53 protein-coding genes and 1 pseudogene (2 of these 54 only partly in view) are annotated in these 57,671 nt (G+C 60.4%); 24 read left to right on the plus strand and 30 right to left on the minus strand.

Going from position 1 to position 57,671, the window contains the following annotated elements:
• The 3 genes in view from E2484_RS14480 to E2484_RS14490 are tightly spaced (at most 33 nt apart) and all read right to left on the minus strand, a layout consistent with a single transcriptional unit that may run on beyond the window.
• Positions 1-114, minus strand: the start of a protein-coding gene (locus E2484_RS14480; RefSeq protein WP_170977365.1) for an ABC transporter permease. 777 nt of this gene lie to the left of the window's left edge; the window shows 114 of its 891 coding nt (coding positions 1-114); the start codon lies at positions 112-114; the stop codon falls past the left edge of the window.
• Between the two features lie 18 nt (positions 115-132).
• A complete protein-coding gene (locus E2484_RS14485; RefSeq protein WP_137285899.1) occupies positions 133-1,080 on the minus strand; it encodes an ABC transporter permease in 948 nt (315 codons plus the stop codon).
• 33 nt (positions 1,081-1,113) lie between these two features.
• The gene (locus tag E2484_RS14490; protein ID WP_137285900.1) at positions 1,114-2,772 is read right to left on the minus strand and encodes an ABC transporter substrate-binding protein; all 1,659 of its coding nucleotides are present in this window, start codon (positions 2,770-2,772) and stop codon (positions 1,114-1,116) included.
• A gap of 270 nt (positions 2,773-3,042) precedes the next feature.
• Here E2484_RS14490 and E2484_RS14495 point away from each other — a divergent pair, with 270 nt between their 5' ends.
• The gene (locus tag E2484_RS14495) at positions 3,043-5,181 is read left to right on the plus strand and encodes a dipeptide ABC transporter ATP-binding protein (RefSeq protein ID WP_137285901.1); all 2,139 of its coding nucleotides are present in this window, start codon (positions 3,043-3,045) and stop codon (positions 5,179-5,181) included.
• Positions 5,182-5,335: 154 nt separating this feature from the next.
• Here the strand turns inward: E2484_RS14495 and E2484_RS14500 are convergent, their stop codons facing one another.
• On the minus strand, positions 5,336-6,817 hold the full coding sequence (locus E2484_RS14500) for an amidase (protein WP_137285902.1): 1,482 nt from the start codon (positions 6,815-6,817) through the stop codon (positions 5,336-5,338).
• Positions 6,818-7,012: 195 nt separating this feature from the next.
• On the opposite strand from E2484_RS14500, the gene E2484_RS14505 reads away from it, so the two are divergent.
• Positions 7,013-8,305, plus strand: coding sequence for an amidase (locus tag E2484_RS14505; RefSeq protein ID WP_137285903.1), 1,293 nt, complete (start codon positions 7,013-7,015; stop codon positions 8,303-8,305).
• A 148-nt stretch (positions 8,306-8,453) separates the two neighbouring features.
• On the opposite strand, the gene E2484_RS14510 is transcribed toward E2484_RS14505, so the two are convergent.
• Both E2484_RS14510 and E2484_RS14515 read right to left on the minus strand, forming a co-directional pair.
• On the minus strand, positions 8,454-9,707 hold the full coding sequence (locus E2484_RS14510; RefSeq protein WP_137285904.1) for an MFS transporter: 1,254 nt from the start codon (positions 9,705-9,707) through the stop codon (positions 8,454-8,456).
• A gap of 182 nt (positions 9,708-9,889) precedes the next feature.
• Positions 9,890-10,834, minus strand: coding sequence for an asparaginase (locus E2484_RS14515; protein WP_137285905.1), 945 nt, complete (start codon positions 10,832-10,834; stop codon positions 9,890-9,892).
• 646 nt (positions 10,835-11,480) lie between these two features.
• Between E2484_RS14515 and E2484_RS14520 the strand changes: the two genes are divergently transcribed.
• Positions 11,481-12,719, plus strand: coding sequence for an NAD(P)/FAD-dependent oxidoreductase (locus E2484_RS14520; RefSeq protein WP_137285906.1), 1,239 nt, complete (start codon positions 11,481-11,483; stop codon positions 12,717-12,719).
• A gap of 288 nt (positions 12,720-13,007) precedes the next feature.
• Here the strand turns inward: E2484_RS14520 and E2484_RS14525 are convergent, their stop codons facing one another.
• Positions 13,008-14,678 (minus strand): thiamine pyrophosphate-binding protein, encoded by a 1,671-nt coding sequence (locus tag E2484_RS14525; protein WP_137285907.1) that lies wholly within the window; start codon positions 14,676-14,678, stop codon positions 13,008-13,010.
• 326 nt (positions 14,679-15,004) lie between these two features.
• Positions 15,005-16,153, minus strand: a complete 1,149-nt coding sequence (locus E2484_RS14530) for a mandelate racemase/muconate lactonizing enzyme family protein (protein ID WP_137285908.1) — start codon at positions 16,151-16,153, stop codon at positions 15,005-15,007.
• A gap of 307 nt (positions 16,154-16,460) precedes the next feature.
• Between E2484_RS14530 and E2484_RS14535 the strand changes: the two genes are divergently transcribed.
• The 3 genes from E2484_RS14535 (at position 16,461) to E2484_RS14545 (ending at position 19,854) form a co-directional block, all read left to right on the plus strand.
• Entirely contained in the window at positions 16,461-17,882 is a 1,422-nt protein-coding gene (locus E2484_RS14535) for an acyclic terpene utilization AtuA family protein (RefSeq protein ID WP_137285909.1), read from the plus strand.
• A gap of 3 nt (positions 17,883-17,885) precedes the next feature.
• A complete protein-coding gene (locus E2484_RS14540) occupies positions 17,886-18,215 on the plus strand; it encodes a DUF4387 domain-containing protein (RefSeq protein WP_137285910.1) in 330 nt (109 codons plus the stop codon).
• 268 nt (positions 18,216-18,483) lie between these two features.
• Positions 18,484-19,854 (plus strand): MmgE/PrpD family protein, encoded by a 1,371-nt coding sequence (locus tag E2484_RS14545; protein ID WP_170977366.1) that lies wholly within the window; start codon positions 18,484-18,486, stop codon positions 19,852-19,854.
• Between the two features lie 24 nt (positions 19,855-19,878).
• On the opposite strand, the gene E2484_RS25680 is transcribed toward E2484_RS14545, so the two are convergent.
• Positions 19,879-20,001 carry a hypothetical protein gene (locus E2484_RS25680; protein ID WP_321112640.1) on the minus strand — a complete coding sequence of 41 codons (123 nt, stop codon included), beginning with the start codon at positions 19,999-20,001 and terminating at the stop codon, positions 19,879-19,881.
• A gap of 211 nt (positions 20,002-20,212) precedes the next feature.
• Here E2484_RS25680 and E2484_RS14550 point away from each other — a divergent pair, with 211 nt between their 5' ends.
• On the plus strand, positions 20,213-21,031 hold the full coding sequence (locus tag E2484_RS14550; RefSeq protein WP_137285912.1) for an aspartate dehydrogenase domain-containing protein: 819 nt from the start codon (positions 20,213-20,215) through the stop codon (positions 21,029-21,031).
• Positions 21,032-21,084: 53 nt separating this feature from the next.
• On the opposite strand, the gene E2484_RS14555 is transcribed toward E2484_RS14550, so the two are convergent.
• Positions 21,085-22,410 (minus strand): MFS transporter, encoded by a 1,326-nt coding sequence (locus tag E2484_RS14555; protein WP_137285913.1) that lies wholly within the window; start codon positions 22,408-22,410, stop codon positions 21,085-21,087.
• 87 nt (positions 22,411-22,497) lie between these two features.
• Positions 22,498-22,923, minus strand: a complete 426-nt coding sequence (locus E2484_RS14560) for a DUF6917 domain-containing protein (protein WP_137285914.1) — start codon at positions 22,921-22,923, stop codon at positions 22,498-22,500.
• 144 nt (positions 22,924-23,067) lie between these two features.
• On the opposite strand from E2484_RS14560, the gene E2484_RS14565 reads away from it, so the two are divergent.
• Both E2484_RS14565 and E2484_RS14570 read left to right on the plus strand, forming a co-directional pair.
• Positions 23,068-24,009: an NAD(P)-dependent oxidoreductase gene (locus E2484_RS14565; RefSeq protein WP_321112641.1), complete on the plus strand. Its 942-nt coding sequence runs from the start codon at positions 23,068-23,070 to the stop codon at positions 24,007-24,009.
• Positions 24,010-24,124: 115 nt separating this feature from the next.
• A complete protein-coding gene (locus tag E2484_RS14570; RefSeq protein WP_137285916.1) occupies positions 24,125-25,144 on the plus strand; it encodes a threonine ammonia-lyase in 1,020 nt (339 codons plus the stop codon).
• Between the two features lie 59 nt (positions 25,145-25,203).
• On the opposite strand, the gene E2484_RS14575 is transcribed toward E2484_RS14570, so the two are convergent.
• Positions 25,204-26,037 (minus strand): aspartate dehydrogenase domain-containing protein, encoded by an 834-nt coding sequence (locus tag E2484_RS14575; protein ID WP_321112642.1) that lies wholly within the window; start codon positions 26,035-26,037, stop codon positions 25,204-25,206.
• 260 nt (positions 26,038-26,297) lie between these two features.
• On the opposite strand from E2484_RS14575, the gene E2484_RS14580 reads away from it, so the two are divergent.
• The 7 genes from E2484_RS14580 (at position 26,298) to E2484_RS14610 (ending at position 34,502) form a co-directional block, all read left to right on the plus strand.
• Positions 26,298-27,689 carry an ABC transporter substrate-binding protein gene (locus tag E2484_RS14580; protein WP_137285366.1) on the plus strand — a complete coding sequence of 464 codons (1,392 nt, stop codon included), beginning with the start codon at positions 26,298-26,300 and terminating at the stop codon, positions 27,687-27,689.
• A gap of 2 nt (positions 27,690-27,691) precedes the next feature.
• Positions 27,692-28,654, plus strand: a complete 963-nt coding sequence (locus E2484_RS14585; protein ID WP_137285367.1) for a carbohydrate ABC transporter permease — start codon at positions 27,692-27,694, stop codon at positions 28,652-28,654.
• Positions 28,651-29,556 (plus strand): carbohydrate ABC transporter permease, encoded by a 906-nt coding sequence (locus tag E2484_RS14590; RefSeq protein WP_137285368.1) that lies wholly within the window; start codon positions 28,651-28,653, stop codon positions 29,554-29,556. The genes E2484_RS14585 and E2484_RS14590 overlap by 4 nt, the downstream gene beginning before the upstream one ends.
• Positions 29,557-29,669: 113 nt before the next feature.
• On the plus strand, positions 29,670-30,797 hold the full coding sequence (locus E2484_RS14595) for an ABC transporter ATP-binding protein (protein ID WP_137285369.1): 1,128 nt from the start codon (positions 29,670-29,672) through the stop codon (positions 30,795-30,797).
• 430 nt (positions 30,798-31,227) lie between these two features.
• On the plus strand, positions 31,228-32,649 hold the full coding sequence (locus E2484_RS14600) for an ABC transporter substrate-binding protein (RefSeq protein WP_170977313.1): 1,422 nt from the start codon (positions 31,228-31,230) through the stop codon (positions 32,647-32,649).
• A gap of 3 nt (positions 32,650-32,652) precedes the next feature.
• Positions 32,653-33,612 carry an ABC transporter permease gene (locus E2484_RS14605; RefSeq protein ID WP_137285371.1) on the plus strand — a complete coding sequence of 320 codons (960 nt, stop codon included), beginning with the start codon at positions 32,653-32,655 and terminating at the stop codon, positions 33,610-33,612.
• On the plus strand, positions 33,609-34,502 hold the full coding sequence (locus E2484_RS14610) for an ABC transporter permease (protein ID WP_137285372.1): 894 nt from the start codon (positions 33,609-33,611) through the stop codon (positions 34,500-34,502). The genes E2484_RS14605 and E2484_RS14610 overlap by 4 nt, the downstream gene beginning before the upstream one ends.
• Before the next feature lie 30 nt (positions 34,503-34,532).
• On the opposite strand, the gene E2484_RS14615 is transcribed toward E2484_RS14610, so the two are convergent.
• Positions 34,533-35,777, minus strand: a complete 1,245-nt coding sequence (locus E2484_RS14615; RefSeq protein ID WP_137285373.1) for a M20 family metallopeptidase — start codon at positions 35,775-35,777, stop codon at positions 34,533-34,535.
• Positions 35,778-35,872: 95 nt separating this feature from the next.
• Between E2484_RS14615 and E2484_RS14620 the strand changes: the two genes are divergently transcribed.
• Complete coding sequence (locus E2484_RS14620; RefSeq protein WP_137285374.1) at positions 35,873-36,568, plus strand: DUF1028 domain-containing protein; 696 nt, start codon at positions 35,873-35,875, stop codon at positions 36,566-36,568.
• Between the two features lie 19 nt (positions 36,569-36,587).
• On the opposite strand, the gene E2484_RS14625 is transcribed toward E2484_RS14620, so the two are convergent.
• The gene (locus E2484_RS14625; RefSeq protein WP_137285375.1) at positions 36,588-37,826 is read right to left on the minus strand and encodes a metal-dependent hydrolase family protein; all 1,239 of its coding nucleotides are present in this window, start codon (positions 37,824-37,826) and stop codon (positions 36,588-36,590) included.
• A gap of 351 nt (positions 37,827-38,177) precedes the next feature.
• On the opposite strand from E2484_RS14625, the gene E2484_RS14630 reads away from it, so the two are divergent.
• From E2484_RS14630 to E2484_RS14645, 3 genes are all read left to right on the plus strand, one after another.
• Entirely contained in the window at positions 38,178-40,280 is a 2,103-nt protein-coding gene (locus E2484_RS14630; protein WP_137285376.1) for an ABC transporter ATP-binding protein, read from the plus strand.
• Between the two features lie 923 nt (positions 40,281-41,203).
• The gene (locus E2484_RS26130) at positions 41,204-41,440 is read left to right on the plus strand and encodes a DUF7386 family protein (RefSeq protein WP_394347913.1); all 237 of its coding nucleotides are present in this window, start codon (positions 41,204-41,206) and stop codon (positions 41,438-41,440) included.
• Positions 41,441-41,642: 202 nt separating this feature from the next.
• Positions 41,643-41,879: a VOC family protein gene (locus tag E2484_RS14645; RefSeq protein ID WP_137285377.1), complete on the plus strand. Its 237-nt coding sequence runs from the start codon at positions 41,643-41,645 to the stop codon at positions 41,877-41,879.
• A 29-nt stretch (positions 41,880-41,908) separates the two neighbouring features.
• Here the strand turns inward: E2484_RS14645 and E2484_RS14650 are convergent, their stop codons facing one another.
• The 4 genes from E2484_RS14650 to E2484_RS14665 all read right to left on the minus strand — a co-directional run bounded on the left by E2484_RS14650 (position 41,909) and on the right by E2484_RS14665 (position 45,080).
• A complete protein-coding gene (locus E2484_RS14650; RefSeq protein ID WP_137285378.1) occupies positions 41,909-43,129 on the minus strand; it encodes an NAD(P)/FAD-dependent oxidoreductase in 1,221 nt (406 codons plus the stop codon).
• 144 nt (positions 43,130-43,273) lie between these two features.
• On the minus strand, positions 43,274-43,756 hold the full coding sequence (locus E2484_RS14655; protein WP_321112476.1) for a hypothetical protein: 483 nt from the start codon (positions 43,754-43,756) through the stop codon (positions 43,274-43,276).
• An 80-nt stretch (positions 43,757-43,836) separates the two neighbouring features.
• Positions 43,837-44,265, minus strand: coding sequence for a helix-turn-helix domain-containing protein (locus tag E2484_RS14660; RefSeq protein WP_137285379.1), 429 nt, complete (start codon positions 44,263-44,265; stop codon positions 43,837-43,839).
• Between the two features lie 374 nt (positions 44,266-44,639).
• On the minus strand, positions 44,640-45,080 hold the full coding sequence (locus tag E2484_RS14665) for a TRAM domain-containing protein (RefSeq protein ID WP_137285380.1): 441 nt from the start codon (positions 45,078-45,080) through the stop codon (positions 44,640-44,642).
• 352 nt (positions 45,081-45,432) lie between these two features.
• Between E2484_RS14665 and E2484_RS14670 the strand changes: the two genes are divergently transcribed.
• From E2484_RS14670 to E2484_RS14680, 3 genes are all read left to right on the plus strand, one after another.
• Positions 45,433-46,290, plus strand: a complete 858-nt coding sequence (locus E2484_RS14670) for a universal stress protein (protein ID WP_137285381.1) — start codon at positions 45,433-45,435, stop codon at positions 46,288-46,290.
• 254 nt (positions 46,291-46,544) lie between these two features.
• Positions 46,545-47,060 (plus strand): APC family permease, encoded by a 516-nt coding sequence (locus E2484_RS14675; protein ID WP_321112643.1) that lies wholly within the window; start codon positions 46,545-46,547, stop codon positions 47,058-47,060.
• Between the two features lie 53 nt (positions 47,061-47,113).
• Positions 47,114-47,674 (plus strand): APC family permease, encoded by a 561-nt coding sequence (locus E2484_RS14680; protein ID WP_321112644.1) that lies wholly within the window; start codon positions 47,114-47,116, stop codon positions 47,672-47,674.
• A gap of 115 nt (positions 47,675-47,789) precedes the next feature.
• Here the strand turns inward: E2484_RS14680 and E2484_RS14685 are convergent, their stop codons facing one another.
• The 11 genes and pseudogenes from E2484_RS14685 to E2484_RS26135 all read right to left on the minus strand — a co-directional run.
• Positions 47,790-48,173: a hypothetical protein gene (locus tag E2484_RS14685; protein ID WP_137285384.1), complete on the minus strand. Its 384-nt coding sequence runs from the start codon at positions 48,171-48,173 to the stop codon at positions 47,790-47,792.
• A 56-nt stretch (positions 48,174-48,229) separates the two neighbouring features.
• Positions 48,230-49,954 (minus strand): proton-conducting transporter transmembrane domain-containing protein, encoded by a 1,725-nt coding sequence (locus E2484_RS14690; protein ID WP_137285385.1) that lies wholly within the window; start codon positions 49,952-49,954, stop codon positions 48,230-48,232.
• The gene (locus tag E2484_RS14695) at positions 49,951-51,486 is read right to left on the minus strand and encodes a complex I subunit 5 family protein (RefSeq protein ID WP_137285386.1); all 1,536 of its coding nucleotides are present in this window, start codon (positions 51,484-51,486) and stop codon (positions 49,951-49,953) included. The genes E2484_RS14690 and E2484_RS14695 overlap by 4 nt, the downstream gene beginning before the upstream one ends.
• The gene (locus E2484_RS14700) at positions 51,483-52,946 is read right to left on the minus strand and encodes a proton-conducting transporter transmembrane domain-containing protein (RefSeq protein WP_137285387.1); all 1,464 of its coding nucleotides are present in this window, start codon (positions 52,944-52,946) and stop codon (positions 51,483-51,485) included. Before E2484_RS14700 ends, E2484_RS14695 begins: the two co-directional genes overlap by 4 nt.
• Positions 52,939-53,346, minus strand: a complete 408-nt coding sequence (locus E2484_RS14705; protein WP_137285388.1) for a cation:proton antiporter subunit C — start codon at positions 53,344-53,346, stop codon at positions 52,939-52,941. Before E2484_RS14705 ends, E2484_RS14700 begins: the two co-directional genes overlap by 8 nt.
• Positions 53,343-53,786 carry an MnhB domain-containing protein gene (locus tag E2484_RS14710; protein ID WP_321112484.1) on the minus strand — a complete coding sequence of 148 codons (444 nt, stop codon included), beginning with the start codon at positions 53,784-53,786 and terminating at the stop codon, positions 53,343-53,345. The genes E2484_RS14705 and E2484_RS14710 overlap by 4 nt, the downstream gene beginning before the upstream one ends.
• 2 nt (positions 53,787-53,788) lie before the next feature.
• A complete protein-coding gene (locus E2484_RS14715; RefSeq protein ID WP_137285390.1) occupies positions 53,789-54,325 on the minus strand; it encodes a DUF4040 domain-containing protein in 537 nt (178 codons plus the stop codon).
• The gene (gene mnhG / locus E2484_RS14720) at positions 54,322-54,639 is read right to left on the minus strand and encodes a monovalent cation/H(+) antiporter subunit G (RefSeq protein ID WP_137285391.1); all 318 of its coding nucleotides are present in this window, start codon (positions 54,637-54,639) and stop codon (positions 54,322-54,324) included. Before mnhG ends, E2484_RS14715 begins: the two co-directional genes overlap by 4 nt.
• Positions 54,636-54,929 carry a monovalent cation/H+ antiporter complex subunit F gene (locus E2484_RS14725; RefSeq protein WP_394347907.1) on the minus strand — a complete coding sequence of 98 codons (294 nt, stop codon included), beginning with the start codon at positions 54,927-54,929 and terminating at the stop codon, positions 54,636-54,638. Before E2484_RS14725 ends, mnhG begins: the two co-directional genes overlap by 4 nt.
• Complete coding sequence (locus tag E2484_RS14730) at positions 54,926-55,714, minus strand: Na+/H+ antiporter subunit E (protein WP_170977315.1); 789 nt, start codon at positions 55,712-55,714, stop codon at positions 54,926-54,928. The genes E2484_RS14725 and E2484_RS14730 overlap by 4 nt, the downstream gene beginning before the upstream one ends.
• Positions 55,715-56,067: 353 nt before the next feature.
• Positions 56,068-56,181 (minus strand): annotated as a pseudogene (locus E2484_RS26135) (DUF2267 domain-containing protein); the annotation flags it as partial.
• Positions 56,182-56,280: 99 nt separating this feature from the next.
• Between E2484_RS26135 and E2484_RS14740 the strand changes: the two are divergent.
• Positions 56,281-57,174 (plus strand): universal stress protein, encoded by an 894-nt coding sequence (locus tag E2484_RS14740; protein ID WP_137285921.1) that lies wholly within the window; start codon positions 56,281-56,283, stop codon positions 57,172-57,174.
• Between the two features lie 136 nt (positions 57,175-57,310).
• Here the strand turns inward: E2484_RS14740 and E2484_RS14745 are convergent, their stop codons facing one another.
• Positions 57,311-57,671: the 3' portion of a universal stress protein gene (locus tag E2484_RS14745; RefSeq protein WP_321112490.1), read on the minus strand. Its footprint extends 56 nt past the window's final position; 361 of the gene's 417 nt are visible here — the last part of the coding sequence; the start codon falls outside the window, past its right edge; it ends in the stop codon at positions 57,311-57,313.

Below are 57,671 nucleotides of genomic sequence, written 5' to 3' on the forward strand. Positions count from 1 at the left end.
CAGGAGGACGAGTCCGAGTTGTGCCGTCCGATTCGTGGCGACTGCCCTGGAGTTGCTGGCGACCTTGTCGATCAGCGACGGTTCCGCCTGAATCACGCTGTGATCGGTTGTCATGGTTCCATTGTGTCGGTTTCACTCGTAGTCGATGCGCGGATTGAGGTACGCATACAGGAGATCCGCGGCGAAGTTCGACAACGTGTAGACAATAGCGACGATGAGCATCGACATCTGGATCACCGGGAGGTCACGATGTCGAATCGAGTGGACGATCAATCTCCCGAGGCCGGGAAACGCGAAAATTTCCTCGATAACGACGATGCCGCCCATGAGGAAGCCGAGGTCCAGCGCCAACAGCGTGATCGTCGGTAACAGCGAATTCCGCAGGGCGTGTTTGCCGAGAACCGTCAGTTCCGACAACCCCTTGAGTCGTGCAGTCCGGACGTAATCTGAGTGGAGCGTCTCGATCATCTCCACTCTGGTCAGACTCATCAGGTGCGCGGTCAGCAGGATCACGAGCGACAGTACTGGGAGCGCCATGTGTTGGAGCCACGGAACGACGCCCTCGCGTAGCGGTACGTATCCACCGGCCGGAAACACCGAGAGCATCGGTCCGCCGAACAACAGGAGTAGCATGGTGCCGCTGACGTACGTCGGGATACTGATGCCGAGATACGACAACACGAGGACCAATCTGTCGGGGAGCGACCCGTGCGTGACCGCGCCCAGTATCCCGAAGGGGATAGAGATGAGGACCACGGTCACCAGCGTCAACACCGCGAGCTGGAACGAGTGAATTGCTTTCGGTATCACTAGCTTGTCGACAGTTTCCCCGCCACGAAACGAGGTCCCCCAATCACCGGTCACGAACCCCGTGAGCCAGTCGACGTACTGGACGTACCACGGTCTGTTCAGTCCGAGCTGTTGTTCGAGGACCGCCATCCGCTCCGGCGTCGCGAACTTCCCGAGGATGAACTTAGCGGTGTTGCCCGGTAACATCTGGGTCAGCGCGAAGATGATGAACGAGAGGACCAGCAGGGTCACGAATATCGACCCGAGTCGCTTGATGATGTACTTTTTCATGGTGGAGAAACACCGTGTGTGGCGAGAGGGAAGTTACCGCATTTCCGTGTCCAGCCAGATTTCCTCCGCCCAGAGACGGAGCGTCAGTGGGAGGATTTCGTAGTTGTTGACCCAGTTACCGGCGGCTCCGAGGCGGTTCTCGTACATGACGACCATGTGCGGTCCCCTGTCCATCATCAACTGCTGGATCTCGTCGTACAGCTTCTGCCGTTTGGTGTCGTCCAGCGTTGCTCCGGCTTCAAGGATCAGCTCGTCCATCCTGTCGTTGTCCCAGGCGTTTTCGGTGTGCCACGGGCCTTCAGACCAGATGAGAAGCCGCAGGAAGTCGTCCACTGAGATGCGCATCTCGTACACGATCGTGGCCATCGCCGATTGCCCCCAGTGATCGTTGATGTACGTCTCGTGGGTGATCTCCTGGAAGGGGAGTGTGATGTCGAGGTTCTCCTCGAGCTGTTGCTTGATTGTTAACCCCATCGGGACCCTGTAGGTCTGCTCGTTCGACGACCAGAACGTGATGCCGAACTCTTCCCCGAAGTCGGCCCCCAACAATCCGACTTCGTCCAGCAGACTTCGCGCCTGTTCCACGTCCTGCTGGCGGTCCAGGTCGGTGTACCAGTCGTAGACCGGACTGATGATGGAGTCCTGACCGACTGTTCCGTGCCCTTCCATGATGTTTTTGACGATCGGCTCGTAGTTCACGGCGAGCTTGAAGGCTTTCCGAACCCGCCAGTCGTCGAATGGTTCGTTCTTCGCTCTCAGGACAACGCCCGCGAACGTCCCCGTCGGGACTTCCAGCGCGCTCAGCTGATCGTTGTTGGCGACCCGGGCGAATTGCGGGATGCCCAGGTTCTGGATGATGTCCACCTCCCTGTTGTCCAGCATGTTCACCGCGGTCGTCTCTTCGGCTACGATGTTCGTCTGCAGTGTGTCCACGTACGGGAGCTGATTGCCCTGTTCATCGGTCCGGTAGTAGTCGTCCGCGGCACTCATCTGGATGAACTCGTTTGAGGCGAACTCGTCGAGGACGAACGGCCCGCTACCGTAGACGGTGGTCTCTAAGGACTTGAAGTCGTTCTCCATGATCTCCTTCGGGGCGATGCTCCCGTAGGACTTGATGAGGAATCGTGGGAAGTCGGCCGTCGGTCGCTCGAGTTCGAATTCGACGGTCGTCGTGTCGACGGCGTTGACCGTATCGATCGGTCCGAGCGCACCTTGTCCGGGACTGCCCGTATCCTCGTCGTAGACCTTGTCGAAGGTCGCTTTCACGTCCGCAGCAGTCACCTGCTTGCCGTTGTGGTTGAACGTGGCGTTGTCCCGGAGCGTGAACGTCCAGACATCGACGTTGTCGTTTGCCTCCCAGTCCGTCGCGAGATCCGGGTGCAGGTTTAGGTCGGCGTCCGTCTTCACGAGCGTCGAATAGAGCTTCGACGCCAACCGGGACATCGAAGCGCGAATCGTCATGTACGGATTCAGCGCTTGGATCGTCTCGCGTTCCCGAATGACGAGATCCCCGCCGTGACGATCCTCTGCGGCCGTCGTCGTTTGCTGGCTTTTCCCTGCCGTAACTGCGTCTCGTTGACCGCTCCCGACAGTCGCACCGGTGCTACCGCTTGCGATACCGACCCCAGCTCCGAGACCGATTATCTCGAGAAATCGACGGCGGTCGATGGTGTCTTTGTTAGGTTCTATCATGGTATTTACTCTCAGGGTGAACAGATACCTCCTATCCCTTTAATTCTTCCGGGGATTTGAAGCTTGGCGCGCCGAACACCGGGCCGCAGAAACCAGACCGAGATCCGACCCCGACACCCTGTCGGTCGTCCGGGGGTGCTCGGCCACCGATCCACGGCCCAACATGGCGGAGACGACCTTACAGACGAGGGACTGCTTTATTTCTGATATCGACGTCCGTCGGGCAAACCGACAGAATCTTTATGACTGGGAGTTCCGATATAGTAGAGAATGTCCAGTACCAAGACCGATGACGACGCGGACAGTTCCACGTCCGTTGCTACCAAGCCACTACTGGAGATAGAGTCACTCAGCGTGAGCTACTCAACGAAGGACGGGGACGTGCAGGCCCTGCGCGATATCGATCTCCGGATCGACCCCGGACAGACTGTCGGCGTCGCTGGGGAAAGCGGGAGCGGCAAGAGCACGCTCGCTCTCGCGATCTTACAGTACCTCGGGGAGAACGGGCAGATCGTCAACGGTTCGGTTCGATTCAAGGACCACGACCTTCAGGACAGTTCGCCCAAGGAACTCAAACAGTTGCGGGGGAATCACATCGCTCATGTCCCTCAGGATCCAAAGACGGCCCTCAATCCGAGCCTCACCGTCGGCGAGCAGGTCCGGGAAACAATCGAGGTGCATCGCAACGTTACCAAGAAGGAAGCCACGGACCGCGTCCTCGAACTCTTCCAGCAGGTCGAAATCGCCGATTCGGAGCACGTTTTGGGCAAGTATCCCCACGAGCTCTCCGGCGGCCAACAACAGCGCGTCCTCCTCGCGATGGCACTGTCCTGCGATCCCGAACTCCTCATCCTCGACGAACCCACCACGGGGCTCGACGTGACGACGCAGGCCAAGATACTCGACCTGATCAAGGACCTCGAAGAGTCACGAGACAGTTCGACGTTACTCATCACGCACGACATCAGCGTCCTTGCGCAAACGTCCGACGACCTTGTTATCCTGTACGCCGGCGAGATCATGGAGCGAGGCCGGGTCACGGACGTACTGAAAGACCCGGCTCATCCGTACACGCAAGGGCTGTTGGCCGCACTTCCAAGGATCGGCGAGGAGCAGGACCTGAGTGCCATGCCCGGTCGGGTTCCGGACCTCGACAGGATTCCCACGGGTTGTATATTCGCAGACCGGTGTGAATTCGACGAGGAGGCCTGTCGCGAAGCGCCGATCGAGGAAGAAGATGTACCCGGCGAGACGGACCATCGATCCCGCTGTCGCCGGATCGAGACAGTGCTGAGTGATCGCCTGACGGAGCGATCCGCGACAGCGACCCGAAGTGGCCGACAGGTGTCGTCCGCGGCCGAGACCGAGCGCGAGACGCTCGTCGAAGCCAGCGAGGTGCAGAAGTACTTCGGGTCAGCGTCGTTCTTCGACCGGTGGTTCGAGAGCAATCCACCGGTCAAGGCCGTCGACGGCGTCGACCTCTCAATCAAAGAGGGTGAAACCCTGGGGCTGGTCGGCGAGAGCGGAAGCGGAAAGAGTACGCTCGGCGAACTGTTGCTCCGACTGCTGGCCGTCGACGACGGGACGATCACGTACCGCGATCACGACATCACTTCGCTGGACGGGAATGACATCGCGGACTTCCGATCCAACACCGGCGTCGTCTTTCAGAACCCGCACGCGAGCCTGAACCCCCAGAAGACGGTGGTCGAGATCCTCGAACGACCGCTGAAGCAGTTCACCGACATGGACGCAGAGGGTCGGCGCCAGCGAGTGGCAGAACTCCTCGGTCAGGTCAATCTCGACACGAGTTACGTCGGTCGGTATCCCCACGAACTGTCGGGCGGGGAGAAACAGCGGGTCGCAATCGCCCGAGCGTTCGCCTCGAATCCATCATTCGTCGTCCTCGACGAGCCGGTGTCGGCGCTCGACGTGAGTATCCAGGCCAACATCCTCGACCTCCTATCGGAACTCCAGGCGGAGTACGGGTCGTCGTACCTGTTCATCAGCCACGACCTGAGTGTCGTCAAGCACATCAGCGACCGCATCGCAGTGATGTATCTGGGCCACGTGATGGAGGTTGGGCCGACCGGGGCCGTGTTCGAACCACCGTACCATCCCTACACAAGGGCACTGCTCTCAAGCGTCCCGCTGGCGGACCCGGAGGAGAAGCGGGAACCGATCCACCTCAGCGGGGACGTTCCGAACGCCCGTGATCCACCGAGTGGCTGTCCGTTCCACACACGGTGTCCGCAGTACATCGGAGACGTGTGCGAGGAGGAGTATCCGACGCTGGAGTCGAAGTCCGGAGATGAGACCCATCGGATTGCCTGCCATCACGACCCGTCGAGCCTCATGACGCCTATCGAGCGAACGACCGATGGGACCGGAGATGCGTCCGACGAGTAGACCCGCCGAGTCGACTTCCGTCCCGGTTGAACCCCGACCTCTCGAGTACTACGGTCCCCGTTGCTGAACCGGTAGCGCTCGACCGGCTTGCCGATCGAGTCGGTCACTTGGAGACGACCGGAACCGGATACGTTTTGCCGTCTTTCGAATACTGTCAACGTCGGTATCCGGACCGGTCGCTCGACACCGAGAACGGGTACTGGTCCGCCCACGGGTTGAGATATTCGAACGTCGCGCTGGTTGCGAGGACGGCTTCGTCGCCATGTTGTGGGCCAACGATCTGCATCCCGACGGGGAGCCCGTCATCGGTGAATCCGGCCGGGATAGAAGCGACCGGATAGCCGATCATGTTGAAGGGGAACGTCAGGAACCAGCCGATGGACGGATCGATCTCGCGACCGTCTATCTCGGACGGGCCGGGCTTGTCCTTCCCGAAGGGCGGGGTTCCCAAGGTGGGCGCGACCAGGATATCGTGCGAGTCGAACACGCCTCGAACTGCGTCGTAGAATTCTGTTCGTTTAACGTTGGCCAATTTATACTCGGAGGCGGACATCTCCTGCCCGGATTCGACAAGGTCCAGCAGTTCGTCGGGGAGATCCGCCCGATGGTCGAGGAGGTCGATGTCGTGCTCGCGCTCGACATGGGCCCGCAGTTCGGCCCAGTACGGTCGTTTGAGGCGAATGTGCGTGTCCACGAGTTCGTCGAAGGTGAGATCCAATCCGAGGTCCACCGATTCGACTTCCGCGTCGGCTTCAGTGAACGTCTCCACCGCGTCGGAAACTATCTCGGACACCCGGTCGTCGATCGGAAACACATCGAGGTCCGGGCTGTACGCTATTTTCGTGTCAGGTATCGGCTGGTGCATCGCGGAGAGGAACGCCGTCTCGTCGTCCGGAAGCGAGAAGGGGTCACGCCGGTCGGGACCGCTCATAACGTCGAGAAGCAACGCGGCGTCTCGGACCGTCCGTGCAATCGGGCCGATACTGTTGAACGGAGTCTGTGAAACGAACGCATTCGGCCGGTACGCATGGGGAACGCGACCGTGGGAAGGGTAGAACCCGTACACCCCGCAACACGAGGCAGGGATCCGAATGGACCCACCGACATCGGACCCCTGTGCCACAGGCGCCAGTCCGGCCGCGACCGCCGTCGCACTGCCCCCGGAGGACCCGCCGGCCGTTTTCGAGCTGTCAAACGGGGTCCCCGTCGCACCGAGGAGTCGGTTGTCCGTCGTTCCCTTGAAGCCGAACTCCGGCGTGTTGGTCTTCCCGATCACGATCGCGCCGGCGTCTTCGAGGCGTTCTACGAAGATTGCGTCCCGGTCGGGGACGAAGTCTTCGAGGGGCTTCGCCCCGAACGTATGTCTCACGCCCGCTTTGTACCCTAACAAGTCCTTTACGGCTACTGGAACACCGTGTAGCGGCCCCACCTCGTCTCCCGACTTCAGGGCGTCCTCGGCCTCTCCAGCCCGCTCTACCGCGTCTTCTTCGAGGACGGTGATGTAGGCGTTGAGCTCGTCGTTCCGTGCCCGAATCCGGTCGAGATATGCCTCGACGACTTCGACTGGGGACAGAGTCCCCCGACGGATCTCCGTCCGTAGCTCCCAGACTGACAGTTGATGCGGCTCCCCGTTCACAATCGTACAAGGTGTTTACACGAACAAAAGTATACTGTCGAGATTCCGAGACCAATTGGAATGCGTCGAGTGGCTCAGCGGACTCTGCCCGACAACTGGCAGTGCAACCGAGACTGAATCCGTTCTCCCGTCGCCGGAACCTGCTCCCCCGCTCACCTCAACGCTTATTATTTGCCAGCCAGTCTCTCACAAGGGATGATTCACGAGGCTTCGCTCGCGGAGATTGCCACACAGCTTCGTCACGGACGACGAAACATCGACTCGTATCTCGACGATGTCCGTGACCGCGTAGACGCTGTCGACCCTCGGGTCCAAGCACTGGTGTCCGAGTCGGACCGCTGGAATCGGCTGGAGCGAGCGGTCGACGTACTTGAGGATAGCGTCGGGGATGTCACCACTCCGCCGCCGCTGTACGGCGTTCCGGTCGGTGTCAAGGACATCGTTCACGTCGACGGTCTCCCGACGCGGGCGGGTTCCGAGCTCCCGCCGGACGAACTCGCCGGCCCGGAGGCGACCGTCGTCACGCGGCTCCGGAACGTCGGCGCACTCGTCCTCGGGAAAACCGTCACGACCGAGTTCGCCTACTTCGAACCGGGCCCGACACGCAATCCGCACGCGCTCGATCACACGCCGGGCGGGTCGTCGAGCGGGTCCGCGGCGGCCATCGCGACCGGCATGTGCCCGCTCGCGATTGGAACCGACACCGGTGGCTCCGTGATCCGGCCGGCGGCCTTCTGCGGTATCGTCGGTTTCAAGCCGACCCACGGTCGCATCCCTTTCGACGGCGTCATCCCGCTCTCCGCGTCCCTCGACCACATCGGCCTGTTCACGCAGGACGTTCCGAGCATGCGTCTCGCGGCGTCCGTGCTCTGTGACGGGTGGTCGTACCATCCCGATCCGGCCGACACCCCGATGCTCGGTATCCCCGACGGCCCGTACCTCGAGCGAGCGTCCAGCGAGGGGCTGGATGCCTTCGAAGCGGCCGTCGAGCGACTCGCGGAAGCCGGCTACGAGATTGAACGAGTGCAGGCGCTCGCGGACATCGAGACGGTGTACGACCGTCACGAGACCATTGAGGCCTGCGAGGCGGCCCTGGATCACCACAACTGGTTTGAGGCGTACGGCGACCGCTACAGCGAGTCCATGGCCGCACTGCTCCGCAAGGGACGGCGACTGCGAATCGAAGACCTGGCCAAGTCACGCGCCGGTCGCGACGCCTTTCAGGAGCGACTCGAGTCGCGACTGACAGCCGAGGGCATCGAATGCTGGATCACCCCCGCCGCGCCTGGTCCAGCGCCGGCCGGACTCGACACCACCGGTGACCCATCGATGACCCGACCGTGGACCCACGCGAGACTCCCGACGGTTACGCTCCCCGCCGGACGATGCGACGGTCTTCCCGTCGGCATGCAGTGCATTACAGCCGCCGGGCAGGACGAACAGCTACTCGCGTGGGCCGAGGACGTGGCCGCAGTAGTGGCTGAGTAGGCCCGAACCCCGATTCACGGCGGTAGTTCGTCTCGGCCACCTTCCGACGGAGGTGCGAAAGCGGCCGCCGAGACGGGCCCGGGGCGTACCGAGTCCGCCGCTCGGTGCCGGAGTGACGGTACAGACACGCCTGCCGACGGCCCGTGCGTCAGTCGAGTACCATCAGGACCAGCGAGAGCATCGCGACCACTGCACTCACGCCGGCTATCGCCGGAAACGCACTCACGACTCCCCACTGGTCCGCGAGCACCCCAAACAGTGCCGGCCCACCCGCGCTTCCCACTGCCGAAACCGTCTGGATGATGCCGAATAGACTCCCGCTGTAGTTCGTCTCCGCCCGCTCGGAGATCATGGCGTTCTTGACCGGGTAGTTCGCGTACATCACAGACCCGATAATCCCGAACCAGACGGCCACGAGGGGAATCGAAAGTTCGCCCGGGAACAGCCCCAAGGGAACCCGTAGAAACCGGGTCGCTCCGATGAAGATGCCGGTGACGACGGCGACGCCGAAACTGAGCAGTGCTCGACTGAACCGATCTGCGAGGCTACCCGCCCAGAGCGATGAGAGACTGCCGCCCAGTAGCAACGTCAGGAACGCGAAGTTCCCGACCGAGACCGTCGTTTCGATTTCCGTGGTGACGTACGCAGTCGTGAACGTCTGCACCGCACGGTGCTGGAGCGACAGCGTCATCGTCAGCAGGGAGAGCACGACGATCTCGCGGGAGACCGGGACGGTGATTGCGTTGCGCACTAGTCGGCGTCGCTCACTGCTTGACAGGAACGGGTCCCACCCGGCCCGAACCGGTTCGGTGGTCTCGTCGTCAGTCCCGGCAATCACGACCACCACGAGCACCGTCATGGCGATTCCGACAGCGGCGGCCCCGACGAGCGCCACGCGCCACCCCACGATCGCTCCGAGGCCGCCGACGATCAGCGGTGCCGCGAGCGTCCCCAGCGCGCCGCCGAACCCGAACACGCCCATCGCCTTCCCTTCGGTCGCTTGCGTCTCGACATCGCTCACGATCGACATTCCCGTTGGATGAAAGCTACTCCCACTGATGCCGGCGATCGTCTGAGCGACCAGCAGGACCTCGTAGCTGGCGGCCGTCCCCGCTATCAGGATACCGCCGGACATCCCCGCGAGTCCCACGAGCATGATGCGTTTCTTGCCGACCCAGTCGGCGACGATTCCAAGCGGGAGTTGAAAGAGTCCGTACATGACGAAGAAGATCGTGAGCAGAAAGCCCGCCTGACTGTAGGTGATGTCGAAGTCCGCAACCAGTAGTGGGATTACAGGTGGGATAACGACCGAGAAGAACTCGTTGATCCCGTGGCCGATCGTGACCGACCCGACCATGCGCGGTCTGGAAACCACCCTCAGTCGCTCGAAGAATCCTCCCATGTTACATGACGACCTATTATTGAGTTACCATGATACGTGAGACCTATTACTGCTACGTTATACCCGTCGGTATGTTACCTCGAATCTTTCGTCGCGGTGTTTCCAGCGAGCGCGCCTGTCGACCGCGTCTCGGTTCGTCGGTGCTCGGCGTCGAGCGGAGCGACTGCGGTCGCGCGTTCGAGTCATCGCTCGAACGCCTCGTCGAGGCGGTTCGCGGCCAGTGCGACGATGGTCTTGAGCCGCGTCTTGTGCAATCCGTTAACGTCGCTGAACAGGACATCGAAGTCAGTGAGCATGGACCGTTCGACATCGAGACGACCCTCCGGACAGCGAGTCGTGGCGACGACCGGAACGCCCGCCTCACCGAGTGCTTCGAGCGCGGGACCGATAGTCTCCGGGACCAGTTCTCCGCCGCCCATCGTCGACAAACACACCCCGTCACTTTCGAGACCGGCATGAAGCAGGGTATCGGACATGTCGGCTGTCGCGGTCACTGCGAGAACCTCGGTGGTCAGCGCTTCCCGGTCCGGCCTAAAGGTGCGATCCTCGGCGGACGGGACTCGCCGCCAGACGACGGTGTCACCGTCGATCGCCGCGAGCGGCCCGAACTCGGGAGAGCGAAAGCCACCGACGTGGCCTGTGTGCATCTTCCGCACGTCCCGAGCGAGGTGCGCATACTGATCGAACGTCACCGTGACCCCGACAGCCGACGCGCGCTCGCTCCGAACCACTTGGATGCTGTCGTGCAGGTTTTGGGGACCGTCCGGACTTCGAGACGGCGGCTTCCGCATCGCGCCGGTGAATGTGACGGGCGTCTCGCCGTCGTAGCACAGGTCGACGAAGTAGGCGGTTTCGGCCAGCGTGTCCGTGCCGTGGGTGACGACGATCCCGTCGGTCGCATCGTCGGAATCGAGAGTTCCGACGAGCTCTGCGAGTTCGAACATCTGTTCGATCCTGACGTGAGTGCCCGGGATGCGAGCGAAGTCACGGAAGTCGAGGTCGACGGTTGCCGTGAGCTCCGGCGTATCAGCAACGATCTCCTCGGGGGAGCGGTCCGGGTCGGCGTCGGCTTCGCCGACAGCCGTCGAAGCGATCGTCCCGCCGGTCCCTACAATTGTTATAGACATACTCTAACATACCTTCATCGCTCCAATAAAGGTGTCGGCGGAACTAGGTTATCGCGGCCTACACGTCTCGTACCCATACTATCGATTCTATCGTGGGCATGCTACATAAGAGAGTATCGTGGACGTGACCGAAGTTCTCGACGCGAAAAAGTGGTCGAATCGTATCATTCCCCACCGATGGTGAATCGCCGCAGTGAGGCCTCTACGGCTTCGTAGAGAGCTCAGAATTTCGTCCGGACAGAAAGCTGGCTTACTTTCCGTGAGTGGCTCGAATTCAGCACTCTCGACGTGATAGACGAACTCTAAGCGGAATCCAGCGCAGTCGTGACACAGACCAACAGTTCTCGTTACTCGCTCCGTCCAACGTTTATTTGCGATTTCCTTTCCACTACTGGTGTTACAGGCATAGTGCTGTAAACAAGGTATTTGCTAACAAATAACATAGACTGGAAATGTATCAAACAAACGGGGAGGAGTGTGTCGGAACTGTATTTCTGAATTTACTGGGGTGGTGTTTGAATTCCACGTGAATTTCGTGAGTCACTCCGTCACCGTCGTCCAACACGGTGACTCGCAATCCGCGTTGCAGACGACGAATCAAACAGCGTAGAATCAACAATTACTGTGGCTGTCTTCAATAGAGGATATGGAATCCATAATATATGTTCCAGTGAGGTCAAAAGCCCATACACTTATTGATTGCAATTCAGTTATGAGTGATATGGCGACGAAATCGGCGGAGGTAGCTATCGTTGGCGGTGGCGCCGTCGGAACGAGCATCCTCTTTCACCTCACGAAGCGACACGACGTATCCGACGTCGTGCTTCTTGAACGTGACCAGATAGGTTCTGGGTCGACGAGCCGCGCGGTCGGTGGCGTCCGATACACTTTCAGTCATCCGCTGAACGTGGAAATGGGGCTGCAGAACCTTGACTTCTACAAGAACTTCGAGGCCAACGTCGGTCAGGAACTGGTGTTCAGAGAGAACGGCTACATGTACGTCTTTCACTCTCCGGCGAGCGAACGCGAGTGGGAAGAGTACGCCGAGCTCTACGGCGAGTACGACACTCGGGCGACGTTACTGACGCCCGAAGAAACCGTCGAGGTGTTCCCAGCCCTGGACGCCGGATCGATTCGTGGCTCGCTGTGGGCTCCCGACTGCGGTCACGTTGACCCGTACACGGTTGCCCAGTCGATGGCCACTGCTTCTATGGAGCGGGGAGCGACCGTCGAGACCAAGGCGCGAGTCCGAGACGTGGTAACTCGCGACGGACGAGTAGCGGCCGTCGAAACGGACGAGCACAGGTACGAGGTGAACTACGTGGTCAACGCCGCCGGTGCCTGGGCGCCCGCTATCGGGCAGATGGTCGGTATCGACATCCCAATCGAATGGCTGATACGACAGATCATGGTTACGGACGAGATCGGATACGACCGCTGTCCACTGGTTATCGACCGGGAGAACCAGTTCTACTTCGAGATGGAGGAGACGGGCTCGCTGCTGGTATGTGATATGGGTCAAGACATCCACGACGTGACCGACCCCGAAGGTGCCGCCGCCGACATCGGGTACAACTACTACCTGCAGGCCTTCGAGAAGCTCGAAGGGCTCGCACCGGCACTCGGCGACCTCGAAGTGATAAACGACTGGGCCGGCCTGCAGTCTCACACCGACGACGGGCACGCGATACTCGGTCCTACGTCCGTAGATGGGTTCCTACTCGCCTGCGGACTGTCCGGCCACGGCATCATGCAAGCTCCGAGCGTGGGAGTCGCTATTTCGGATCTCATCGTCAAGGGGGAAACTGACGTGTTCGACCTGAACTCTCTCACCCTTGACCGCTTCGACAGCGACGACCGGATCGAGCCCGAACTGATGGCCTAACAGGGCCGCCATCTGAGGGTGCCGACCGCCTTGCCGACGGAACGCTCTTCCGTCACCTCACGACGTGTCTTCGTAGCCTCCGCCAACATCCCCCGAATAGCGTGGCCAACGTCGCCGGCCGTCCAATCGACGACTCCGACGGCGACGATCTGTGGCAGAGGGCTCGGTTCCAACCACGCCACCCTCGACCACGGTCGTCGGTCTCGTCTTCGAGCCTCGCTCCCCGCTGGGTTCGAGGACCCCGACGGAAGTGGTCGCGTACGGGTGACTCGCCGCTCCGAGAGAAGGCTACGCCTCGGGTTCGAGCCAGTCCACGGGGACGTTATCGATGGAGGGTAACGGTTGGGTCGGAACGTCGACCAGCGAGGGTCCGTCGACCTCGATAGCCGCCTGGAAGGCGTCCTCGAACTCTTCGGCACTCTCGACGCGGAACCCGGCCACGCCGTATTCCTCGGCGATTGCGGCGTGGTCGAGCGAACTGAACTCCACCCCGAACGAGAACCCCGAGTAGTTCTGCTGACCGGCTTCGATCCATGAGAACGCGTTGTTGTTGAACACCACGACCGTGATCGGCAAGTCCAGTCGACTGTAGGTTTCGAGCTCCGTTCCGGCGATGCCGAAGCTCCCGTCACCCGAGAGTGCGACGACCTGTTGGTCGGGACACGCGCAGGCAGCACCCACTGCACCGGGGATGGCGTACCCGAGCTCGCCGTGGGCACGGTTGACGACCCAGTGGCGACCGGGCTCAGAGAAGGGGTACAGCGACGCGAAATACGGTGTCGGCGTGCCCGGATCCGACACCAGCACCGCATCCTCCTCCAGTACTGACGCCGCGTCCGCGACGACTCGCTCCGGCCGAAGCGGCACGTCGTCAGCGTCGAATGCGTCCTCGAACTCCCTGATCCACTGGTCGTGGCGGGCCTGCAAATCCGCCGGGTCCCACATCGGGCCGATGTCCCCGACGAGATCGCCGAGTGCTTCGACCGTCTTTCTGAGATCTCCGGGAAGCGCGACTTCCGTGTCGTAGTTCTTCCCGATCGACGCCGGCTCGATGTCGGCGTGGATGACGGTCGCCGCTCCGTCGGACGGCTGTGACCACTTGTTCGTCCAGACGCTCTCGACGGCCGTCCCCAGCAATAGGAGGGTGTCCGCCTCCCTGACGATCTCGTTCGCGTACCTTCGGGATCCGTTCTCCCCGACGACGCCGATCGAGTAGGGACTGTCGCCGATACATCCGGCGCTGGTCAGCGTCTGGCCCACCGGCAGGCCGACCTGTTCGGCGAACGCCCGGACCTCGTGCCAAGCCCGGGAGGCGTGGATGCCGCCGCCCGCGACGACGACGGGTCGCTCACTCTCTGCGAGGAGCGACGCGGCCGCCTTGAGGCGGTCCTGCTCTGGCGTGGGTCGATAAGGCGGGTACTCGGCCGCGTTTTCGTCGGCGTAGACCTCGGCGTCAGTCTCGTCGTTCAGGACGTTCATCGGGAACGAGAGGTGGGTCGCACCCGGCCGTCCCGTCGTCGTCTCGCGGAACGCCTGCCGGAGCAACCGCGGCACCTGCTCGGCGTGGTCGACCGACGTGTTCCACTTCGTCACGGTGTCGTACAGCGCTTTCTGGTCGAGTTCAGTGAGCACGCCCCGGTCTCGGTACCGTATCGGAATGGACGTGTTCATCGACACCACCGGCACGCTGGACTCGTTCGCTTCGGAAACCCCTGCGAGCTGGTAGGTCGCGCCCCCGCCACTCGGCCCCTCACAGATTCCCGGCTTGTCGCTTAGGCGGGCGTAAGCATCGGCCATGTAGGCGGCACTTCGCTCGTCTCTGGCAAGTACGTGGGTCAGCTCCTCCTGTTCGGAGAAAGCCCTGTAGAGGTCGACGCTTGTGTCACCGCAGACCCCGAACACGTACTCGACGTTGTGAGCCGCAAGTGTAGCTACAAGTACTTCTGCGCCGTTCGGCATGGTAGTGAGTGTATCGTTCTTGTCGATAAAAGTATCGGCCAGAATAGGGACTGCGACGACGGACGGCGACGGACACCCGGCCGAACCTCGGGTCGCGACGGCGAGTCGACCTGTCGAGGACGAATGGAGTGTGAGCCGATGGTCGCAGAGGCTGGCGTCCGCAATCGCGCGGCGAGTTGTCCACCCACCAGACGGGTCGGCCGCGTCGCGGAGCGTCCGCTCGTGGAACGCCTCACCTGCGAAGAGCGCATTCCGCGGGGAAAGAGCACTCTGCGGGGAATCGAGACCGAGAGCGCGATTCCGCGAAACGAGACGGGATGGTCGACCTACGAGGTGACTGTGAATTGGTCCATCGCAGACGAATCGAGTTCGACACCCAGACCGGGGTCGTCCGGCACGCCGACGTGCCCATCCAGTTCAGCGACGTCGTCGTACGTGACGACGTTCTCTGTAACGTGCCCGACGAGGCTCTGTGACGCCGGTCCCGGCCCCTCGTTCGCGAACCCACAGTTGACCGCGGACCGCGACGCGGCGAAGTGTCGACTCGCCTGTCTCGCGATCTCCTGCTGTGGATGGCCGCCGACTAGACAGGGAATTCCGGCACTCTCCGCGACCGCGGCGATCTTGCACGATCTGTGGAGGCCACCGCATTTCGTGGGTTTGATGTTGAAGATATCGAAGGAGTCGCTCTCGGCGAGTCTGTAGGCGTCTTCGAGCGTGACGAGGCTCTCGTCCGCGACGACGGGCACGTCGACCGACTCGCGGATCTTTCTCATCCCGTCCACGTCGCCCCGCTCTATCGGCTGTTCCACGTACTCGACATCGTACTCCTCGAACATCTCGATGGCGGCAATGGCCTCCTCCGCGTCCGCGTATCCGCCATTCACGTCGACTCGGATCTCGATGTCGTCGCCGACGGTGTTTCTGACCTGTCTCATCCGCTCTCGATCCACGTCGAGTCCGTCCCGCCCGGCCTTCACGACGAGCGTCCGGTACCCGTAGTCAATCATCTCGTTGGCGGAGTCCGCCATCTCGTCGGGCGTGGACGCACTCAGCGTGTAGCTCACCTCAACCGCGTCGGTGACCTTTCCGCCGAGCAGCTTGTACGCGGGGAGGTCGAGGGCCTTTCCTTGGAGGTCCCACAGCGCGAGGTCTACACAGGACATCGCGCCGGCGGTCGACTCCGGACTCAGTACCAGTTCGGTCTCGTCGACGATCCGGTCGACGATCCCCTCGATATCGAACGCATCCATCCCGACGAGTTCGTCGGCGACCGTTCGATTCATCATCGACGCGACGGCCGGTGCCGAGTTCTGCGCCAGACTCAGGAAGTCGGCCTCTCCGACTCCCGTGTACCCCTCCGCGGACACCGTGGCGATGACGTGATTGAACGAATCGATCCCCGCTTCGGACTCGTGATAGGACTCGTCGAGCGGTACCCTGATCGCTCGCGCGTCGATTGATTTGATGTTCATGCTCCGGTCACCCCGTTCGGTCAGGAATCGGTCGGCGAACCGACCGTGACGGACGCACGTCACTGGCTCTGCACTGCTTCCCCGTCGAACCTGTCTGTCCGTGAAGCGGAGACGCGATACCGCTTCTTATACCTTTCCCCGGGCCGCCGGATAGCCGTAGTCGGGACGACTGTGCGCTCTTGACGACGCCCTGCGGCCCGACGGGTCTTGGTCCGCCCTTTCCACGGTGCAGTCCGCTCTGGACCCGTGGCGTCCCGGCACCGCCGTCGGTAACTATATATTGAGGGTTGGCTTAGTCCCTCGTGGCATGTCAAATGCTGTCACAGTCGTATCACCGGTCGTTAGCCTCGGCTCCAGAGGCGTCAATCAGGACGCATTCGACGACGCACTAGACTACAATCCGGACGTGGTCGCGATCGACGCAGGGTCGATCGACTACGGGCCGTACTATCTCGGTGCTGGGACGCCGTTCGCCGGCCGCGTACAGGTCAAACGGGATCTGGACATCATCATCCCGCCATCAGTCCGTCGAGACATCCCGGTCCTCATCGGATCAGCGGGCGGGAGCGGGGCCGGTCCCCATGTCCAATGGACGCTCGACATCATCGAGGAGATACTCGCCGAACACGACCTTGATGTCAACCTCACGGTCATCGAGTCCGAAGTGGACGAAGCCTACGTCCGGGAGCGAGCGACCGACGAGGAGATCGAGCCGCTAAATCACGACGAGCCGCTGACGACGGAGGATATCGAGGCCAGCGATCATATCGTTCACCAGATGGGCTTCGAGCCGTACGTCACTGCGCTCGAAGACGACCCGGATCTTGTCGTCGCGGGCCGGTCCTGCGATAGCGCTGTCATCGGTGCGTATCCCATCGCCGAGGGGTACCCGAAGGGGCTGTCGCTTCACATGGGGTCGATCCTGGAGTGTGCAGATCTCGCAACCAAGACAAAGCCCGGCGCCAGAGACTCGTTACACGACGAGACCCAACCGACGTCGCCGCTCGTCGCTCACGTGGACGAAGAGTCGTTCACCGTCACCCCGGCCGACGACAGGCTGATGTGTACGGAACTGTCCGTTGCTTCTCACAGCCTCTACGAGAGCAGAGACCCGTACCACGAGTCCCTCCCCGGTGGCGTCGTGGATACGACCGACTCGACGTACGAGCGCGTCGACGAGGACTCGGTGCGAGTCACCGACAGTACGTTCAGGGAAGAGGACGAGTACGCCGTCAAACTCGAGGGGGCTGGCACCGTCGGCTATCGAGCGTTCTCGATGATGGGCATCCGGGATCCCGTTATGATCGAGCAGATCGACGCCATCCTCGAGAACGTGACCGAGATCATCCGGGAGAAGTTTGAGCGCAATCGGGGTATCCAATTCGAGCCGGTGTTCCACGTCTACGGGAAGAACGGCAGTATGGGCGATCTGGAGCCGAAGAACTACGCGGAGGGCCACGAACTCGGGCTGTTCCTCGAAGTGATCAGCGACACGCAGGAACACGCGCGCGAGATCTGTGGCCGACTCCAGTCGCGGATGATGCACTACCGCGGCGAGGGCGACTTCCCGCGGTCGGGATCGATGGCGTACGCCTTCTCCCCGACGACGATGCCCGCGGGCGAATTCGTCGACTTGACGGTTCATCACTTGCTTCCGGTCGATCCGCTGGAGATTGTCGAGATCGAGACGCGACGGCCGACCGGCGAGGCGGCATCTCGGGAGGTGTGACCGATGGGGACCATCACAGACTACGTGTCAGTGCTCCGTTCGAAGAACGCCAATCCCTACGAGATCACCATCGACCTGATCTTCGAGGAGTGGGACGACTATCACTACGTCACAGACAACGAACTGATAACCGAGGAGACGATCACGGAGACGTACGATATCCCACTCGACGAGGTGACCGTCTTCGTCTACTACGACCCCGCCAAGGCGATCAAGGCCACGATCAAACGGCCGATCCACTCCGGCGGGATCGGCGACTCCGACATCTACGGGGCCCAGCAGTACGCACCCCTGCTCGATCTGGAGATCCCCGATCCCCCGGCGAACGAGTGACCCCGCTGGCCTTCGACGCTCTTCTCGCACGAAGGATATACTCCACGAAACAAGACTCCTTGCTGGCGCGTTGACCGTTCTGATAGCGCCGAGGGGCCGCCGTTTCCCGGCCGATACTCGCCTTCGAGCGACCCGACATCCGCCGCTGGAGTTGGAGTCCCCCTCGGACGGCGATTGTCACAAGGTAATCGGGGAAAAGTGGTGACCAATCCTTATGTACTGCGAGCTGGTTGTATGTGGCACCCTACCAAGGAGGGTCACGATATCAATGGCAAAAGACCGGCTTCTCTCCGGCAAAGCGAGGGCGATCGTCGATTTCGCCGCGAACACGACGTTGGACGACATCCCGGACGAGGTGGTCGACCGCTCGAAGCTCGTCCTCCTCGATACTGTCGGATCACTGCTGGCGGCGTCCGACCCGACGTACGACCCTGGTCGCATCGTCGCCGACTTCGCCGGCGACGGCGACGGTCGATCCGAATCGTCGATTATCGGCTACGAGCGCACGGCATCGTGCGAGAACGCGGCACTCACGAACGGAACGCTGGGGTACTTCTGCGACCTGGACGCCCACCATCCAGAGGCGATAACTCACACGCCCGCAATCATGGTCCCGGCGGCACTGGCGGTCGGCGAGCGCGAGCGGGCGACCGGCACTGAACTGCTCGCGTCGGTTATCCTCGGCATCGAAGTCGCCTGCCGGGTGAGCCTCGCGCTGAATCCGGGGGCGCTGTACGACCAGGGGTTCCACCCGACGCCGGTGTCGGGCGGGTTCGGGGCGGCGGTGGCCGCGGGGAAACTGTTGGACCTCGACTCAGAGCAGCTCGCGATTGCGCTGGGGTTGGCTCAGACCCAGGCGTCGGGGCTGCTCGCGTGGAAGGAAGACCCCACCGAGAGCCTGCGGCCGTTCAATCCCGGGATGGCCGCGCGGAACGGCGTCACCGCGGCCGAGCTCGCCGCGGCTAACTTCGGCTCGCCGGTCGACCCGTTCGGCGGTGAGTACAACGTGTTCCGAGCCTTCTCGAACGGTCGGGAGGCGGTCGACCGGTTGGACCGGGAACTGGGCGAGACGTACGCGATCACGGAGCACGCGTTCAAGCGATACTCCTCAGTCGCGTTCTCTCACCCCGCACTGGACGCGCTGCTCGGCCTCCTGGAGGAACACGACCTCTGCGCCGAGGACGTCGCCGAGATAGAGGTGCGATTTCCGGCGACCGGCGCCGAACTCATCGACGACGCCGACCTCAACTCCCACTCCCTACAGTACCTCTTGGCCGTCGCGACGCTCGAACGGGAGGTGATGATAGACGACATCGTCGACGATCGCCGGTCGGACCCGGCGGTGAGGGCGCTGATGGACCGAGTTTCGCTGGTTCGGGACGAACAGCTGGACGACTGTTTCCCCGAGCGATACACGTCAGTCGTGACGCTCGAAACGGATTTAGGCACGTTCTCCGAGCGCGTCGAGTACGCGGCGGGGACCCCGGAGAAGCCGTTCACCGAATCCGACATTAAAGCCAAGTTCCGCCGAATCACGGAGTCGACGACGACCGGGGAGCAACGCGACGAGATCGTTGACGTCGTCTCCGATTTCGAGAACGTGCGCGACGTGAACGAGCTGGTCGAGCTGGTTCGCTGACTCGGAATCGCTAGTCTCCCCTCGTCACTTCAGCACGACGTCGTCGCAGTCGCGACACAGCCACACCGTCGTCCCGTCCCAGAGGTTTCCCATGACCCGGACGTTCTCGGACGTGATGGCCTCCTCGCAGTTCGGACACGATACCATGAGTAATGATACCACACAACAGTATAAATACTCTCGGCCACCACCGCATCCGACCGAACGAGGACGTAAGCGTGCTCGACGAACATTTCTATTATTTAAAAGTATAGAGTGTTATCGGCTGGCTATCGATCCGACGAGAACGGCGGGTCGGTCGACAGATACTGCGAGTAGTCGGAAGTACACTTATTAGAAGCGGCGGTGTCCCTTAAGTATGCTCGAAATCGGTCTCATCGGGACGGGAGCCATCGGTTCACGCGTCGCCAGCGCAGTGACCGACGGAATGGTTCCCGACGCACGAATCGCGAGCGTGCACAACCGAACCCGGCAGCGGGCCTCCGACCTCGTCGATTCTCTGGAAACGGCCCACGAGATACACGTGGCGTCCGACCCGATTGAAGTGGCCGAACGCACGGACGTCGTGGTCGAGACGGCGAACCAGGCGGTCATCGAGGAGTATGCAGTCGACATCCTGGCCGCGGGCACGGACCTCGTCGCGCTGAGCGTCGGGGCGTTCAGAGACGCACAACTTCTGGCGGACGTCGAGGCGGTCGCCGCCGAGAACGACGCCCGGGTCCGCGTGCCGTCGGGGTCGATCGCCGGCCTCGACGGACTCGGAGCCATTGGGAACTATCACCTCGACGAGGTCGCCCTGCTCTGCTACCGGCCAGCTCACTACTACGGCCCATATGTGGACGACTCGGTTGACCTCGATGATCTAGAGGACGGCGACGTCATATTCGCGGGGACGGCCGCAGAGGCCGCCGGGGCGTTCCCCGCGCACATGAACGTGGCAGTCACCGTCGCGCTCACCGCCGGCGTCGACCCCGAGGACGTTACCGTCCGCATCGAAGTCGAGTCGACCGCGCCGCGGGCCCGATACGTGGTCCGTGCCCGCGGGGCCGGTGGCACCGTCGACGCGGAGGTTCTGAATTTCAGGACGGAATCGAATCCGGAAACGAGCCACATCAACGTGCTCTCGATAGTCGAGACGCTCCGCCGTCTCTCCGGGCCGGTGGTAGTAGGGACGTGACTGCCGGCCGACCGCAAACTCAGCGTTCGTCCCCGAACTGCCGGCCCGGCGATTTAGTCGGCGGCGTCCGCTGGCTCCTTCTGGGTACGTATCAACACGAGGCAGACGACCGCCCCCATGGCAGCGATGCCTGCCTGGACGAGGAACGTGGTGGTGGCCGTTCCATAGGTCAGGGCGATTCCGGAGAGCGACGCGCCCAGCGCACCGATTCCGAATACGGCCAAGTAGGTGAACCCGTACGACAGGCCCCGAACGTCGGACGGAGAGTACGCCGCGACTATCGCCTGGGAGACCGGCTGCACCGCGAACAAGGTGAAGCCGAGGACCGCCGAGGCGAGTAGGAGTGGGCCGAGTCCGAGCGAGGCTGCCGGGACGAACGCGACCGCTATCGCCGACAGTAGTCCGAGTAAGGCGGCGAAGGTCCACCGTAGCGGGAGCCGGTCGATTAGGTGTCCGCCGACGTACTGGCCAAAGATGCCGACCGTGAGGAGTCCGGAATAGAGGTACCGACCGAGGTCAAGTTCGGACCTCGGTCCGGTCTCGCCGCCGAACAGCGAGAGCGAGAAGCCGCTCTCGCGCAAGAAGTCGCCGAGCAGTTCCGGGAGGAACGTGATGATGCCCCGGTAGTAGAGGCCATTGAACATCACGACCAGGAACACCAATCCGAACGCGACCGTGAAGAGTCGCCTCGCGTCCGAACGAAGCGACGACGCGCTCAGAGAGGATTCCTCTCTGGTCCCGTCCTCGCCCCCGTCGGTCGACGGCAGATTCTCGGTACCACCGTCGCTGGCGGTAGTGCCGACGTCGCTATCGGCGGTCACGGCAGCGGTCTCGTCGAAGTCGCGCCGGAGGCCGTAGACGGCTGTTACGAGCGCCGGAATGGCCAACACCGTCGTGACGATTTGCCAGTCAAACGCCAACAGCAGCAGCGCGGTGGCCAGGGGGCCGAGCGCGATCCCGACGTTCCCGCCCATGCCGTGATAGCCGAACGCTCGCCCGCGCACGGTGACCCCCTTGCTCAACAGCGCCAGTCCGGCGGGGTGGTAGATGCTCGCCGCCACACCCCACAGCGAGAGCGCGACGGCCACCCCGACGAGATTCGGTGCGAGCCCGAGTATTAGGAACGAGCCGCCCATCCCCGCGAGGCAGGCTGCAATCACGGGCCTCGAACCGTAGGCGTCTGCGAGGATGCCGCTCGGGAGGGCACCGATGCCCATCAGCGCGTAGCCCACCGCCACGACCGTCCCCAACGTCGCCGGTGTGACCGGAAACTCCACCAGCCAGATGGTCATCAGTATTGGTATCGAGAGCTCGTAGGTGTGGACCAGGGCGTGGGAAATCGTCGTAAACCCGATGATGGCGCGGTCGTTATCATTCATGCGAATCAGTAGCTGAGCGGTCGTTGCAGTGGACGCTTGAGGTCTGGGCGTCACCGAATAGCCTCTTCTCGCGGTTCGGTGTCTCAATCATTCGAAACGAATCTGTGTCCCCAGTTCGATGTCGAGGTCAGCGCCGCTCCGGCAGTCGTCGGTACTGAGCACGATGTTCTGGTGGTTCGGCATGTGCGTCTCGTCAAACCCGACCAGTGTCCCGAGTGACCGCTCCCCGACGCTCACTTCGTCGCCTACGGCGGTGACACCGCCCTGCGCTATCTCGACGAACCCGACGACCGCGCCGCGGTCTACCCCCATGTGTTCGCGGGGATTCGGTTCGTCGGTCAGGATGAGTTCGTGAATCTCTCCCCGGGGAAGCGCCCGCGACATCGGGGTAATGAACTCAAGGCCGCGGTCGTCGTACATCACGTCGAGGACGACGACGATCTCGCCGGTGACGGCTCGTTTATTTCCGTCGTCGTAGGGGTTCTTGTCAAGAAGGTTCTCGTACGGATCCATGGTTCTGGGGCTCGGTTCGGACCTAATTGTCGTCTTTTGAATCGAGGGGCGACCACTCAAAGGTTTCCCTCGTTACCAGTCTGCGTTGGGCGCGTCGGACCATCTCCCTCAACTGGAAATCTAGGGGCCCTGACCGACGGATAGTTGACCACCCATAAGTATAACCATACGCAGAACGGGACAGGGAGTATGCCCGACAAGACTGTCGGATTCGTCGGACTCGGTATTATGGGAAAACCGATGGCGAAAAACGTCCTGGCGGCCGGCTATCCAGTGGTCGGCCACAACCGTTCGGACGGCCCCGTCGAAGAACTCGCGGCCGCGGGCGCCGAGCGGGCCGAGCACCCGCAGGAGGTCGCCGAGCGCTCGGACGTCGTCGTCACAGTGCTTCCAGACACCGACGCGATCGAAGAAGTGCTCACAGGGGAGAACGGCGTCATCGAGGGACTGAGCGGCGGTGAGACGGTGATAGACATGTCCACGATTTCGCCGACCGCCACTGAGAGGCTATCCGAACAGATTCGGTCCGCCGGCGCAAAAATGCTCGACGCTCCCATCAGCGGCGGCGAGGAAGGCGCCATCGACGGGACACTCTCGATCATGGTCGGGGGCAACGAGGCTGCGCTGGACGCCCAGCGGGACCTGTTGGCGGTCATGGGGTCGACGATCACCTACTGCGGCGACAATGGCGCGGGGCAGGTGACGAAGGCCTGCAACCAAATTGTAGTCTCGACCACGATGCAGGGCATCAGCGAAGCGCTGGTGTTCGCCGAGAAGGCCGGCGCCGACCTGGAGGCGGTCGTCGACGCCATAAGTGGCGGCGCGGCCGGATGCTGGGCGCTCGACAACCGGGCACCGAGCATGATTCGGGGCGACTTCGACCCTGGGTTCTTCGCTTCATACCAGTACAAGGACCTTCGAATCGCCACGGACGCCGGCGAGGCCTACGGCGCGGTGATGCCGGCGACCGAACTCGCCCATGAGATGTACAAGTCGATGGAGGCCAACGGGAATGGCGACCTAGACAACTCCGGCATCATCACCGTAATCGAAGACCTGGCGAACGAACAAGCGCGCATCGAGTGACCACTCATGAAGACGATGAACCCTCGACGAAGGTCACCACCGGCGACGGTCGATGGACAGGGTCACGACTTTTGGGGGCCACCGAACAGACGCACCTCCGGCGAGGGTCGTGCCCATGTCTGACCGGACGTTCAAACCGATTGAATCCCCGGATTCTACGACTGTCTTCCCCTACCACGACCTGACACCGCCCACGCTGTCCCAGATTTACCGGATGCGGGCGCTGATGCAGTCACACCTCCCCCGCAGTCCGCTCGTCCGGAGCGACATCCTCTCGGAACGGTTGGATGCGGACGTCTACCTCAAGCGCGAAGACACGCTGCCGACGGGGACGTTCAAGGTTCGTGGCGGAATCGCCCTCGGCCATGACCTCGACGAGCGGTTCCGCGAGCAGGGACTGATAGTCGCTAGCACTGGCAACCTCGGTCAAGGTGTCGCGTACGGGGGCCGCGAGTTCGACGTCCCCGTCGTCATCGGCGTCCCCGAGGGGGCAAATCCGTCGAAAGTCGCGGCGATGGAGCGCCTCGGGGCGAGGGTCGAACAGCGCGGGACCGACTTCGACGAGGCTAGAGAGTGGGTCGAATCCCGGGCCGTCGACGAGGGCTACCGTCTCGTCTCGCCCGGGAACGACCGCAATCTCCTCGCGGGTATCGCGACGGCGGGCCTCGAAGTCGTCGAGGACCGCTCCGACGTGGACGTGCTCGTCAATCCCATCGGGTCTGGGAGCAGCGCCACCGGGTACTGTCTCACGGTCGGAAAACTCTGCGACGCGGACGTCATCGGGGTGCAGTCCGAGGACGCGAGCGCCGTCTACGAGGCTTGGAAGGGCGGGCACCTCAAGTCCAAGGAGTCCGTATCGACGTTCGCCGAGGGGTTGGCGACACGGGTCCCATTCGCGCTTACCATGCAGGTGCTCAGGGAGGACCTCACCGACATCGTCCTCGTCTCTGACGAGGCACTCCGCCAGACAATTCGACTGCTGCTCGAGGAGGAACACATCTTAGCGGAAGGCGCCGGCGTCGCCAGCGTCGCAGGGGCGCTGCAACTCGGGGACGAACTTCGGGGGAAGACGGTCGTGCTACCCATTTCGGGGCGTAATATCGACGCCGAGACGCTCGCGGCCGTGCTAGAATAGAGTACGAGTGGTCGCTCGGGAAAATATATTTGTTTTTACAATACAGGTGTTTCTCCCACTTACGTTCCGACGACGACGGGGTCCGTGAGCCTGCGCAGTGTTTCGACGGCGGAGAACACCGTCAGCGCGCTCTGTTCGGGTTTCGCATCCGTCGCGAAGTTCCGAACCTCCGTCTCGACGGCTCCCGCCTCCCCAGTCGCGGACACGACGTAGCGGCTTCGGGGGGCCGTCCGCTTGACGAAGATCTCAACGGTGACATCCTCGGGCCTGACATCGACCGTCAGCGTGAGGGCAATGGCCACGTTCATGTGCGCGGGGAACGTCGCGGCGGCTTCCGCCGCCGTCCCCGAGAATATCGGCTCCCCGTCCGGCAATTCGGTTACGTCCACAGCGTCGTCGACGTACGGTTCGAGGTACTCCGGAGGCCGGTAACAGCGCAACGAAACCCCGTCCACGGTTCCGTGCCTGATTGCGCCGACGCCGTCCAGGCACGCGATAGCGCCCGACGGGACGCGGACCCGCGAATCGTTTTTGTCGGCCGCTGTCCGAACCGCGTCCAGGAGGTCCGGGTCGCGAAACGCCCCCACACTCAGCGCGACGAGGTCCGCGCCTGTGGACAGGATATCGACGGCCGACTCCGCGACGACTGCCTGACTTGCCGTCTCGACTACGACGTCGACCTGTTCGGCGACCTCAACTGGGTCGGACGCGATGTTGACGTCGGCCTCCGAGTCCAGCGACGAGACGACAGCCCGGGCCCGCTTCGGCGTTCGGTTGTACACGCTCGACAGCCGTGCCCCGGGCACCAGTCCGTCCACGAGGTGTCCAGCTACTTTCGATCCTAGTGCTCCGGTCCCGATTAGCCCGACTTCGTACATGGCGATACTAGACACTAGCGTTTGATAATAATCTTGCTACCGTCTTCAGAGGCGACCAACAGGGGCTCGCCGAACCGCGTCGCTCGCGATCCATTGAACTGGTCGCGGCATTGGAATCATCCACTTACCCATTATCTCCGCCTCGCGGCGATATCTTAACTCACTCGGTTCTCAATCTACACCGAGGAGGAAGTTTGATTGCATTTTATATATCTGGCTGAGATGCTCCGGGCAAGGTATATGTTATAACAGATGATTACATATCTTGTGGTACGATGACAAATGACAAGAGGGGTACGAGTGATCAGGTGAATCGCCGGAACGTCTTGAAGGGTCTGAGCGTGACAGGCCTCGGAAGTATCGCCGGCTGTACCGGGGGTGGCGCCTCCGTCGGACAGGAAACGACCACGACGGTCGAGGGCGACTGGCCGGATTTGAGTGGGCAGGAGGTCCACTTCCTGGTGGACGAGACCAGCGACGCGTTCCGCAACTTCTTCTCGAACGTCGGCAGCGACTTCCAGGCGGCCACCGGCGCCACCGTCCGCATGGAGTACCAGGCCACCGGCGGGAGCGCCGAGGAGCGTCTCGCCCAGTTGCTCCAATCGGGTGACCCGCCGGAGGTCCTGCTGTCGTCGGTGTCCCAGTCGGCGCTATTTGCGGTCCGCGGCATCGCGGCTCCGGTCAACGAGGCGTTCCAGGCGGCGACCGATCGGTACGGCGAGCCGCGCCAGCGGATGCAGTACCAGGGTGACGAATACATGATGCCGTTCGGGAGCAACATCGGGATGTTCTGGTACCGGACCGACCTCTACGACGAGGCGCCCACCACCTGGGAGAGCCTGCTTCAGGGAGCCCAGAACGTCCAGGAGAACACCGACCTGAACGGGACGGCGCTTCTGGGTGGGACCAGCTTCTGTACCGAACTCCAACTGATGAGCTTCGCGTACTCGGCGGGAGCGAATGTGGCGGAGAACAACGACGGCGACATCAACGTCATCATGGCCGAGGGCTCGAATCGCGACAGGTGGATTCAGACGTTGTCGTACCTGCAGGACTTGAAGTCCTTCTCCGGAGGCAACGAGGACATCGGCTGTGAGGGTTCGACGGTGCTGGCCAACGAGAACTCCGCGCACGCCTGGTGGGTGGGGTCGCGGCCGAAGAACCAGTGCGTTGTCCAAGACAGACCCTTCGCCGGCGACGTCGCGGCAGTTCAACAGCCCGGCCCCGGGACGGAGGGTGCGCTAACGTGTGGTCTCACTGACGGTCTAATCACGTTCCAGGATGCCGACGTCGAGGCGGCCCAGACGTACATGGAGTTCTTCGCGCAGCCGAAGTACTTCACGCAGATCATGGCGATCACGCCGATTCACATCATTCCGCCGTTCCCCGGTATCTTCGAACTGCCGGCGGTCCAGCAGCAGCTCAACGAACTCCCGGACGTCTGGACCGACCATGACATCCAGACGATGAAGAACGCGACGGAAAACTACACGACGCTCGCCGACGAGACCGACCCGCCGAACCCGTACTCAGGGGCCATCTACGGGTCCAACATCCTCTCGGACATCATGTACGACGCGACGATTAACCAACGCGACCCGGCGGCGATCGTCGACGAGTACGCACCACAGATCCAGAACGTGGTGGACCAAGCGCAGCAAGGTTGATTATGAGTCTGGCTGACAAGCAGATCGGCGCGCGAACTCTCGGCCAGCGGTATCACGCCGCGCAGGACGCGGTGTTCGAGTTCTTGTCGCGGAAGTGGGTGTTGATCGGCATCACGGTGGTTCCGGTGATGGCGCTGTTCGTGTTCGTCAATCTGCTCCCCATCGCGTGGGCGATCAACGCCAGCTTCCACTCCACCTCGATCTACTCGCCGGACTGGACCTGGAGCGGCATCGAGAACTATCAGGCCGTGCTCACCGACGGCGGCTTCTGGATATCGCTGTGGCGGTCGCTGCTGTTCGCCGGCGGGTCGGTCGTGCTCCAGCTCATCGCCGGCACGGCGCTGGCGCTGATCGTCAACCGGTCGTTCAAGTTCGCGAACTTCGCGCGCGCGGTCGCGATGCTGCCGTACCTCATCCCGACCGCCGTGCTCGGATTCATCGCGCTGTGGATGGGGAACTCCCAGTACGGCATCATCAGCGACCTGCTCGTTCGCATCGGCGCGCTCGATAGTGCGGTTCCGTGGTACGGGTCAACGACGTGGGCCCTGCCGGCCGTGATTCTCACCAGCAGCTGGAAGTTCACCCTCTTCGTGACCATTATGGTACTCGCCCGGTTGCAGAGCATCCCGGAGGGGTTCTACGAGGCCGCGACCGTGTCCGGGGCGAACGCGTACCATAAGTTCCGAGATATCACGCTCCCGAACCTGAAGGGCGTGATATTTATCGTGCTGCTGTTGCGTGGCATCTGGATGTTCAACAAGTTCGATATCATCTGGGTGCTGACTCGCGGCGGACCGAAGGAAGTCACGTCAACGGCGCCCATCTACGCTTACGAAGTGGCGTTCAATAGCACCCGCCTCGGCAGGGCGGCGGCGACGTCGGCGCTGCTCTTCCTGATACTCGTCATTGGCGCGTTCCTATACTTCACCGTCCTCGAACCCGAAGAGGAGGTGCGTGTCGAATGAGTACCGACACGGGGCACGGCACCCAGGAAGTCGACTACCGGGGGAACGTTCCGCTGTGGCGACAGCTCTCGTTCGACCAGCGGCGGCGCGTCAAGAAGGTCGCGTTCTACATCTCGCTGTTCGGTGGCCTCGCCGTCATCATCTTCCCGCTGTTCTGGATGTTTAGCACGGCGTTCCGTCCGCAGAGCCAGATGTTCACCCGGCCCGTGCCACTCCTGCCGGAGTCGGTGACGCTCACGCACTTCCAGACGATCCTCACCGACTCGATGTTCCTCACCTTCTACGCGAACAGCATCATCGTCGCGCTGGGCGTCGTGCTTCTGACGACGGTGACGTCAACGCTCGGTGGGTACGGGCTCACCCGACTCGACATCCCGCTGAAGAAGACGTTCGCCCGGACCATCCTCTTCGGCTACATGTTCCCGCCGATTCTGCTGGCAATTCCGATGTTCATCTTCTGGCAGCGACTCGGCGTCATCGACACCTACGTCGGCCTCATCTTGGCAGAAACGGCCATCTCGCTTCCCTTCTCGCTGTGGCTGATGTGGAAGTTCTTCCAGACGGTCCCGGTCTCGCTCGAGGAGTCTGCGATCACCGCCGGCGCGACTCGGTTCCAGGCGTTCTACGACGTCGCGCTACCGATGGCCAAGCCGGGGATGATCGCCGTGGCGGTCTTCTCGTACGCCGTCTCGTGGAACAGCTTCACGATGCCAAAGGTGCTGATGATCAGCGAGAGCAAGTGGCCGCTGACCATCGGGGTCTACTCGTTCACCCAGCAGCAGCACGTCTACTGGGGACAGGTGATGGCCGCGAGCGCCCTCATCATCCTCCCGGCGTTCGTGTTCGTCTTCTTCCTGCAGAAGTACCTGCTGCGGGGCTTCCGGGCCGGTGGTATTGGGTAACGACCGTTCCGGCACCGCTACCCCGGCCAGCGGTACGGAGACGCATAAGAATTATACCCCTACCCGTCCTTGCGAATAGATAACGCCTATCAAACTAGTCCTGGTGGCAACAAATGTCAGTCATCGAAATAGAATCGCTTCGGAAGGAGTACAGTGTCCCCGGCGGAACGGAAGTCGCGGTCAGGGATATCGACCTCGAGATAGAGGAGGGCGATTTCTTCACCATCGTCGGCCCCTCGGGCTGCGGGAAGACGACGACCCTGCGCTGTATCGCCGGGTTGGAGACGCCGACGTCGGGAGCGATCCGCTTCGACGGACGGGACGTGACGAGCATCCCGACCAACAAACGCGACATCGCGATGATGTTCCAGAGCATCGCGCTGTACCCTCACATGACGATTCGGGAGAACATCCAGTACCCGCTGAAACTCAGGCACATGAACAAGGCCGAACGGGACGAAGAGACCGAGCGGGTCGCCGAAATCGTCCAGATTCCCGAACTCTTGGACAAGTACCCGGGCGAGCTCAGCGGCGGCCAGCGCCAGCGGGCCGCGCTCGCCCGGACCATCATCCAGGACCCCCTCGTGTTCCTCATGGACGAACCGCTGTCGGACCTCGACGCCAAGCTCAAGGTCGAGATGCGGAAGGTCATCCAGCGGATTCACAAGCGGTTGGGCAAGCCCACCATCTACGTCACCCACGACCAGGAGGAGGCGCTGACAATGAGCACCCGCATCGCCGTCATGAACGACGGCAACGTCGAGCAGGTCGGCACCCCCGACGAGCTGTACGAACAGCCAGCGAACCTCTTCGTGGCCGATTTCATCGGGAATCCGAGCATGAACTTCATCCCGGGCCACGTCGCGTCGGTCTCGGACGGCGAGGCGACTATCCAGGGTTCCGACGGCTCGATTTCGTTCAGCGTCGACAACCTGCCGGCGTCGTACGAGGGCGAGGACGTCACCGTAGGCTTCCGCCCGGAGGACGGCCGCATCTCGACCGACCGCTCGCAAGGCATCTACGAGGCTGAGGTCATCCTGCTGGAGCGCATCGACGACCGGTCGCTCGTGTACATCGAGGGCCCCGACGACGATATCCGAGCCACGATACCGAGTGACACCTCTATCACCGAGGACGAACCGGTGTCGCTCAGCGTCGACGGCGAGGACGTGTACCTCTTCGACGGTAGCGGAGACCTCATCCGGCGTGAGAAAGAGCCCGTCCTGTCCGAAGGGGCGTAATTAATTGTCGGCACGATTGTTAGCGACTACCGTTTCGAGAGACGTCCGCGGGGTTCTCCAATACAGTATAAGCTCTCGCACCAGCGTATGCACGAAGTCGATGCACGTTGCTGTACGACGATGTAATTAGTGAAACGGCAAAAATAAGAAACCACTATTTTCATTAATCGTACGTGAAATCACTCAGATGCGTTATTTCTATCGGTATCATTATGTGACTGCTTCACTTCCTTATCTGCGTATGTCAAGCTCTAACAAACAGGATCATCCCGTAAGGCGGCGGGAACTTTTGGCTGGGATGAGCGCATACTCAGCGCTAGCATTAGCCGGATGTACGGGGGGAGGGCAAACCACCACGACTGCTGGCGAAACGACGACTGGAAATAGTGGAGATACCACTCCGACGAGCGAACCGAAATCCGGGGGGAAAATGGTGTACTCGACGAGCGAGGCGGTACAGCAGCTACACCCCCACTATAGAATCGCTATCGTTGACACGCAATTAGCCGTTCACATCGTCGAGAGTCTGTTCATCCTGAACAACGAACTGCTTCCCGAGAAGCGACTGGTCAAAAGCTACGAGACGGAGGGCGACGGAAAGACGTACCTCTTCGAGATCCCCGAGGGTGTCATGTTCCATCCCCCGGTAAGCAGAGAACTGGTCGCCGACGACGTTGTGGCCAGTTTACAGCAGGTCAAGAACGACCAGGCAACCGTCGCGAGCGAGGATATGGCTCCAGTGAATGGGATTGAAGCTGTCGACGACTACACCGTGCGGCTAACCCTGGACCACACTTACCCCGCCCTCATTTCGTCGGTGCTGGCGAGGACGGACACAGCCATCCTTCCCAGGGAACACCTAGACAAGGACGCCGAACCGGTCGGAACTGGGCCATACGTGTTCGACACTTGGGAGCGGGGGAACTTCGCACGGCTCGAGAAGTTCGACGACTACCGTATGGACGGCGTACCGTACTTCGACGAAATCGAGACGAACCCAATCGCTGAAAACAGTACTCGACTAGATGGACTGCTCTCCGGTGACTCTCATGTCGTCGTCAATGTTCCGACCAACAACGCCGACCGCGTCGAAAACGACGACTCTTTAGAACTTATATCCTACAGCGGGTTCGTCAACGAGTTCTTGGCGTTCAACAACGCGAAGGAACCCTTCGACGACGTTCGCGTACGGCGGGCAATCAACCACACGATCGATGTCGAACAGGCTATCGAGTTCGCCCTTGATGGGTTCGGATCTCCGGCGGTCACAGTGCTCCCGGCGTTCCACGCCTACGCGATCGACGCGGACCCCGTTCCACAGGACTTCGAGGAAGCAACCCGATTACTCGAAGAGGCTGGATACGGAGACGGCTTCGAGATGGAGTTCCTCCTACCAGAAGTGTACACTCCGAGTGTAGAACTAGGAACGCCAATGCAGCAGTGGCTCGCCCAAGTCGGTATCGACTGCGAACTCCAAGTTACCACCTGGGATAATGTGCTCGAACGGACCTTCAGTACGGGTGAGTATGACATGACCTCGTTCCCGTTCCTCGGGACGCATGCAACCCCGTTTGGCGCCTTCAACAAAATCTGTCATTCGGAGGGGTCGCTGAACTACTTTAATTACGCGAGCGATGAGATGGACACCACGGTCGAAAACGCAGCACGGACGACCGACACGGAAGAACAACGAGAGTTGTACCTTGAGGCCCAGCGAATCTACCGTAGAGACGTTCCGTTCATCAATGTCTTCTACTGGGACCAGTTGTACGGCCGGCGCAACAGTGTGAAAGGCGACCTTGTCTGGGGACCGTCAGAACTTCGACTGTGGAACAACTGGTTCGACGACTAATACATGGGGCGAGGAAGTTACATCGTTAAACGGGTATTCACGTCGTTCCTCACCCTCTTCATCGTGAGCTTCTTTACGTTCCTCTTTACGCAAATCCTCCCCGGCGACGCAGCACAGATGATTGCAGGCAAGGAAGCCTCGCCCGAGCGACTGGAACAGATCCGTAGAAACCTCGGTCTCTACGAACCCCTCTACGTCCAGTATGCCGACTGGCTAATCGGGGTCCTAACACTAAACCTAGGTCGGTCGTTCATCTTCAACGAACCTGTGATTGAGGTTCTGGCCAAGCGAATCCCGCGGTCGGCTTATCTTGCGACGGCGACGGTTGTCCTCGGTGTCTCCCTTTCTATCCCCTTGGGCGTCATCGCAAGTCGGCACCGCGATGGGTGGATCGACTTTTTGGTCAGTTCATTCACCTTCGCGGGGATCAGCATTCCAAACTTCTTTTGGGGGCTAATCTTTATCCTTGTCTTTGCACGCACCCTGGAATTATTACCACCATCCGGATACGTCGACCCGGGACAGAACTTCGGAGAGTTTGTACGGCGATTGACCCTCCCTACCGTCGCATTAACGTGGTATCTCATGGCATACATAACAAGAATGACTCGGTCGTCAATGCTGGAGGTGATGGGGAAAAACTACATTCGAACCGCTGTAGCGAAAGGCGTCACGACCCGAAACGTCGTCTACAAGCACGGGTTGCGGAACGCGTTGCTCCCCACCTTGACGGTCATCGCGTTCCAAGTCGGCTACGTCTTCGGTGGTGTCATCGTCATTGAAACCGTGTTCGCGTATCCCGGCGTGGGCAGTCTCACGTACCAGGCGATCCTTGACAGAGACCTTCCCCTAATCCAAGGAGCCGTGATGGTGATCGCGACAGTCTTCATCTTCGCCAATCTCACAGTGGATATCCTGTACACGGTCGTTGATCCACGGATCAAGTACGGAGGTGACCGATGAGCCAACAAGTCGTACGAGACTCGCGGTGGGAGCGAGGACTTGAGCAGATTCAAGAGGCCATCCGGGCGATGTGGTCCAACCCGAAGTTCCTCGTCGGAACGTTCGGGTTGCTTACGTTCGTCATCGTCGCTACCTTCGCGCCGTATATCACGCCATACGATCCCTTTAAATTAGACGTGATGAACCGGGCAGCACCACCCAGCTTCGTACACCCGATGGGGACCGACAACTTCGGCCGCGACATCCTCTCGCGCATCATCATGGGCACGCGGACTTCCGTATACGTCGGTGCCGTCAGCGTAACCATCGCGGCGGGGATCGGAGTTCCACTGGGCATCATCTCGGGGTTCTACGGTCGTATGCTCGACGAATCGATCATGCGCCTGATGGACGCCTTGATGAGCTTTCCACCGGTTCTGCTGGCACTCGTCATTATGGCCTCCCTTGGACCAGAATTGACGAACGTGCTGATCGCGCTAGGCCTCGTATACACCCCGTTTTTCGCGCGAGTCACGAGGAGTGCCGTACTGGAAACAATCACTGAGGACTTCGTCGACGCTGCACGCGCCCGTGGCGAGTCTGACAAGTATCTAATGGTTTACGAAATATTCCCGAACACGCTACCACCACTCATTGTCCAAGCCACCATCACTTTCGCGTTCGCCATCCTTTCCGAAGCGGCGCTCTCGTTCCTCGGAATGGGGACTCAACCTCCGACGCCCTCATGGGGGTTGATGATTGCCGAAGGACGTGACTACCTTGCTAGGAGCCCATGGATGGTCCTCGCGCCAGGGATGGCCATCGGTACTGTCGTCCTCAGCCTGAACCTGTTCGGCGACGCACTCCGGGACTATATGGATCCGAAAGTCGATGCATCCGGTGGGGTTTAAGCATCCCTCCTGCCTGAACTATCAGCCCGATTAGTCCCGGTCAATCTGATCTGCAAGGTCAAGGATGCTGGCCGCTATCACAGTCGCCGCATCAATTACTTGGTCCAGACAAACGTTCTCGTCAGGGCCATGCTGGTTTGACTCGGCATCGCCCGGACCGAAGTGGACGCATTCACAGCCGTACCCCCCGAACCATAGCGCGTCTGTCGGACCCATGACGCCCTCCATCGGCACGTCGCCGTTCAACCCCCGAATGGCGTTTTCCCTGACCGTCCGTGCCAGTATCCCTTCCGAGTCAGCGACGTACGCATCAATACGGTGAGTCTGTTTCGAGGAAATCGACAATCCATCGGGTAGTGAAAGATCCTCGATCGTATTCAGGAACTTCTCGTCCAGCCATTCGCTCTCAACGTTCGGCGGCACTCGTATGTCAATGGTTGTTTTACAGGTAGATGGGATAACATTTTCTTTGATACCCGCGTCAAGCATCGTTGGGATACACGTCGGTGGTGTCATGCCCGGGATCGACACGTTGACGGTAGAGAGCTTATCGTTCAACGACCGCACGGTCGGTAGTAACGGTTCTAGACCGAAGATCGGATTTGCACCTTTCTGGGGATCTAACCCTGCGTGTGCAGACTTACCGCTTATCGTCACCTCGTACTGGAGGACGCCCGCCGTGGCATACCAGATACGGTCGACGTTCCCTTCAAGAATGGCGTACTCCGGCCGGAACTCGCCGGACTCTGCGAGATACTTCGCACCGGCAGTACTTCCCGTCTCCTCGTCTGCTGTGGCCGCCACTACCACGTTCAGTTTCGTCGGGAGCAAGTCCAATGCCTCCAGAGCCCGCACTGCCAAGGTGTAGGCAGCAATTCGGGCTTTGCAGTCCTTGGCTCCCCGCCCGTACAGCCGACCGTCAACGATCTCCGCGCCAAAGGGATCGCACTTCCATTCTTCGGCGTTCGCCGGGACAGTATCGAAGTGAGCGATCAAACCCAGCGTGGGTCCGTGGTGCTTATCTGGCGTCGCCAAAACGTTCGGCCTGGGTTCCGGTAAACCAAGCGACTCCAGAAGGTCTCTTGGGGCGTCAACTGTCCGGTGTTCCCACCCGACAACCTCGTAGTGCTCTTCTAACACGGACCGGATTCGATCATACTCACCCGGCGGATTTACACTCGGCGTCTTGACCAATTTTGTGAGGAAGTCCACAGCCTCCCCGCGATTATCTTCAACGGATTGGGTTATCTCGGCCCACTTGTCAGACGATACCATAACGAAACCACGTCCGTAGGTACGTTAATTCTACCTCATAGAGGAGACGGACGGTTAGCGTAGCTTTATCCTTCTAGACGGTTACTCTCGGATGGATGACCTTCAGCATTTGTGCGAGAGAATCGTATCTCGACGACGAGGAGCGAGAACAAATCCGGTACGGCGTAGCAGTCGTCACGCGGCTTCCACGAGTGGGCGCACTTTGTCCGTTCGCAAATCAGTCGGGAGCCGTCTCGACTCAAAGCAGGCTCAACGTTGAACTCGGACGCAAAGGCGTCGCGTATCTTGCCGACGGTCTCAGGGTCGGGGATGCATTGCCGGCGCTACTCAACGCCGATCCAAACGCCTCTCACCGGCAACTACACGGTGTAGACCAAGAGTCTGCGTTCGCTCATACTGGAGAAGACTGTGACGGATGGGCCGGGCATCTCGTCGGCGAGAACTACTCCATTGCTGGTAACCTGCTCCGCTCTGAAGCGGTCGTCAAGTCGATGGAGAAAGCGTACGTTGATGGCGAGCGAGACGACGGATTCGCACAGCGATTACTCGCAGTTCTGCGCGCTGGTGAGGAGGTAGGTGGCGATGCTCGGGACGAACTCTCAATCCAGAGTGGTGCGATTCTGATCCGGGACACAGAGGATTACCCGATTATGGAACCGGCGAGTCATGACGTCAGGATTGACGCGACCACTACGCCCGTTGATGATTTGCAGGAGACGCTCGACGCTGTTATCACCGCCCACCAAGAGGCTCTCAAATCGTTGCGGGAGAAGTACGCCAGACTGGCGTGACTTCGGCCATACGTGGCGGCTACCCCAATTCGTCTTTCATGACTTCACCATCCTTCACGACGAGATGGATGTTTTGGGGGTCGGAGAGCAGTTCGGCGTCCTCAATCGGATCCCCCTTTACAGCGATGAAGTCCGCAATGTAGCCCTGTTCGATCCGCCCAACGTCGTCCAAACCGAGCATCGCCGCCGTCCGTTCGGTGCAGACCTCGATGGTGTCCTCGGGATCGAACCCTCCTTCCCGAATCATGAGTTCGAGTTCTCTCCCGTTATGGCCGTTCGGGAGAGCGGTTCCAGCGTCGGTCCCCATTGCGAACGCGACGCCTCGTTCTCGCGCCCGTGGGAGCATTGACAGGTGATGGTCCAGGGCCCGGTCGGCGTTGTCGCGCATCCACTCCGGCCGCCTCTCGTCTTCGACCAGTGCGAACATCGTGGCGTATGTCAGCGTTAGGTAAACTTCTGACTCGGCAATGCGATTCATCGACTCTTCGTCCATCCAGATGCCATGCTCGATAGATCGGACGCCAGCGTCGAGACACGCCTGAATCCCCTCAGGGCAGTGTGCGTGGGCTGCGACAGGGACATCTCGGTTACGCGCCTCCTCGCTCGCTGCCGTCAGTTCTGTCGGGGTGAAATGAAGTTCGTGACCGCCGGACTCATCAGTTACGCCGTCCGTGGCCCACACCTTGATCACGTCGGCCCCCCATTTCAGTTGCGACCGTATCGCGCGACGTACTTCTAGCTGGCCGTCGACGACGCGACTTTTAGTTACGGACTGCTCTCTCATCTCGTCCGTTGCAATCCGTTCGGGGACTGTATCGCCGTGACCGCCGGTGGTGCTCAACCCTTGGCCCGCAGCGATAACTCTGGGACCCGATATATCCCCGGCATCGATTCGATCGCGGAGCTCGAAGACAACCTCGTTGGGACCGCCTAAATCCCGTACCGTTGTCACGCCAGCGTGGAGCGTTCGACGTGCGTTCTCGACTGCTCGAATAGTCGATCCCGCGATGGATTCCTCGAAAGGGCCGCGTGGGGGGACAACATCAACGCCGGTTCCGGTGAGATGGACGTGACCGTCGACCAGGCCGGGGAGAATGCTATACCCGTCGAGGTTGACCTCCTCGTCTACGGTCGACGGTATCGTAATCTCACCAGCCGTTCCCGCGTCCAATATCCGTCCCCCCTCATGGATTACCATGCCCGGTTCGATCGTTCTATCGGGGGTTAACACCCTGTCAGCGGTTACTACACGCTTCATTCGTAACTGTGGAAGCGACGCCGATATACATGGGTCTACCGGTGATGCCACTTGGTTATGAACGTTCGCGATGAGGAATCGCCTCCTAGGCACTACCCTCGTATTTACCTTTGTGTCGCGTCCTTCGGGAATCCACCATTGTATCTTGGATTACAGTATCTTATCCGCGTGTAGGTGAGCGTGCCTCGTTCAGAAGATTCACAGTTCCACTAGCGGGCACATTGAACGACCGACCCCAACCGTCGGAACCTTTAATTCTACGTAACAAGTTTTTCGTATTGACCAACGTGATTTCATCCTATATAGCCGAACTAATGGTTTGGAAAAGTATCCAGGGGGTGACCATCCGGAATGTCGTCCAAGAATTCTAGCACCCTGTTGGAAATTTCCGGGCTGACGACGGAGTTCCCGACGGAAGACGGGGTGATAACCGCAGTTGATGGCGTCGATCTCTCCATCGAGACCGGCGAGATACTAGGACTTGTCGGTGAAAGCGGTGCAGGAAAAAGCGTCACTGCTCACTCGATCCTCCAACTCATCGAGTCTCCGGGCCGAATTACGGAGGGAACGATCGAGTTCAAGGGCGTCGACCTGCGGACAAAGTCGAAAGCAGAACTCCGGAAGATCCGGGGCGGTGAAATCTCGATGATTTTCCAGGATCCGTTGACGTCGCTGAATCCGGTATACACCGTCGGGAGTCAGATACAAGAAGCGATAGAGCTCCACCAGAACGTGTCGGAGCGGGAAGCGCGGACTATCGCGATCGACATGCTAGCAGAAGTCGGGATATCCGACCCCGAAACCAGGGTAGATAGCTATCCCCACGAACTTAGCGGGGGAATGCTTCAGCGGGCCATGATCGCGATGGCGCTTTCCTGCGAACCGGATCTTTTGATCGCCGACGAGCCGACGACGGCGCTGGACGTAACAATAGAAGCACAGATCCTCGACATCCTGGACCGGATTTCTGAGTCGTTCGACACGAGCGTCCTCCTGATCACCCACGACCTCGGCGTTGTCGCCGAAGTGTGTGATACCGTTGGAGTCATGTATGCAGGCCAGCTCGTAGAGAAGGGTCCTGTGTCCGAAATTTTCAAAAATCCGCGTCACCCATACACACAGGGATTACTAGCTAGCATCCCCTCGATTACTGGTGACCGGTCGTCGAAAATGACGACAATTTACGGGTCGGTCCCTAATCCACGCTCGTTCCCGCGAGGATGTCGGTTTCACCCCCGCTGTCCCTACGCTATCGAGGAATGCAAGAGCGGGAAAATTCCTATGGAAGACATCGATAGCGGGCACCAAAGCCGGTGCATCCGCTGGCGGGAGATAAACACTGAGTGGCCGGAAGAGACGACCGCCGAGCTAACTCGAGGCATCTCAGGTGACGAATCGGTAATTAAAGTCGACGACCTTCAAAAGTGGTTCCCGGTAGAGGACTCGATCATCGACCGGATTGAGTTCGACGGCTCTCGCAATGGGTTTCCGATTGGACTCAAGCGGGAATACGTCAAGGCCGTTGACGGAATCTCGTTCGAGATTCAAGCGGGGGAGACGCTTGGTCTGGTAGGCGAGAGCGGTTGTGGGAAGTCCACTACAGCGAAGACCCTCATTGGACTCCTGAAGGCCAATGATGGTGATATCTTCGTCCGTACCCACGACGGCGAGCGACAGAACATTACTGAACTATCTAAATCCGAGCTCAGATCGATCCGCAGGGAAGTCCAGTTCATCTTTCAGGACCCGAACAGTAGCCTGAATCCCCGGAAGACCGTCGGAAAACTCATTGGCCGGCCGATGGAATTGCACGGGATAGCCTCGGGAACCGAGAAGGTAGAACGGATAGAAGAGTTGCTCGAAACTGTTGGACTTGAACCGGAAGACAGGACCAAGTATCCACACGAGTTCAGTGGTGGACAGCAACAACGGATCGGTATTGCCCGCGCGCTGGCCGTCGAACCCGAGGTCATGATCGCCGATGAGCCGACGAGCGCGCTAGACGTGAGCATCCAGGCACAGATAATCAACCTGATTATGGATATCCAACAGGAAATGGATTTTACCATCCTATTTATCGCCCATGATTTGAGTGTGGTGAGGCATATCTGCAACCGGATCGCCGTCATGTATCTTGGCCACATCATGGAGATCGGTTCCGTCGAAGACGTGTTCTCCCCGCCATACCATCCGTACACAGCCGCGTTGCTCTCATCTATTCCCATCCCGGATCCCGACGTGGAACGCGAGCGGATTCGTCTGGAGGGTTCCGTCCCCTCACCGATAGATCCCCCCAGTGGCTGCCCGTTTCATACTCGCTGCCCTCGATACATCGAAGGGGAGTGTGACACCGAATTCCCGCCAACCCAGCAGCTCACAGACGGCTCACATGTTACTTGTGTCCTTTCCGAGGAAGAGCTTCCGGCATCTACCGTTCTCGACGACCGGGGCTAGATAACTGGTTGTCTTTCGCCATTCCAAGACTTCAAGAGCACTTCGGGCCCATCAATTCTTAACACTTCTAAATACTGCTATTTCCTCCTGATATAGATACATTTCTCTAGGAGAGTAACTGAATGCACAGGTTACAGAGCTCCTCGCCGAGGCATCAACCCGCACCAGGCCAACGATTGGGAGACCGTCCACCCCACGAGCCCGAAATCAGAGTCACTACCCCATTTCTTCAGCAGTCGCCCCTCATGACCCGTCGAACACCGTCGACACCGCGATATTAGTTACCGGTTTAACTCTCCAGAGAAGCCCGTAATGAACGGGCGATCTGGCCCAGAAGTGGTGCTCAGGTTTATAGGGCGTTTGTAATCTCGGCAGCTTGCGTCAGACCATCGAACTTCGACACCATATTGCCATCGTCATCAAGGTCAATCGTTGAGGGAGAGACCGGACACCGTATTTGTTTGCCTCCCCTACTTTCTCGGTCGCATTGATTTTCTCGAACTTAACGTCCGACCGGGCAGCAACTATCTCTTGGAGGATTTCTTTCTGCTGAGGACACTGTCCACATGACGGTATGGAAACTGGATTAGCCGAGTCATTGTTGGCATCTCTCAGTCGATGAACAAGCTCGCTACTCCAATCGTTCTCTTTGTCGCACCTATACCGTTAATTGCCTGTTTAGACGCGACCCCCGGGGTCGCGCGTAGATGTATGCAGCTCCCGCGATGTATGCACGATATCGGATGCACCGCACCCCGCGATGTGCATAGAATGACCCCGTTCTCTCAGTTCGTCACGATGGATCGGCTCGGTCTGCAGGGAGGGTACTTAAAGAGCGACCCCTCCAGTACCCGCAGTACAACGCTCTAGGACTCCCAGTGCATACATCGGTTCATATGGCCACCAAACGAACCACGCTCTGACTGAGCGACGAGCGGAAGCGGCCCATCGAACAAGCCGAGCAGATTGTCGCTGCCGATCCCCACGATGACCCACCGACCAGTGACGTCATCGACGCCGCGGTGATCCATCTCATCGAAAGTCAGGAGAACATCGATGCTGTCCGAAGTGAGTATCCGCCGAACGTCATTCAGGACATCGCCAACACCTCTGTCATCGGACTTCGCTACCGAACCAGTGTCGAGAGCACGTGGCGATAGATTATGCCGGTTCTGCTGAATCATTCAGAGCGAGTAGCAGTCACGCTGGCCAGTGGGTCCGTCCCCGAAAACGGGCGCCGCCGTTCGAACGTCGTGCTTGAACACCCACGGTAGGCGGTGGACCACTCGCTGTGTCCCGCAGCGCCTCAAGCGCCGAGCCCACGCCCGAGCGTTCTTTGTACTGGCGCGCGCTCTGTGTCGCATGCACCTTACGCTCGATCACGTGCCGTTTGCGTGGCACGACCTCGACGAGATCACCGCCGAGTTCGACCGCCTCGGTCTGACCCCGGACTACGGCGGTGTCCACGACAAGGGTGTCACTCATATGGCCGTCCTGGGGTTCGACGACCAGTCGTACGTCGAACAGGCCGAGGGCACCAGCCGGGACCGGATCTATCGCCCGGTGTCAGGAACGTTTGACCGAATTGAGGGGGAGTAGCGTCCTCTGGCGTTTTCCTTTAGTTATCCTCAGCAGTTGGTGGCGTCGGTGTACCCATCGAACCGTGAAATGGAGACGTCGTCATAGAACTCGGTCGGATCACCCGCAACGAGTTGTCGAGCGACAATTGAGCCCACAGCGGGCGCCAATTGAATACCGCTCATGGTGACCGCCACGGACAGCCCCTCGAGAGGGGTCCAGCCCACGATCGGATTGCCGTCCGGTGTACTCGTCCCGACACCTACCCATTCGTCCACGAGTTCTGCATCGTGGAGTTGTGGCACCAACCGCTCGGCCCACTCAAGTGCCGTCCGGCGAACCGCATCGGGAGCGGTGTCACCGACCGTCTCGGGGTCGTACCTGGTGGCCCCGTCATTCTCGCCCGGCGTGTACGTGACGAGGACCACGTCGTCCCGCTTCCGGTGGAGGCCGACGGACGACTCGTGGGATTTGATGGCGGGCAGCGTGTACGGGAACGGGCGGTCGAGTTCCAGGGCAAACACTGGCGACAGCACGTGTTCGACGGGGAGGTCCAGTCCAACGGTCTCGGCCAACTGGGCGTTCCACGGGCCGGCGGCACAAACTACTTCGTCGGCGTCAACGGTGTCGGTCTCATCCGTTGTGACGCCCGTCACGCGGTCGCCGTTGGTTCGGATATCCGTGACCGTGGTGTTCGTCTCGAACGTCACGCCATTTTCTTTAGCACGCTCAATGAACTCGAAGGCCAAGTCCCGCGGCCCGAGCGTTCGGCTGTCACCCTGGATGTAGCCATACCGGGGGCGATACAGCGCCCCGTCGACGATGTCTGTGTTGAGGGGCGGGATGAGAAGCGATTTCCGCACTTCGTCGCCCGGAATGTACTCCATAAGACCATCTCCGAATATCCCAGGACTGGACCTGACCGACTCACAGGCCACCGCTTGCTCGGACTCGTCAGCAGCGAGTCGTTCAAGCGTCGTTGCACCACTTGGGGAGGTCGCCACTCTGAGTCGGCCCGCCTGCCGGTATCGGGGAGAGGCCGCTGGCTCAGCGAAGAACTCATTGTAGAGGCGGAACCCGTAGTGTTTCAATCGAGAATGTGGGTCAGGACCGCCGATCCCGATCATCGCAGTCGACTTGGACGTCGTCTCTGAGGCCAGGTCAGTGCGCTCGTAAACAGTGATCGGATCGTCAGTCCGTTCGCTCAGGTGATAGGCGACGCTCGCGCCAACGATTCCACCGCCGACAATGACGTATCTTGGTGTAGGCATCCTCGTATTGAGTTGTGGAGCGATAGTTCGCTCCTCGGCCGGAAAAACACTCGCCCATTCTGTTGGCACATCAACAATAGTGCCGTTGTCGAATGGAGAGGCATTCTTCGGTCACACGGTCCGGGAGCCAGCAACTATTACTGTTCAGTATCTACAGGTGGCTATGTGTGGTCGGACCTCGCTGTTTGTCTCGCAGTCGGTCCTCGAAGAACAGTTCGACGCGACAGCGGTCAGCACGTATTCACGGTCGCCCTCTGTCCGGTTGCGATGAGCAATTAGACATGCGTTCGCTATCCCTTTGAAAATCCCCTTGCAGTTCTTGTGACTCGTCCCCTCGTATCCGTACTCTAAGGCGGTTTTGGCGCTATCGATGCGACCGTCTGACTCGTCGATGATGAAGGGCGGTGCATCGTCCCAGCTCTCGAGCACGTCTCTGGTCTCTTCAGTGAACGCGTTGTCGCGTGCCAGCGGCTGTTCAACGTACGTCAACTGAGCGAAGAGGTCGGAGAGGCGAGGGTCCAAGGCATGTGACTCCCATTGGCGCTTGAACTCGCGAGCGGACTCTCTGACTCGGAATGTGGGCATCTCCAATGATGACTCCTCACGTAACGGCAGCCAAGTATCCATTGCAGACATCCGACCTAGACGTGCTTTTAAACATAAATAGTTGGAGAAGAACAGGTTGCTACTCAAAACCGCGGCAGTCGTTAGGCAGACTCGGTCTCGAACGCGCGACGGAGTCGCCGGATGTGGCCATACGAGTATGTCACACCGTACTGTTCCTCGATATGATCACGTATGAGCTCCGTTGTCCATGCCGCAGCGTCAAACCCAAATGCGGCTGGTGACTGGACTAACTCGGCTTGAAGTTGCTCCCTTTCGTCGGGCGTCAAGGCTGACGGTCGTCCCGGCCGATCGTCATCCTTGATGGCCTCGTCGATCGACAGCTCCTCGAAGCGGTCGAGCCAGTAATACACGGTCGACCGTGGAATATCGTACCGCTCACTTAATGTGTCCACAGTGACGCCGTCTTTATACGCGAGCGCGATCATCAGCCGTTTTGCGGCTTTCCCGGTCGAGACGCGTTCGACCGCCGCGTGCAGATCGTCAACCGCTACATTGGAGAGTTTGGCCATATACGTATGGGCATTGTCCTGGTACAAAAATACAATTATTTCTGTCTGACTTTTTCTCTTAGCCCCCTCTGGCAAGATACTTTTAGGCTCTCTGATTACAGGCGAGAGTTGTCCGTCGACTTCCGTGGTTTGCCTTGACCGCGTCGAGGGCCTTGTGAGGCCGTTGCTCTTCCACCCATGATGCATCACTCTCGATGCTCACGATTTCGTAGAAAAGGCGATTCCAGTAGAGTGGATAGCTTCTGTTGGGATTCAGCCCCTCTCAGGTGACCCATTCACCGTCTGCTAGGAACACGTGTGTCACCTCTGGTCTGGAGTGTGGCTATTCGTCGCAATCTTCTCGCTCAAAGTCCTTGCAATCGAATCGTGTTACCCTACTCGAAATACTCCTCTCGTTTTACAATCTCACTGAAAGCGACGTTTTGTTTGACATTGGTGATCTCGATAGTGACTCGATCGCCTTTGTCTGCATCGGGCACAATAATCACATAGCCCCGCTCAACACGGGTAATGCCATCCCCTTCATCCCCGATATCATCAATGTCGACCTCGCGGACATCACCTTCCTCGACCGGTGGCCCAGACGCGTCTCCCTCCTGTCTTGGTTCAATTTTGGCTTTGTGCTTCGATTGGGCCTCCGGAGAGCGGCCGTTGGGTTCGCCGGCTGTAGTAGCGAGGAGTGCCGTGCGGTAGACCTCACCGGGTGTAAGATTCCCGTTCGTTATTTCGTGCTTCGGGATCTCAATGACGTAGGAATCTTGCTGCTCGTCAACTTCAGCACTGAAGATACAGAGCAAATTGTCGGGAATATCCATTCGTGAATCGCTATGTGGAAGGAGCCAACCAGGATACCTTGAGTCTACCGGATACTAGTCTCTCGTAGATTCCGACAACTACGTAGAGATCGGCATGCAATAGAGTGCAGTGAGAGGCCAACCCAACTGGCCACATCAAACCGACCAAATTACCGGAACTCCTCACACCATTTCCCGGTCTGAACTGATGACAGGCTGATTCTCAATGCCGACCCTTATAAAACATATGTTCATTGCCACTTAGGCAACCTCGACTCACCGGATTCTTCGAAGAACCTTGAACCTCTATATGTCGAGTAATCAGCCACCAACCCTTGATGAGGTCGGCGACCAAACGGAATACTGTCTAACGATGTTCGACGACATCCTCGTCCCCACGGACGGCAGTCCCTGTGCAGAGGTGGCCGCCGAGTACGCCGAGGACCTGGCGACACGGTATGATGCGACCGTTCACGCACTCTGCGTCGTCGATCCGCGCGCGCTCGAAAACGCCCCACAGTACGACCAACTCAAAGAGGAGCGATCTGAAATTGCAGAACGAACCTGCGCGAAGTTGTCTATGACTGGAGTCAAGACCAAAGAAGCCGTTCACACCGACGTCCCCCATACAGCAATTCTACAGTATGCAAAGGATCAAGGAATCGATCTCATCGTGATGGGAACTCACGGGCGAACCGGCGTCGAACGGTATTTGCTCGGGAGTGTCACCGAGAAGGTCGTTCGGCTCTCGGACGTGCCAGTGCTGACGGTCAAAGCTGAAGGCTGCGGTGAGGTTACCTACCCCTACACCGACATATTAGTGCCAACTGACGGAAGTGAGGGAGCTGAGGCCGCTGTCGGCCCTGCCGTCGATATCGCCCACACCTACGATGCCCGCGTACACGCACTCTCCGTCATCGATACGATGGCGATGGGAGTTGACGTCTGGTCAGGGGCAATCCTCGACGCACTCGAAGAATCGGCACAGTCGGCGGTAGAGTCCATCGAGGAGCAAGCTACCGAAGCGTCGGTGTCTGCGGTCGAAACTGCGATAGAACACCGGAATCCCTATCGAGGGATTCTTTCCTACGTCGAGGAGCACGATATCGATCTGGTCGTGATGGGCACTCACGGACGCAGTGGCATCGAGCGATATCTCCTCGGGAGCGTCACTGAGAAAACAGTGCGTACGTCACCGGTGCCTGTGATGACGGTTCGGCAACCAACGTAGTTCTGGGAGCTATGTGGTCTACCTCTCGAGATAGCATTTATGAACGTCGAGTTTCCATAGAAAACACCCTCTAATCGAAGTCCAGGGCTCGAGTCATCCGCTCCTAGTGGTGAATTGCTGCAATTCGAGGCCTCATTCTTTTCCAAGAAGGCCTGTTATCCCTGATGATGGCTGAGATCAAACGAGCAGTGGGTCTGCTCGAAGCGTCGGTCTATGGCGTTGGTCTCATTCTCGGGGCGTGAATCTACGCCATCCTGGGCGAGGCGGTCGCAGAAACCGGTGAATCGATCATCGTCTCCTTTGTGCTTGCTTCCGGCGTCGCTACCTTCACGGGCTTGAGTTACGCCGAACTCGCGTCACGCTATCCGAAGGGTGAAGGCGAGTATCTCTACGCGTGGGCCGCGTTCAGGAACAAACGGCTCTCGGAAGTCACGGCACTCCTCCGCGTACTCACCGGAATCATCTCCGCGGCAGCGGTCGTACTCGCGTTCGGTGGCTACCTCGCTGCCTTTGTTCCCCTCTCGATTGTGCCCATGGCAGTCGGCCTCCTCGTCGTGATGTCGATCATCAACTTCTGGGGCATCGAGACCTCCGCGAAGGTGAACTTGCTGTTCACCGCAATCGAGATCGTTGGCCTCCTATTCATCATCGCCCTCGGAATCGGGTCGTGGGATACGGTCGAATTTGGCCAGTTCAGTCAAGGGACGACTGGCGTTCTCAGTGCGACCTTTCTGTTGTTTTTCGCCTACGTGGGGTCGAATCACTGGTGAACATCGCCGAGGAGATGAAGAATCCATCAAAGACGATTCCGTGAGCCATCGGCATCTCGATCGTCCTCTCGACGGTCGTCTACATGCTGGTCAGACTCTCTGAACTCGGGCTCGTAGACTGGCAGGTGTTAGGCGAATCGCCAGCCCCGCTGGCCGAAGTTGCGCTCGCGGGATGGGGTGAAGGAGCGTTCGTCGTCCTCTCTGCGATCGCGCTGTTTGCGACGGCGAACACCGTGTTAATCGTACTCATTTCGACGTCACGCGTCGTCTACGGCGTCTCGAAGGAGGAATACAATTCGTTCCCCTCGGTATTCGCTCGGGTACATTCGAATCGGAAGACGCCGTACGTGGCGGTCTTACTGGTCGCAGCCGTCACGATTCCGTTCGCATTGGTCGGCGATCTCGGATTCGTCGCCGGACTAGCGAACCTGGCTCTGTTGGCCGTGTTCATCATCGTGAACCTATCCCTCCTGAAACTCCGGTACGCAGGTGAACCGCGAGACAGCGGATATCGGGCCCCGCTAAACATTGGATATTTCTCGATTACGGCACTCGTCGGCTTGGTATCAAGCCTAGGGTTGATTACCTTCTATCTGTTCCAGGTGCTCCTATAAAGCCCGACGAGTTCTCCTCTTCTCCCGTGGACTCCAGTAGCTTCGGGCGCTTTCAACAGGCCGAAATATACTAGACGCCGACGAGAACAATTGGATCGAGGCACGTTTCGAGTTCTCAGGCCAGTTCGATCCTATCCTTGCACGCATCGATGAAGTCGGGAAGGGTGGCGGCTACGTCCGGTTCGAGCATGATCGTGACACCGCGCTTATCGTCTAGGAAGAGGTGAATCGCCTTTCCCCGCTCGTAGTTCACGATGAGGTAATCGGACTCGCCGAGATGGAAATACACCCCTTCCGCGTGTCGCTTGTTGTAGACTGCCAATGAGCGGTGAATTACGTAATCGAGCTGTATACCCTTAAGGTCCCCTTCTAGGTCCTTCCGAACGTGGTGGAACCGGTAATCGTAGCTCTTGCTGTTGTAGTTCACAACCCATCGCAGGTCTTCGCCGTACTGTTCTCGGAGGAAGGAGACTAAGTCGTCGAAATCGAACTTGGCCATACGGTGTTTAGTTTCTCGGTCGTCAAAAATAGTGTGACGTGATACCGATTCCAATGTCATATGACGAACACCGCCAACAGGAGGACGAGAACGAGGACAACTGCGAGGACTCCGACGCCGATAGACTGACTGGTAGACGTCGAGAGCGCACTCCCGTCCCGCCCGGTGGGAGCGACGAGAATCGACCGGAGGCTTTCTCGTATCCGCTCGCCGACGCGGTTGATGCCGTCTTCCACAGCTCCCGCGCCCGCGACGCTTACCGCCACAAGACGTCGGCCGACCGGGTGATAGACGATATCGAGATCGGCGACGGGCGTGACATGGCTCAGGCGGGTTCGAATAACGAAAAATGCGACGACGCCCGCCGCGGTCACACCCCCAGCCTTCAGAAACTGCTTGCCCGCAAAGGGTTTCGCGCTGACGACCCCCTCCGCCGGTAGTAGTCCGAACAGGAGCGTCGGGACCATCCCGAAGAGGACACACAGTGCAGCGACGCTCCCGAGGACCCCGAGTTCGATCGATCGCAGATCGGTGTATTCCGTCTCTGACTCACCCCGAAGGAAAGCGTAATAGCCGAATTTCGAGAAGGAGACGACGGTCCCGACGCCGCCGAAGAGGAGGGCGTACCAGAGGACATCAAAGCCTGCTTTCTCGACTCCGTCGAGGACCATCCCTTTGCTAACAAATCCGTTGAATCCCGGAACGCCCGCGATAGACAGCGCCGCGACGAGGAACACGCCCGCGGTGAGAGGCATCGCTCGCCCGAGGCCGCCAATTTTCTTCAGGCTCTCCTCACCCGTACGGTGGATCACGACGCCAGCGACCATGAACAGGAGGCTCTTGTACAAGATGTTGTTGACGAGGTGTGCGAGCGCTCCCGCGTCAGCGAGCGCCGCTCCGATTCCGAATCCCGCGACCATATACCCTACCTGTGAAACGATGTGATAACTGAGCAACCGACGCATGTCCGTCTGGAGAATGGCGAGCGTGACGCCGAACAGTACCATCGCGCCGCCGACGTACGCTAGGACGACGTGTCCATCGGGAAATGCGCGGACGATTGAGTAGGCACCGACCTTCGTGGTGATTGCAGCGAGGACGACGCTCGTTGCGACGTGCGTCCGCGGGTACGTATCGACGAGCCAGACATGCAGGCCGACGAAGCCAGCGTTGATTCCGATACCGAGGGCCGCGAACGTCGCCGGGAGTCCCGCGGTGATCCCGTCACCGTACAGGAATGTACCGACCTCGGCGTAGTGGAGCAGGACGCCGGCCATCAACGCGAGACCGCCGATCTCGTGATAGATGGCGTATCGGGTACCGACACTCCAGTCGCTCGACCGGTGCCAGACGAGGACAGTCGCCCATACTGCCATCAGTTCCCAGAAGACGACGAGCGTCAGCCAGTCGCCCGCGACGGCGGCGCCCATCCCCGAACCGACGTACGCCAGCGCGTACGCCGTCTGACGTCGGTCCCCACCGGTTGCAAATAGGTATCCGGTCCCCGCGGCAGCGATGAACCCGAACGCGACCGCGAGGAGACGCGAATAGACGTCAACGCTGAACAGCACCACCTCGAAACCGAACAGCGACGTTCGGACGTACGTTCCCGCCGGGACAGCGAGCAGCCAGCCACACGTTCCGATTGCCACAGCGGCGGCGACGGCGTGCCCGACGCGCCGCGGGAGTATCACCACGGCGACGGCGAGCCCGAACAGGGCGATCGCCGGCGGCACGGTCGTGAGAGCGTCTAGAGCGAGACCGGTGAGGGGCACGCTCATCCGACCGTCACCTCCACGACCTGTACTGCGAGGTCATAGAACGGGAGTTCGGTCGGAACGATCCCGTACACAACGGCGACGGCGACCGCGACTGCGACCGGAACGAGCAGTCGCCAGTCCGTTTCGACTCGCCACGCCCGAGACTCCCGGTCGTGACCGCCATCGGTATGAAGAGACCCGCTCGCTCCTGCGTCCGCGGGTTGCGAGTCGGTGAAGAAGGCCTCGGCAAGGATCGGCCAGAAGAACAGGAGTTTGAAGAGTCCCGCGACGAGGAGTGCGGCTCCGAACACCGGGTAGTCGCTCATGAACAGCCCGACCAGTAGATGCCACTTGCTGACGAACCCCGCGACCAGCGGGAGCCCAATCAGGCCAGCGCTCGCAATGCCGAACGCCGTCATCGTCACCGGCAAGCGACGCCCGATTCCCTGTAGCTCGTCGATACGTTCGACGTGCGTCTCAACGTAGATGACCCCCGCACAGAAGAACAGGACGATCTTCATGAACGCGTGCGCAGAGAGGTGTAACAGCGCGCCACGGACGGCTGCCGGCGTCAGTACAGCGAGGCCGATCACGATGTACGAGAGCTGACTCACCGTGGAGTAAGCCAGACCGCGCTTCAGCCGGTCCTGTCGCAACGCGAGGACGGCGGCGATTAACATGGTGACGGCCGCGATAGCCGCCAGCGGGAGACCCACGCCGAGCGTCTTGACGCTATCCGAGCCGAACACGTAGAGGACGACGCGGGCGATGCCGAACACGCCGCTTTTGACTACTGCGACGGCGTGGAGTAGTCCCGACACCGGCGTAGGGGCGACCATCGCGTCGGGCAGCCAGCCGTGGAGCGGCATCAGCGCCGCCTTGACTCCGAAGCCCGCGATCAGCAGTGCGAACGCGGCGCGAGCGAGTAACGGCTCCGTGGTCAGGGCCCCTCCGAGCCCGCCGGGGGTGAAGCCAGTGGTACCGGCGAGCGCGTGAACGAGGAGGGTACCGGCGAGGACGGCGACTCCGCCGCCGAGCGTATAGAGGACGTACTTGTGACCCGCCTTTCGGGCCGTCTCGGTCCGCTTGTGGACGACGAGCGGATACGTGGCAATCGTGAGTAGTTCATAGAACACGAACAGCGTGAGCAGGTTCCCCGCGAACGCGACACCGACAGCGGTGCTCAGACTCGCCGCGAAGGCGGCGAAGTACCGCGTCTGGTACTTTTCGTCTAGGCTACGCACATATCCGACGCTGTAGAGGCTCGCCACGATCCAGAGTCCGCTCGCCAGCAGTGCGAAAAGCGCTCCGAGCGCGTCAACCCGGAGCGTGAGCGTTGCTCCCGGGAGGAACGTCGCGTCAGGTGTCGTATAGGTGACGCCCCGGAGACTGCCCCGAACGAGCGCGAGCACGACGGCGAACTTCACGAGCGCGGAGGCGATCGTCCACGACTCGCGGACGTTCGGCCGCGCCCGACTTACCAGGATCAGCGGGACCGCGACTGCCGACGCGCCCACGGCGACAATCGGCAGCAGTGACGATACTTCTGTCATGATTCTACGAGTGCGGTGACGGTCGGTTCGACGAGCGAAGCGATTCCGATGGCGGCGAACCCGAGCCCGACGGTCGCTACCGCTGCACCGACGGCTACGGCACGCATGCCGAAAGAGGCGTGCCTTTCGGAGACATTCCTCTCCGTCCCGATATTCCGGTCATCACGCACGTAGAGCTGTTGGACCAGCGTTCCGAAGTACGTGAGCGAGAGGAGCGTACTCACGAGGACCAGTACCAGCATCGACCACGATCCGGCCTCGATAGCACCCACGGCGATGTACCACTTCGCCACGAACCCTACCGTCGGCGGAATGCCGACCATACCGAGGCCGATCACCGCGAGCGAGCCGCTGGCCCACGGGGCTCGCTGTCCCAACCCCGCGTACTCCTCTACGGAAGCGGCCCCGGTCCGAGACGCGACGACGCCGGCGGCCGCGAACAGGCCGCCCTTCATCACCGCGTGGCCGAGCAACTGGACGACGGCACCGACGACTGCCGGAACGGTTCCAAGTCCGATCCCCACGGTGGCGAGTCCGAACTGTGCGACCGACGAGTACGCGAAGATACGCTTCACCGACGACTGCCTGGACGCGAGGACGCCCCCGGCGATGACGCTTACTCCCGCGAGAAGCAGAATCACCTCGTCAACAATCGGATGGACAGCGAAAAATCGAACTGTGAACACTCCGAAGACCAGCCTGATCAGCGCGTATCCGGCGACCGTCGAGACGAGCGCCGAGAGAAGCACGCTCACCGCCGCCGGCGCGTGCTCGTATGCGTCGGGCTGCCAGACGTGCAACGGATACAGCGCCATCTTGACCGCCAGTCCGACGCCGATAAACGCGAACGCGGCGAGTGTCAGCGTTGATTCCCGGGGAAGATGTGTGGCGAGGTCGACCATGTTCAGCGTCCCGGTTGCGACGTATAGGTACCCGACCCCGAGCAGGTACAGGGTCGCGCCGACTGTTCCGAGCAAGAGGTATTTGAGCGCGGCGAGCGCGGCCCGTCCGCCGGAGGCGCGGGCGACCAATGCGTAAGCGGCGAGGCCGCTGATTTCGAGGAAGACGTACAGGTTGAACACGTCGCCGGTGACACAGACTCCCGTCAGTCCGGCGACCAGCAGGAGATAGAGGCTGTAGAAAGGATTCGACCGCGGACCGCCGATCCGCGTGTACGCTGTGAGCGCGACCGAAACGACTGCCACGAGAAGTACGAACGGAGCCGAAAGCCCGTCCGCAACCAGTTCGATACCTACCGGTGGTGTGAATCCACCGACCCCGTAGGAGAGCGTTCCGCCCTTGACGACGAGCACGCCGAGATAGCCCGCGAGCGCCGTCTGGATTACGAGGGCGGCCGTCGCAATCGGCCAGCCGCTATCCTCGAAGATTCGGCCAACGATCGGCGGCAGGACGGCCGCGCTAATCGGGACCGCGACGAGTGCGGCAAGGACTTCACTCATCGGCCGACCCTCCCTGTGATTCGCCGTCTGGTCCGTTCCGTGATTCGTCGATTCGTCCCTCCCTGAGAACGTCTTCCCGGAGCGTACCGTACTCGCGGTGGATGCGGACGACGAGCGCGAGCGCGACCGCCGTGACGCTCACGCCGACGACGATAGCGGTGAGCACGAGGACCTGCGGGAGCGGATTGGCGTACGGTCCTCCGCCGGGTTCGACGATAGGCGGTGACCCGCCGGTGCGGTACCCGGTGGTGATGAAAAACAACAAAACGCCAGTCTGGAAAACGTTGAGCCCGATCACTTTCTTGACGAGGTTGTCGTCGTCGATGAGAACGAACAAACCGACTCCGACGAGGACCACGAACCCCACGTAGTTGAGCCGGGCGAGGAACAGATCGATCACTCGTACTCCCCCTCCGCGTCGAACCCGCCAGATATCTCGAAAAACAGGATGACGATGGTCGCAGCCACGGTCACTCCGATGCCCACTTCGACCAGTTCGATGGCGTAGAGTGCCCCCTTACTTCCTGGATAGGCGGTGAACTCGAGGAACGTCCCGCCGTAGACAGCCGTCACGATGCCGACGACTGCGAAAACGGCAACGCCGAGGACTGTGAAGGCTGTGAGGACGGTCTGGTTGAGCCACTGACCGGTCTGATCGATGCCGAACGCGAACGCTATCGTAACAACTACCGATGCGACGACCGTGCCGCCCTGGAACCCGCCACCGGCACTTTTCGCTCCGTGGAACATCGTGAACAGGCCGAACGTAAAGACGAACGGCGCGATCAGTCGAACCGTCTTTGTGACGACGACGCTCTCGGTCTGGCGGTCTTCGCGCACGCTCAGAGCACCTCCTTCCGGAAGACGACGAGCACCGACAGCCCCGCTGCGAACACGACCGTGACCTCACCGAACGTATCGAACGCACGGTAGCCAGCGAGGATCGCCGTCACGACGTTCTCGATACCGAACTGCGGGACGGACTGCTGGAGATAATACGGGGAAATCCGCTGGAACGGTGGAGCGTCTGGTGATCCAACGGCGGGGAGCGAGGGAATTGTCGATCCGATTAGAGCGAGAATCGCCACGACGCCGATTACCGATTTGGGATCGACCTCCCGAGTCACTATTGTGTCGCCGACCGACCGTCCGGTCTTGGCGATGGTAACGAGAAATAGCGACGTCGTGACGCCCGCACCGACGGCCGCCTCCGTCAGGGCGACGTCCGGTGCCCGGAGCGTTACCCAGACGATTGCCATTCCGAGGCTGTACGCCGCAAACACTATCGTCGCCGCGAGGACGTCCCGTAGCGACGCCACCACCAAGGCGACGACAATCAGGAAGACAGTCAACACCTGCGCCAAGAGGAGCCCGTTCATTCGTCCTCCTCCGCCTCGAGTTCCCAGTGGGGGATTCCCTGAAAGTGGGCCGACCTCGTGATCGCGTGAGCGGCCACCGGGTTCGTGAGTAACACGAATGCGATGAGGAGCCCGAGTTTGAGGCGTGCGATGCCGGAGTCTAGCACGACGGCGACGGCCGTTAGGGCGAGCCCAGTCCCCATCGTGTCGCTCTTCGACGTCGCGTGTGCTCGGGCGTACACGTCCGGCAGGCGAACGATGCCGACCGCCGCTACGAGTGAGAAGAACACGCTCCCAGCGGCTAGCGCGACGACCGCCAGTTCGATTGGTGTCACAGCATCCCCCCGCGTTCGACCGAGAACCTGGCGACGCCGAGACTCAACATGAAGTTCAGCATCGCGTACACCAGCGCGATGTCGAGAAACCCGGGCTCGTCGAGCGCCCCCGCCACCAGTGCGATGACGACGACAGTCGTCGTGCCGATGGCGTTGATTGCGACGACCCTGTCCTGTGTCGTCGGTCCTACCGCGGCCCGATACACCAAGAGGAGTGTGAGCGCCACGAGAACGACCGCAGTCGCGAGTAACGCCGTCGAGACGAGTGATCCCTCCCCAACTCCGATCACGGGTCGTCACCTCCGTCGGTATCCGTCACGCCACCGCCGCGGAATACCCAGGTGACGAGTCTCTGGAGGCGTCCTCCGATCTGGTCGCCCCGGGCACCGGCGGTCAGCGAGTGAACGGTGAACTCCCGTTCGTGGACATCGACCACCAACGTTCCCGGCGTGAGCGTGATACTACTGGCCAGTACCATCCGCTCGAGTCCCTCCCGGGTGTCCGTCTCGACAGTCCTCATCGACGGGTCGATCGGTAATCGCGGGTGGAGGATGACGTAGGCAATGGCGACGTTCGCTTTCGCTATCTCCCAGTGGAGCACCGGGAGAAAGGCGACGAAGCGACCGAGTCGCCGCCCCGTTCGAGCCAGCGTCGGTTCCTCGCTGAACGCGATACGAAAGAGCGCCGCCGCCGTGACGCCGGCGCTGACCGCACCCGTCAGGAAATCCAATCCGCCCACGAATCCGCCGATGGCAAGATAGAACAGGTACGTGAAACCGAATATCGCGCCGAGGCGGCGAAGTCCACCGGAATGGATCAGTCGCCGCCGTTCCCAAGTGACTTCGGCGGGAGCGAGTTCGAGACGAGATACGCCAATCCGCTCACGAAGTCGTTCTACCGACAGTCGAGTGTCGGCCTGCACGATGAGACGCGAGATGTTCTGATCACCGATGTACTCCAGTACAGCCTCCGTTTGACTGGCCGAATCGCTCCCGTGTAGTCGTACGGTGTCGACCCTCGTCCGAAGTTCCTTTCCGTCGAAGGTTTCGATCGTCCGTTCGAGGCGCGATTCCACCTCGGAACCGGCTGACCCATCGTCTAAGCGGCTAACTATCAGTACAGCGAAATCGATCACGCCGCCGAGCTCGGCTCGTGAGTCCCTCGCCTTGCGGAGCGCGTATTCGACCGTCCCGACCGACGATTTGTCTGGTTCGACGACGACGAGAAATATAGGTCGCTGTCCCGCTTCCTGTGTCATCGGTTGTCTTGTGTATCTTTCGCGTTGGTGATTAGGTTTCTGACTCTATTATCGAATTACTGTCGTATATCGTCGTCGCACGTCACAATTGATGTTCGCACAGATGACAGAACCGGGTTGCCGAGAGGACTGGATGGACGAGCTTGTTTCCGAAGCGGTAACCGCACCCCGGGCATTCGCTGGCCTAGGGATATCAGCGTCGCCCGGATCGCGCGAACCGCTTCGCCGGTTCCCGGGAGTTCGAGACGGTGCTGTACCCCGCCAGTGATGTTATCGAGATTCATGAATTGCTCCGTGAACTACGGGACAAGCTCGTAACATCTCGCCCGTCGAAATCACTCTGCCAAACGATGAAGAGAGTAGCCTCCCAAATAGAACCCAGAATGTATGACCGGATTGTGATCGCTGTGGACGGGAGCAGCGAAGCGAAGCGAGCAGCACGACGTGGTCTCCAACTCGCTCAGGTCTTCGACGCGACCGTCAACGTGCTTTCTGTCGTCGAACGAAAAGCACTCCGACTCACAGAAACGTCCGACGAGAAAACCCAGCTACGAGAACGTGGTGAGGAGACCCTCACAGAAATCGAGAACCTTGCGTCAGAACTCGGCCATCCTGTTACCACGAAACTGACCGAAGGAAGGCCCGCTGTCCAAATTAGCGAGTATGCGAACGAGCAGGACGCAGACCTCATCGTCATCGGGAGACAGGGATTGACCGGACTCGGTCGGCGTCTCTTGGGCGGCGTTACCGAGCAGGTCCTCCATCGAAGCGACATCCCCGTGTTCGTCGTCTCAGGCGGGGACGACGATGGTGAGATAGAGGCCGATTATTCACGAATCCTTATTACGACGGATGGCAGCGAAAACGCCGAAGTGGCGATTCCCCATGGAACAGCCATCGCGCAGCGCTATGGTTCAGACGTGCACGTTTTGAACGTCGTGGATCTTCAGGCCGCAGGTGGCATGTTCAACGCGGGGGGTCTCGAAAAAGAGTTCCTCGAACGGCTCAACGCGAGAGGGCAAGAGGCCATTGACAGCGTTGCAAACAAAATCGAGGAATCTGCCCCCGATCTGACTGTGGAGACTGCCGTCGAACGGACGGCGTCGTTCGAGGGGGCCGCTGCCGGTGTCCGTGAGTACATCGAGGAAAACGAGGTCGATCTCGTCATAGTGGGATCTCACGGCCGATCGGATCTCAAGCGTCAACTTATCGGAAGTGTCGCCTCAACCGTGCTTCGGACAGTTGACGTTCCAGTACTGGTCGTAAAACGCTCGTGACGCACTCTATTTGGTTCTGGTGTCGCCCTGTATAGGACAGATTTCATGTTCTCACAGTCAACCACGCGGTTTCGTCCGCAACGCCGTAGAGTACGCTTGCTTCTATTTTCGCAAGGGGCCTATTTCAGCACGCCAATTATGGTATGATAGTGGACGGGACTTCGGCAGCACGAACGACGGTCTCTGCGGCGCTTCCAATGAGCACACGACCGATCCGACCAGTTCCATGGTGGCCCATAATGACGTGGTCGTATTCCCGCTCTTCAACAAGACGCAGGATGTCCTTTCCGACACGATTAGCGTAGCCAGGCTCCGACAGCCGGAGACTCGTGACGATTTCCGGCTCGTCTTTGAGGCCAGCATCGGCTACAACTTCTTCAGCTCGTTTGAGGACTTCACTCGTTTCCTTTCCCTGATAGTCCGTGATGTGTACGACGTGAAGCGTTCCCTCGTATCGTCGTACGAATTCAGTAGCAAACTCTAATGCACGGAAGCTA

The organism is Halorussus salinisoli (genome assembly GCA_005239435.1).
Taxonomy (GTDB): Archaea; Halobacteriota; Halobacteria; order Halobacteriales; family Haladaptataceae; genus Halorussus; species Halorussus salinisoli.

Coding starts and splice junctions, on each gene's coding strand:
- E2484_RS14485 (WP_137285899.1), bottom strand. CDS start 1,080: ATGAAAAAGTACATCATCAAGCGACTCGGGTCGATATTCGTGACCCTG.
- E2484_RS14490 (WP_137285900.1), bottom strand. CDS start 2,772: ATGATAGAACCTAACAAAGACACCATCGACCGCCGTCGATTTCTCGAG.
- E2484_RS14495 (WP_137285901.1), top strand. CDS start 3,043: ATGTCCAGTACCAAGACCGATGACGACGCGGACAGTTCCACGTCCGTT.
- E2484_RS14505 (WP_137285903.1), top strand. CDS start 7,013: ATGATTCACGAGGCTTCGCTCGCGGAGATTGCCACACAGCTTCGTCAC.
- E2484_RS14510 (WP_137285904.1), bottom strand. CDS start 9,707: ATGGGAGGATTCTTCGAGCGACTGAGGGTGGTTTCCAGACCGCGCATG.
- E2484_RS14515 (WP_137285905.1), bottom strand. CDS start 10,834: ATGTCTATAACAATTGTAGGGACCGGCGGGACGATCGCTTCGACGGCT.
- E2484_RS14520 (WP_137285906.1), top strand. CDS start 11,481: ATGGAATCCATAATATATGTTCCAGTGAGGTCAAAAGCCCATACACTT.
- E2484_RS14525 (WP_137285907.1), bottom strand. CDS start 14,678: ATGCCGAACGGCGCAGAAGTACTTGTAGCTACACTTGCGGCTCACAAC.
- E2484_RS14530 (WP_137285908.1), bottom strand. CDS start 16,153: ATGAACATCAAATCAATCGACGCGCGAGCGATCAGGGTACCGCTCGAC.
- E2484_RS14535 (WP_137285909.1), top strand. CDS start 16,461: ATGTCAAATGCTGTCACAGTCGTATCACCGGTCGTTAGCCTCGGCTCC.
- E2484_RS14540 (WP_137285910.1), top strand. CDS start 17,886: ATGGGGACCATCACAGACTACGTGTCAGTGCTCCGTTCGAAGAACGCC.
- E2484_RS14545 (WP_170977366.1), top strand. CDS start 18,484: ATGGCAAAAGACCGGCTTCTCTCCGGCAAAGCGAGGGCGATCGTCGAT.
- E2484_RS25680 (WP_321112640.1), bottom strand. CDS start 20,001: ATGGTATCGTGTCCGAACTGCGAGGAGGCCATCACGTCCGAGAACGTC.
- E2484_RS14550 (WP_137285912.1), top strand. CDS start 20,213: ATGCTCGAAATCGGTCTCATCGGGACGGGAGCCATCGGTTCACGCGTC.
- E2484_RS14555 (WP_137285913.1), bottom strand. CDS start 22,410: ATGAATGATAACGACCGCGCCATCATCGGGTTTACGACGATTTCCCAC.
- E2484_RS14560 (WP_137285914.1), bottom strand. CDS start 22,923: ATGGATCCGTACGAGAACCTTCTTGACAAGAACCCCTACGACGACGGA.
- E2484_RS14570 (WP_137285916.1), top strand. CDS start 24,125: ATGTCTGACCGGACGTTCAAACCGATTGAATCCCCGGATTCTACGACT.
- E2484_RS14580 (WP_137285366.1), top strand. CDS start 26,298: ATGACAAATGACAAGAGGGGTACGAGTGATCAGGTGAATCGCCGGAAC.
- E2484_RS14585 (WP_137285367.1), top strand. CDS start 27,692: ATGAGTCTGGCTGACAAGCAGATCGGCGCGCGAACTCTCGGCCAGCGG.
- E2484_RS14590 (WP_137285368.1), top strand. CDS start 28,651: ATGAGTACCGACACGGGGCACGGCACCCAGGAAGTCGACTACCGGGGG.
- E2484_RS14595 (WP_137285369.1), top strand. CDS start 29,670: ATGTCAGTCATCGAAATAGAATCGCTTCGGAAGGAGTACAGTGTCCCC.
- E2484_RS14600 (WP_170977313.1), top strand. CDS start 31,228: ATGGTGTACTCGACGAGCGAGGCGGTACAGCAGCTACACCCCCACTAT.
- E2484_RS14605 (WP_137285371.1), top strand. CDS start 32,653: ATGGGGCGAGGAAGTTACATCGTTAAACGGGTATTCACGTCGTTCCTC.
- E2484_RS14610 (WP_137285372.1), top strand. CDS start 33,609: ATGAGCCAACAAGTCGTACGAGACTCGCGGTGGGAGCGAGGACTTGAG.
- E2484_RS14615 (WP_137285373.1), bottom strand. CDS start 35,777: ATGGTATCGTCTGACAAGTGGGCCGAGATAACCCAATCCGTTGAAGAT.
- E2484_RS14620 (WP_137285374.1), top strand. CDS start 35,873: ATGACCTTCAGCATTTGTGCGAGAGAATCGTATCTCGACGACGAGGAG.
- E2484_RS14625 (WP_137285375.1), bottom strand. CDS start 37,826: ATGAAGCGTGTAGTAACCGCTGACAGGGTGTTAACCCCCGATAGAACG.
- E2484_RS14630 (WP_137285376.1), top strand. CDS start 38,178: ATGTCGTCCAAGAATTCTAGCACCCTGTTGGAAATTTCCGGGCTGACG.
- E2484_RS14645 (WP_137285377.1), top strand. CDS start 41,643: ATGCACCTTACGCTCGATCACGTGCCGTTTGCGTGGCACGACCTCGAC.
- E2484_RS14650 (WP_137285378.1), bottom strand. CDS start 43,129: ATGCCTACACCAAGATACGTCATTGTCGGCGGTGGAATCGTTGGCGCG.
- E2484_RS14655 (WP_321112476.1), bottom strand. CDS start 43,756: ATGGATACTTGGCTGCCGTTACGTGAGGAGTCATCATTGGAGATGCCC.
- E2484_RS14660 (WP_137285379.1), bottom strand. CDS start 44,265: ATGGCCAAACTCTCCAATGTAGCGGTTGACGATCTGCACGCGGCGGTC.
- E2484_RS14665 (WP_137285380.1), bottom strand. CDS start 45,080: ATGGATATTCCCGACAATTTGCTCTGTATCTTCAGTGCTGAAGTTGAC.
- E2484_RS14670 (WP_137285381.1), top strand. CDS start 45,433: ATGTTCGACGACATCCTCGTCCCCACGGACGGCAGTCCCTGTGCAGAG.
- E2484_RS14685 (WP_137285384.1), bottom strand. CDS start 48,173: ATGGCCAAGTTCGATTTCGACGACTTAGTCTCCTTCCTCCGAGAACAG.
- E2484_RS14690 (WP_137285385.1), bottom strand. CDS start 49,954: ATGAGCGTGCCCCTCACCGGTCTCGCTCTAGACGCTCTCACGACCGTG.
- E2484_RS14695 (WP_137285386.1), bottom strand. CDS start 51,486: ATGACAGAAGTATCGTCACTGCTGCCGATTGTCGCCGTGGGCGCGTCG.
- E2484_RS14700 (WP_137285387.1), bottom strand. CDS start 52,946: ATGAGTGAAGTCCTTGCCGCACTCGTCGCGGTCCCGATTAGCGCGGCC.
- E2484_RS14715 (WP_137285390.1), bottom strand. CDS start 54,325: ATGAACGGGCTCCTCTTGGCGCAGGTGTTGACTGTCTTCCTGATTGTC.
- E2484_RS14740 (WP_137285921.1), top strand. CDS start 56,281: ATGTATGACCGGATTGTGATCGCTGTGGACGGGAGCAGCGAAGCGAAG.